Consider the following 56490-nt stretch of genomic DNA (forward strand, 5'->3'; position numbering starts at 1 on the left):
CCCGAGCTTCACGTTCAGGCGCGTCGCCAGCCCCTCTTCCATCGACACCTCCCCCGCTTTTGGCGGCCAGGTGCCGGCGGTTATCGGGTTATGGTCAGGGCGTTTCTCCTGCCAGGTCAGGTTCAGCTCGCGGTTCAGCGACTCGTCCTTGTTCCCCTCCGTTGGCTGACCGTTGATCTGCGTCAGACGCGCGCGAACGATGGGATAGAACGACTCAGGGATAATGTGATGTTCCGACAGGAAGCCTTTCAGCGGCGCGACCTGCTCAGGTGCGATATTGATCAGGAAATAGTTCGGGCTTTCCGGGGGAAGCTGCTGCTGCCAGCGATCGAGCAGATCGCCGCGCAGCACCAGCAGCAGCGCCAGCAGCATAAACGACAGCGAAAAGGCCGACAGCTGGCTGAGCGTTGACCAGGGCTGATGCAGCAGGCGGTTGACCGCCAGGCGCACGGGCAGGGATTTTACCGTCAGCCTCTTCAGGACGTTGAGCAGTATCCAGCCCAGCACGCCGCAGAGCAACGCCAGCACAATCGCCCCGGCCAGTACCGCCCACAGCAGCGTGCTGCCCCCCATCAGCCACGCCAGAAGTCCCACCGCCACTGCAATAATCACCGGAAGATAGAACTTCAGCGGCCAGACGTTCGCCACCACATCGTTGCGGAGCACGCGCAGCGGCTGCGTCGCGAGCAGCAGGCGGTACGGACGTAGCCCCACCAGCAGTGAAATCACCGTCATCGCGCCAATCGCCCACAGCCACGGCCAGAGGCTGGCTGGCGGCAATGCGGCCGGGAGCACCGGTTTCAGCATCACCATCAGCAGTTTTTCAAACAGCAGCCCCATTATTCCGCCGGTCAGCGCGGACAGAACCAGCAGCATCAGCCACTGACCGACAATCAGCTTGCGCAGTTGCGCCCTGCCCGCCCCCAGGGTTTTGAGGATCGCCACCAGGTCGTAACGGCTGCGGCAGTAGTGCCCCATCGCCACGGCAACCGCCGCCACCGCCAGCAGCAGGGTCAACAATGCCGAAAGCAGCAGGAACTGCTGAGAACGCTCAAGAGATTTACCGAGTGCCCCTTCGTCCTGCTCCAGCCCGTACCAGCGGTGTTCCGGTTTTAACTGCGGCAAAAGCCATTTTTCATACGCGTCAAGCTGGGCAGGCGTGCCGCCAAACTTATAGCGCCAGGTGACGCGGCTGCCCGGCTGTACCGCATGGGTTGCCGCGACATCCGCGGTGTTCATCAGCAGGCGCGGCGCAAGCTGGAACGGGTTAAAGCCGCCGTCAGGCTCCTGCACCACTTCCCCGGCAATTTTGAGGGTGGCGTCGCCAACGTCGATGCTGTCGCCGGGTTTCAGGTTCAGAAGCGCCATCAAACGTGATGCCAGCAGCACCGTACCAGGCGTCGGCTTTAATCCCGGCGGGCTGGTTTGTAAGTCACCGTACATCGGGTAGATATCATCCACGGCCTTCACGCTGGCAAGCTGCGGCGTGTCGCCCGCAAAGGTCATGGTCTGGAAGCTTACCTGCTCTCCCACCTTCAACCCTTCTTTGCGCGCTTTTTCAATCCAGCCCGACGGCACCGGGCGGGAGCTTTGCAGCGCCCGGTCCCCCGCCATGAACTCCCGGCTCTGCTGGCTGAGCCCTTTTTCCATGCGGTCGCTGACGCTGCCGAGCGCCAGCACGCAGGCCACCGCCAGGCTTAGCGCCAGCCAGACTATCAGCAGCGAGGGGGAACGCCACTCGCGCCAGAACCAGCGGGTAATCATGCCTCCTCCTGAAGAATACCGTTGACCAGCCGCAGGCGACGGTCGCAGCGGGCGGCGAGCTGCGGATCGTGGGTCACGAGGAGCAGCGTGGTGCCGTGCTCACGGTTGAGCGAAAACAGCAGGTCGGCAATCCGGTCTCCGGTTTTACGGTCAAGGTTACCGGTGGGCTCATCGGCAAACAGGACTTCAGGACGGCCGTTAAACGCCCGCGCCAGCGCCACGCGCTGCTGCTCACCGCCGGAAAGCTGCGCGGGAAGATGGTCGAGACGTTTCCCCAGACCGAGCTGTTCCAGCAGCGCCTTTGCATGCGTGCGGCTTTCACGGCTGTTTTCACCGCGCAACAGCGCCGGAAGTTCGACGTTTTCCAGCGCGTTCAGGGTCGGGATCAGCATAAAGGACTGAAAGACAAAACCAACGTGACGCGCACGTAGCGCGGCCCGCGCCTCTTCATCAAGCTGATGCAGCGGTTGTCCGACAAGGTGGACCTCACCGCTGCTGCCGTCGTCCAGACCGGCTAAAATCGCCAGCAGCGTGGACTTACCGGAACCGGATTCGCCAATCAGCGCGATGGTTTCAGCGCGTTTGACAACGAGTTCAACTCCAGTAAGGATGGAAAGCTCGTGTTCCCCCTGACCGACGGACTTCTTAAGATGATGAACTTCAACACTGTTTTCCGCTGGCATTTGCCCTTCCTGTTTTTGATTCTGATGACCTTCCGCGCGGCGGCAGCGGACACGTTACTGGTTCTCGGCGACAGCCTGAGCGCAGGCTACCGCATGGCGGCCAGCGCGGCCTGGCCCGCCCTGCTCAATGACAAATGGCAGAGCAAAACGTCTGTAATCAACGCCAGCATCAGCGGCGATACCTCGCAGCAGGGCCTGTCGCGCCTGCATGCACTGCTCAAACAGCATCAGCCGCGCTGGGTGTTGGTTGAACTTGGCGGCAATGATGGATTGCGCGGTTTCCAGCCTCAGCAAACGGAACACACGCTGCGCACCATTTTGCAGGACATCAAGGCGGCAAACGCTCAACCGCTGCTGATGCAAATTCGCCTGCCCGCCAACTACGGTCGTCGGTATAATGAGGCCTTTAGCGCGATCTACCCTAAGCTTGCCAAAGAGTTTGATATTCCGCTGCTGCCATTTTTCATGGAAGAGGTCTATCTCAAACCCCAGTGGATGCAAGACGACGGGATCCACCCCAATCGCGATGCTCAGCCGTTTATTGCCGACTGGATGGCAACGCGGCTGGCTCCTTTAGTTAAACATGACTCCTGATTAAGCGGAGATCCTGACAGGTAAAGTTATGCAAAAATCGGTCTTAATTACAGGATGTTCCAGTGGAATCGGCCTGGAAAGCGCGCTCGAATTGAAGCGCCAGGGGTTTCGGGTCCTGGCGGCCTGTCGCAAACCCGACGATGTCGAACGCATGAACGGGCTGGGCTTTACCGGCGTGCTGCTGGATATGGACTCGCCGGAGAGCGTGGAACGCGCCGCAGATGAAGTGATCGCGCTGACCGACAATCGTCTGTACGGGCTCTTTAACAATGCTGGCTACGGCGTGTATGGCCCGCTGGATACGCTCTCCCGCGAAACGCTGGAGAAACAGTTTTCGACCAATTTCTTCGGCGTGCATCAGCTCACCATGCGTCTGCTCCCCGCGATGCTGCCGCACGGTGAAGGGCGCATCGTGATGACATCGTCAGTGATGGGGCTGATCTCCACCCCGGGCCGCGGCGCCTACGCCGCCAGCAAATATGCGCTGGAGGCCTGGTCCGACGCCCTGCGCATGGAGCTACGCCACAGCGGCATTAAGGTCAGCCTGATTGAACCCGGCCCGATCCGCACCCGCTTTACCGACAACGTGAACCAGACGCAGGCGGATAAACCGGTCGAGAACCCCGGCATTGCCGCACGTTTTACCCTCGGGCCAGAAGCGGTTGCTGCCAAAGTGCGCCATGCTTTTGAGAGTGAACATCCCAAAATGCGCTATCCGGTGACGCTGGTCACCCACGCCGTAGGCTGGTTAAAACGCCTGCTGCCGGGCCGGATGATGGACAAAATTTTACACGGTTGAGTTGAAGCGACGACGCGCATCCCCATGTAAAGAACAAACCGACAAAAGAGAAAGCCGCATGTCCGTACAGAATATCGTCAATATTACCGAAGCAAACCTGCAACAGACCCTTGAGCAGTCGATGACCACACCGGTGCTGTTTTACTTCTGGTCTGAACGCAGCCAACACTGTCTGCAGCTGACGCCGGTACTGGAAAGCCTTGCCGCCCAGTACAACGGTCAGTTCATTCTCGCTAAGCTGGACTGTGACGCCGAGCCGATGGTGGCGTCTCAGTTTGGTCTGCGCGCTATCCCAACCGTCTATCTGTTCCAGAATGGTCAGCCTGTTGATGGCTTCCAGGGGCCGCAGCCGGAAGAGGCTATCCGCGCTCTGCTGGATAAAGTGCTGCCGCGCGAAGAAGAGCTGAAAGCGCAGGAAGGCATGGCGCTGATGCAGGAAGGCAAATACGACGAGGCGCTGCCGCTGCTTAAAGAGGCGTGGCAGCTGTCGAATCAGAACAGCCAGATTGGCCTGCTGCTGGCGGAAACGCAGATCGCCCTGCACCGTTCAGAAGACGCGGAAGCGGTACTCAAAACGGTTCCCCTGCAGGATCAGGACACCCGCTATCAGGGTCTGGTCGCACAAATTGAGCTGCTGAAACAGGCGGCGGACACCCCGGAAATTCAGCAACTGCAGCAGCAGGTCGCCGACAACCCGGCCGATGCCGCGCTGGCAAGCCAGCTGGCGCTGCAGCTGCACCAGGTGGGCCGTAACGAAGAGGCGCTGGAGCTGTTGTTCAGCCATCTGCAAAAAGACCTCGCCGCCGCAGACGGTCAGGCACGTAAAATGTTCCAGGAGATCCTGGCCGCGCTGGGCACCGGAGACGCGCTGGCGTCGAAGTATCGTCGTCAGCTGTATGCGTTGCTGTACTGATAAAAAAAAGCCCGGTGGCGGCTTCGCCTTACCGGGCCTACAAAAGCCGATGTTACCCCGTCTTTTTCAACTGCGTCACCACCAGCTGGTGGCGCGCGTTGTAGAACTTCCGATAGGTCAGGTAACAGGCAATGATGGTTGACAGGCTTGCCGTGGAAAGCAGCATAAACGTCACCATGATCTGATACTTAATCGCTTTTACCGGATCGATACCGGCAAAAATCAGCCCCGACATCATGCCCGGCAGACTCACCAGCCCCACCGTTTTGGCTGAATCTACAGTGGGGATCAGCGATGAACGAATGCTCTCACGAATCAGCCGCGCCGAGGCTACTTTAGGCGTCGCCCCCAGGCTTAATTTCTCCTGTAGCTGCTGCTGTTCACTGCTAAAACGCTGGCCGAGATTGTTATAACACAGCCCAACGGCCACCATGGCGTTCCCCGCAATCATCCCGGAGATAGGGATAACCTGCATCGGCGTAAACGCAATCGAGCCGGAGAGCACCAGCACCGCCAGGGTGAGCGCCGTCCCGGTGGTAATCGCGATAAACGACGAGATAAACGCCTTATCAATGTATTTACTGCGCTTTTTCGCATTCCACGCCGCGTTGAAACAGATAAACAGCACCATCAGCAGCGTCAGCACCGCGTGGTTAACGTTGAATATATACTTCAGCACATAGCCGACAATGATGAGCTGAATCACCGCGCGGCAGATACTCCACACAATATCTTTTTCCAGCCCCAGCTTTTCCCGGTAGCTGACCACAATCGCAATCAATACCAGCACCATCGAAAATGCCAGGGATTCATTGGTAATGTTATGCTCACCCACGGTTGGCCTCCTGCATTTTCCCGCCGTGCGGCTGGAGCGTAATCACGTCATCCGCATGGGTAATTTCGTTAGCGTCGTGCGTCACCCACAGCACGGCAATATTCTGCTCCCGAGCATAGCGATGAATGATCTCGTTGACGTTGCGCTTGTTGACGTCATCGAGCGCGCTGGTAATTTCGTCCAGCAACAACACCTTCGGTAAAAACTGCAGATTACGGATCAGCGAGACGCGCTGCTTTTCTCCGCCCGACAGCGCAGTAATGGATTTGGTTAACGTCTCCTGCGCCAGGCCAAAGCGGGCCAGATCGCTGATAAATTTTTCCGGCTCCGGCGTTTTATTGCGGATTTGCCACGGGAAAATCAGGTTGTCATAGACCGTATCGCCAAAAAGCGTGGGGGTTTGCACGCAATAGGAGACCTGCTGGCGATAGCTTTCCGGGGACAGTGTCGCGATATCCTGTCCTTCAAAAAGAATGGTTCCCTCCGTCGGGCTGAGGAGTGAGGCTACAATCTTCAGCAGCGTGCTTTTACCGCAGCCTGAAGGGCCCGTGATTAATTTAAACTCGCCCGGCGACAGGCTAAACCCGACGTGCTGAAGAATAATGTTTTCCCCGACACGAAATCCGACATCCCTGAGATGTAATACGTTTTTTTTATCGTTCATTGCGCTTCCGTTAACCGCTTATTGTAAGAAACGTCTGTAGCATAATCCTTTCCCCTGCACAGAGCGAATAGCCTCACGCTTAAGCAAGTGTTAAACTTTTTGTTTGTTATTTGTCACCACCATCACTACAGGAAGTATGCGACATGGCACATATCTTTTATGAGTTTCCTTCCCTGAAGCCTGGTGTTCCTGATGTCGAAACATTAATGGAAGTCATCAAATCGTCGGAACTCACGCGTTTTGTCATTGGTGCAGAGGTGGTGGATTTTGTTAAGAAGGCGCTCATCGTAAACACCACGATCGGCAGTTTCAAAAATTGCTATTTCGCCTTCGACAACGGGACACACTTCCTGGAATTTGACGGGAAGGGAAAATCAAAACGTTTCAATGAGGTACCCGACTGGTTCGTCTCTCCGGCTGAATTTTCTCGCACCCAGTGGCTTATCAACCACGATCTTGCGGATGTGAAAGCCACCCGGTTCATTGACGTGCTGATGTCCTACCCGCTGAAAGAGCGCCGTGCGCACTGTAATTTGTTATTCGGGCTGGAGCTGGAAAAGGTGAATGCGGTTCCGGCCGCAGCGTCAGCCGCAGGGAAAATCGGCAATAAAAACGGTAAAACCACCAAACCGCGCGTGACCGACCTGGGATCGTTTGAATTGTTCAGCCAGTTCTTTGCTCGCATGAAAACCGCCGTGCTGGCCGATGAGTTCCCCACTCTGCAGGTCCTGACGGGCATGGATAACCTGACAAAAGCGCCGCATAATTTAAAGCAAGGTATCAGAACGTGGTTCAAAGCCATTGCGGGCGACCTTCCCCCCAATAACAAGCGCGTAGAAGCGGGGAATGCTGTTCTGTTCTGCGCCCCTATCCGCGAACAGATCCAGCGTATCGAAGCGCTGGGGCTGGAGAATTACTACCAGGGATTGTCCAAAGCCATCGCGAAGGCGGGTGATGGATTCATCTCTGACTTTACCTATACTTACGAGCAATAAACACACACATCTCTCGTCACAGCATGCAAAACAGGAGGTTTTTATGCTTATCGTTGTTCCTGTCCTTATTTTCGTTGCGCTGGTTATTGTGGGCGCAGGCGTCAAAATTGTCCCTCAGGGTTATCAGTGGACCGTCGAGCGTTTCGGTCGATACACCAACACGCTCCAGCCAGGCTTAAGCCTGATTGTTCCGTTCATGGACAGAATTGGTCGCAAGATCAACATGATGGAACAGGTGCTGGACATTCCTTCCCAGGAGATAATCTCTAAAGATAACGCCAACGTCACCATCGATGCAGTCTGCTTTATTCAGGTGATTGATGCGCCGAAAGCGGCTTATGAAGTGAGCAACCTGGAACTGGCGATCGTCAACCTGACGATGACCAACATCCGTACCGTGCTCGGCTCGATGGAGCTGGACGAGATGCTCTCCCAGCGCGACAGCATCAATACCCGCCTGCTGCACATTGTCGATGAGGCAACGAACCCGTGGGGGATCAAAGTCACCCGTATCGAGATCCGCGACGTGCGCCCACCGGCTGAGCTGATCGCCTCCATGAACGCCCAGATGAAGGCCGAGCGAACCAAGCGCGCCTATATTCTGGAAGCCGAAGGGGTGCGTCAGGCTGAGATCCTCAAAGCGGAAGGTGAAAAACAGTCGCAGATCCTGAAAGCGGAAGGCGAGCGTCAATCTGCATTCTTACAGGCTGAAGCGCGTGAACGTTCGGCCGAAGCGGAAGCCCGCGCCACCCAGATGGTGTCTGAGGCAATTGCGGCCGGTGATATCCAGGCCGTGAACTACTTTGTCGCGCAAAAATATACCGACGCGCTAAAAGAGATTGGCTCCGCGAACAACAGCAAGGTGGTGATGATGCCGCTGGATGCCAGCAGCCTGATGGGCTCTATCGCCGGTATTGCCGAACTGATTAAAGACAGCGGAAACGAGCGTAAAAAATGATTGAGCTCATCGTCGCACATCCTCATGCCTTCTGGCTAAGCCTCGGTGGCTTATTGCTGGCCGCTGAGATGCTGGGCGGCAACGGCTACCTGCTCTGGAGCGGTGTTGCCGCTGTCATTACCGGGCTGGTCGTGTGGCTTCTGCCGCTTGACTGGACGTGGCAGGGGGCGTTGTTTGCCGTGCTGACGCTGGTCGCCGCGTGGCTGTGGTGGCGCTGGCTTAACCGACAGGTAAAAGAGCAGAAACCGGTGGACGCACACCTCAACCAGCGCGGACAGCAGATTGTCGGCCAGCGTTTCACGCTCGACACCGCGCTGGTGAACGGGCGAGGGCACATGCGGGTGGGCGACAGCTCATGGCCTGTCGTGGCTGACGATGACCTCAGCGCCGGCACGCGGGTTGAGGTCATTGCGGTGGAAGGTATTACCCTGCGGGTGAAAGCCTGTTAGGCAGAGGCCTTACGATGACAGCAGCCGGCAAGATTGTCGATAATCGGGCAGTCGGCGCTGTCATCCCCCGGACAGGATTCCGCGAGCTGTAGCAGCTGTTCGCGCATCGCCTGCAGCTCAATGATATGGCGTTCAATCTCGGCCACTTTTTCCAGCGTGCGTTTTTTCACATCAGCGCTGTGGCGCTTCGGATCGTTGAACAGGTTAACCAGCTCGCCGCACTCTTCCAGATTAAAACCCACCTGTCTTGCCTGGCGCAGTAGCGTCAGTTCATCAAGATGCAGCTGCGTATAGCTGCGGTAGCCGTTTTCGCTACGCAGCGGTGGCGTCACCAGCCCTTTCTCTTCGTAAAAGCGAATCGCTTTGCTGGTCAATCCGGTTTTTTTCGCAACATCACTGATATTCACATTTCCCCCTTGACCTTCCCCTTGATGGAAGGTTTAACCTTCATAACAGTTAGCGAAAAGCGTTACTCCGGTCAACAACTGACCAACATATTATACGGGAGTTTTGTTATGTCTCACACTATCGACCTGACGCTGGACGGCCTCTCCTGCGGCCACTGCGTCAAACGCGTTAAAGAAAGCCTGGAACAGCGCCCTGATGTTGAAAGCGCTGACGTGACTATCGATCATGCCGCCGTGACCGGCAGCGCCAGCGCGGATGCGCTGATCGATACCATCAAGCAGGCCGGTTACGGGGCGGAGTTAAGCCACCCAAAGGCTAAACCGCTGGCAGAGTCATCATCCCCGTCGGAAGCACTGACAGCGGCCACTCCTGAGCTTCCGGCAGCTGATGATATTGATGACAGCCAACAGCTGCTGATCAACGGCATGAGCTGCGCCAGCTGTGTTTCCCGGGTACAAAACGCCTTGCAGGCCGTACCGGGCGTCGCGCAGGCACGGGTCAATCTTGCGGAGCGTACTGCGCTGGTGATGGGCAGTGCCTCCGCCGCAGATTTAGTGCAGGCCGTTGAGAAAGCGGGCTATGGCGCGGAGGCCATCGAAGATGATGCCGAGCGCCGCGAGCGCCAGCAGGAAACGGCTATTGCCACCATGAAGCGCTTCCGCTGGCAGGCGATTGTCGCCCTGCTGGTCGGGGTGCCGGTCATGGTGTGGGGGATGATCGGCGACAACATGATGGTCACCGCTGACAACCGCACGCAGTGGCTGGTGATTGGTCTGATTACCCTTGCGGTGATGGTGTTTGCAGGGGGGCATTTCTATACCAGCGCCTGGAAGAGCCTGAAAAACCGCACCGCAACGATGGATACGCTGGTGGCGCTCGGTACCGGCGCGGCGTGGCTTTATTCGATGAGCGTGAACGTCTGGCCCCAGTGGTTCCCGATGGAGGCGCGACATCTCTATTATGAAGCCAGCGCGATGATTATCGGCCTGATTAACTTAGGCCACATGCTGGAAGCCCGCGCCCGTCAGCGCTCCTCGAAAGCGCTGGAAAGATTGCTTGATTTAACCCCGCCGACGGCCCGCGTGGTCACGGACGAGGGGGAAAAAAGCGTCCCGCTGGCGGAAGTTCAGCCCGGCATGACGCTGCGTCTGACCACGGGCGATCGCGTTCCCGTTGACGGTAAGATAACCCAGGGCGAAGCCTGGCTGGATGAAGCGATGCTGACCGGCGAGCCTATCCCCCAGCAGAAATCAGACGGCGACGCCGTTCATGCCGGCACGGTGGTGCAGGACGGCAGCGTGCTGTTCACCGCCAGCGCCGTCGGCAGCCACACGACGCTGTCGCGTATTATCCGCATGGTGCGCCAGGCGCAGAGCAGCAAGCCGGAAATTGGCCAGCTCGCAGACAGAATCTCGGCCATTTTTGTGCCGGTGGTGGTCGGCATTGCCCTGCTGAGCGCAGCTATCTGGTATTTCTTCGGCCCCGCACCGCAGATTGTTTACACCCTGGTGATCGCCACCACGGTGCTGATCATCGCCTGTCCTTGCGCCCTTGGCCTGGCGACCCCGATGTCGATTATCTCCGGCGTAGGCCGCGCGGCTGAATTTGGCGTACTGGTGCGGGATGCAGACGCGCTGCAGCGGGCCAGCACCCTCGACACGCTGGTGTTTGATAAAACCGGCACGCTGACCGAAGGCAAACCGCAGGTGGTGGCCGTCACTACCGCAGGCATTGCGCAAGAGGACGCGCTGCGCCTCGCCGCCGCGCTGGAGCAAGGTTCCAGCCATCCGCTGGCGCGCGCCATTCTCGATAAAGCGAATGCTTCTGCCCTGCCGCAGGTCAGCAATTTCCGCACCCTGCGCGGGCTCGGCGTCAGCGGTGAAGCAGAAGGCCACGCGCTGCTGCTGGGCAACGAGGCATTGCTCAATGAAAACGGCATTGATACCGCCGCGCTGGAAAACGAGCTGAAAGCGCAGGCGTCTCAGGGCGCCACGCCGGTTCTGCTGGCGGTGGATGGCAAAGCCGCCGCGCTGCTGGCCGTGCGCGATCCGCTTCGTCAGGACAGCGTGGACGCCCTGCAGCGCCTGCACCGTGCGGGCTACCGTCTGGTGATGCTGACCGGGGATAACCCGACCACCGCCAACGCCATTGCGGAAGAAGCCGGAATTGATGAGGTCATTGCAGGTGTACTGCCTGACGGTAAAGCGGACGCCATCAAGAAACTGCAAAGTCAGGGTCGTCAGGTGGCGATGGTCGGCGACGGCATCAACGATGCCCCGGCGCTGGCCCAGGCGGACGTGGGGATTGCCATGGGTGGCGGGAGCGATGTCGCCATTGAAACCGCTGCCATTACGCTGATGCGCCATAGCCTGATGGGGGTTGCCGACGCGCTGGCCATTTCAAAAGCCACGCTGCGCAACATGAAGCAGAACCTGCTGGGAGCGTTCGTCTATAACACCCTCGGTATCCCAATCGCAGCCGGTATTTTGTGGCCGCTGACCGGCACGCTGCTTAACCCGGTGGTCGCGGGTGCGGCGATGGCGCTCTCCTCCATTACCGTGGTGAGCAACGCCAACCGCCTGCTGCGCTTTAAACCGAAGGATTGAACCTTGTACCCGTACGCGCTAGCATGAACCTTTCCGTTCATGGAGCGCGTATGAGTCTGTTTAATCGTATAAAAGCATCGTTTCGCGCCCTCTTTCCTCGCCGTTATGCCTGGCCCGGTCTGGATATTTCTCTCCCCGGCGGACAACACCTGCACCTGGTCGGCAGCATCCATATGGGTACGCAGGATATGTCTCCCCTGCCACCCGACCTGATTAAACTGCTGAAACACGCCGATGCGCTGGTCGTTGAGGCGGACATTTCGGGTCAGGAGTCACCGTTTGCCGGGCTCGAGAGCGATCTCCCCCTGGCGGAACGTCTGGATGATGCCCAGCTTGCGGAACTGACGCGCGTCGCCGATGAAACCGGCGTGTCGCTCTCCATGATTGACCCCCTGCCGCTCTGGCAAATTGCGATGGTGCTGCAGGCTACGCAGGCCCAGCGTCTGGGACTGCGCGGTGACTACGGCATTGATTACCAGTTGCTGAACGCGGCAAGAGCGCGCAGCCTGCCCATCATCGAGCTGGAAGGGACGGATAGCCAGATTGCGCTTCTGCGACAACTTCCTGACGACGGTCTGATGCTGCTGGATGATACGTTGACCCACTGGCACACTAACGCACGCCTGCTGCAGACCATGATTGGCTGGTGGCTGGATGCGCCGCCTGAGGACGGTAAGCTGGCGTTACCGTCGACGTTCAGCGAATCGCTGTATGATGTGCTGATGAGTGCGCGCAACAAAGCCTGGCGGCAGACGCTGCATGCTTTACCTGCGGGGCATTACGTGGTGGCGGTTGGGGCGTTACATTTGTACGGAGAAGGGAATTTGCCGTCGTTGCTAAAATAAAAAAATGGCCAATATTTCTATTGGCCCGTCAAAGAGGAATTTCATCGTTTTTATTATGCCGAAGGAGACCTTCGGTTGAGCCGATTGTCGCTCAAAGTGACCATCACTGCCAATACTATTGCGCAAGATGGTGCTATTTTTTAGACAAACGTCAGGCGTATGCTGTAGGCATGATTTGTCTGTCGTAAGAAGGATAGCTATGACTCCCGCCGTTAAATTACTCGAAAAAAACAAAATTTCTTTCCGGATCCACACTTACGATCACGATCCGAATGAAACCAACTTTGGTGATGAAGTGGTGCGCAAGCTGGACCTGAACGCGGACCAGGTTTATAAAACGCTGCTGGTGGCGGTGAACGGTGACATGAAACACCTCGCCGTCGCGGTTACCCCAGTGGCGGGACAGCTGGATCTGAAGAAAGTCGCCAAAGCGCTGGGGGCGAAGAAGGTGGATATGGCGGATCCGATGGTGGCGCAACGCACCACGGGTTATCTGGTGGGCGGGATCAGTCCGCTCGGGCAGAAAAAACGCCTGCCGACGCTGATCGATGCGCCTTCCCAGGAGTTTGACACCATCTTTATATCCGGCGGCAAACGCGGGCTGGATATTGAGCTGGCGGCGGGCGATCTGGCGAAAATGCTGGACGCGAAGTTTGCGGATATTGCGCGCCGGGAGTAAAAAAAGCCGGGTGGCGGCTACGCCTTACCCGGCCTACATTTTGCACCCGTAGGCCCGGTAAGCGCAGCGCCACCGGGCAATACCGCCACACTACTGCCAGCTCACCTCACCCTTCGGCTCATACGCATTCACGTCAATCGGCGAATTCTGCTCGATGAACTGCTTCAGCACTTCCGCATCGATAAAGCCGGTATTCACGTATCCCGGTTTGTTATCAATATGCGGATAGCCGTCGCCGCCGGTGGCGTTAAAGCTTAACGTCGCCAGACGGTACGTTTTAGCCGGGTCAACCGGTTCGCCTTTGATCTTCAGGTCGTTTAGCTTGCCGTCTTTCGCTACGAAGCTGACGTTGGCAAACTGCGGATAGGCCCCGGAATCCGGCTTCATCTGCGCCACGGCGGTCAGGTAGTCAATCACCTCTTTCCCGCTCATATCGGCATAGACCACCAGATTGCCGAACGGCTGCACCTTCAGGACGTCTTTATAGGTAATGTTGCCACCTTCGATGGAATCACGAATGCCACCGCCGCTCATCACGCCAAAATCAGCGCCGGTACGCGCCATTTGCGCCGCCAGCACCAGGTGGCCCATGTTGGTCTGCACGAAGCGAACTTTACTGCGGTCCCCCTCCAGGCGACCGTTCAGCGTGCCGATCTTCACGTCCAGCTGTGCCTTGCCTTTGTTCTGGAACGGCGTCAGCAGGGAGAGCATCTGCTGGTTTTCTGCGATCTCTGGCGTGTAAAGTACGCGCTCACTTTTCCCGTCAGGGTAGGTGACTTTCTTCTTCAGGTTGACCGGGATGAGCTGGTAATGGACCAGTTTCATCTCGCCGTTACGGAACTCGAAATCCGCCCGGCCCACGTATTTACCCCACTCGTGCGCCTGAACAATCCAGATACCGTTCTGACGGTCCGGCGCGCACGGCGTGCCCGGCACGTAATCCACCTGCTTTTTGTTCTCCGAGGCCATACACACCGGATCTTGTGAGTGACCACCCACAATCATCGCCAGCGAGCCCGCAGGCAGGCTGCGCGCCATCTCTACGTCGCCGGGGGCATTGGAGCCGTGCTCACCGTTGTCGTAGTGCCCCATGTGCGTGGTGGCGATAATCACGTCCGGCTTTTCGTTTTGCTGCAGCTCCTGAATCACCAGCTTCGCTTCGTCTGCCGGTTTGCGGAATTCGATATCGGTAAAGAACTCGGGGTTACCAATTTTCGCCGTATCGTCGGTGGTTAAGCCGATGACCGCGATCTTCAGATCCTGACGCTTAAACAGCGCCCAGGGCTTAAACAGGCGTTCGCCGGTGCTTTTCTGGTAAATATTGGCGGAGAGGAAGGGGAATTTGGCCCATTTTTCCTGCTGACGCAGCACGGTCAGCGGGTTATCAAACTCATGGTTACCCACGGCCATCGCGTCGTAGCCAATCAGGTTCATGCCGCGAAAATCAGGTTCGGCGTCCTGTAAATCGGATTCCGGCACGCCGGTATTGATATCGCCACCCGACAACAGCAGCACGCTGCCGCCCTGGGCAGCCACCTCTTTGCGAATGCCGTCCACCAGTGTTTTTTGTGCCGACAGACCATATTCGCCGTATTCACTGCGCCAGAAATGACCGTGGTGATCGTTAGTATGCAGAATGGTGATTTTATAGGTTTTGTCTTTTTCATACGCCTGCGCGGGCAGGCTTGCCAGGCCCCATGCGGCGATGAGCGCCAGCGCGACGCCCCGCTTCATTAACTTCATCTTCTCTCTCCCTGACCAATAGACAAAGGCAAAAATTACAGTGACTAACAAGAATAGACAAATAAGTTTTCAGAATTGCGACTTTCTTCAAATGTCCCGGGCGGGTATGTTAGTCGGATAATAATTACACCCTGCATCTCTAATAACTAAAGACGTGGTACTTCTCTCTATGGCAATCAGTGAATCAACCCAGCCCGTTCCGGGCGCACCGGCGTCGCGCACCTCCTTTAAAGTCTTAGGCGCAATCAGTCTCTCGCACCTGCTCAACGACATGATCCAGTCGTTGATTCTGGCCATTTATCCGCTGCTGCAGTCCGAGTTTTCGTTAACTTTCGTGCAGATAGGGATGATCACCCTGACCTTCCAGCTGGCTTCCTCACTGCTGCAGCCGGTGGTGGGCTACTGGACGGATAAATACCCGATGCCGTGGTCGCTGCCGATTGGCATGTGCTTTACCTTAAGCGGGCTGGTGCTGCTGGCCATGGCGGGGAGTTTTGAAGCGGTGTTGGTTGCCGCCGCGCTGGTAGGCACCGGATCGTCCGTCTTCCATCCGGAGTCCTCGCGCGTGGCGCGTATGGCTTCAGGGGGGCGTCACGGTCTGGCGCAGTCACTCTTCCAGGTAGGCGGTAACTTTGGTAGCTCCCTGGGTCCGCTGCTGGCCGCGGTGATTATTGCCCCTTATGGTAAAGGCAACGTGGCATGGTTTGTGCTGGCCGCACTGCTGGCCATTATCGTGCTGGCGCAGATCAGCCGCTGGTATGCCGCTCAACATCGCGTGAATAAAGGGAAACCTAAAGCCAGGGTTATCAATCCCCTGCCGCGCAATAAGGTTATCCAGGCCGTCTCTGTGCTGCTGGTACTGATTTTCTCGAAATACTTCTATATGGCGAGCATCAGCAGCTATTACACCTTTTATCTGATGCAAAAATTCGGATTATCGGTACAGAACGCGCAGATCCACCTGTTTGCCTTCCTGTTCGCCGTTGCGGCCGGTACGGTCATTGGCGGGCCTGTGGGCGATAAGATTGGGCGTAAATATGTCATTTGGGGCTCTATCCTCGGCGTAGCGCCGTTTACCCTTATTTTGCCGTACGCGAGCCTCGAATGGACGGGGATTTTAACCGTGATTATTGGTTTTATCCTCGCCTCCGCATTTTCCGCCATTCTGGTCTATGCTCAGGAGCTGCTGCCTGGCCGTATCGGTATGGTTTCCGGACTCTTTTTCGGTTTCGCCTTCGGCATGGGCGGGCTTGGTGCAGCAGTGCTGGGGATGGTTGCGGATCACACCAGCATCTTCCTGGTTTATAAAATCTGCGCTTTCCTGCCGCTTCTTGGGATGTTAACCATATTCCTGCCTGATAACCGTCATAAAGCATAAATTACAGGTAGCCAAAGTTTTACTTTAGCTACCTGACACCCTGATGCCATAAGGGTTTCTTCTCCATCCCCTCCCTGAATTTATCAATATGCGCTTTTTTATGCGCATATTGCTGTTTTATTCAAACTTCAACAATTATTCATAAACATAAGGGTAAAAATTGTCATAAACTATTACTCGGTTTTTTTGGTTTACACCAAAAAGGAACACCCACAACGAAAGGAGACGGAATGCACCACGCCACACCGCTTATCACCACCATTGTTGGTGGACTTGTGCTCGCTTTTATCCTCGGCATGATTGCCAATAAACTGCGTATTTCTCCTCTTGTCGGCTATCTGTTAGCGGGTGTACTGGCGGGACCGTTTACGCCAGGCTTCGTGGCGGATACCAAACTGGCCCCTGAGCTGGCGGAATTGGGCGTGATTCTGCTGATGTTTGGCGTCGGCCTGCACTTCTCCCTGAAGGATTTGATGGCGGTAAAGTCGATTGCCATACCGGGAGCGATCGCCCAGATAGGGGTGGCGACGCTGCTGGGGATGGCGCTTTCGGCCGTGCTGGGCTGGTCGTTAATGACCGGTATCGTTTTTGGGCTGTGTCTCTCAACCGCCAGTACCGTGGTGCTGCTGCGCGCGCTTGAAGAGAGACAGCTGATAGACAGCCAGCGCGGGCAAATCGCGATAGGCTGGCTGATTGTTGAAGACCTGGTCATGGTGCTGACGCTGGTACTGCTGCCTGCCGTCGCCGGGATGATGGAAAAAGACAACGTCGGCTTTGCCTCGCTGGCGCTGGATATGGGCATCACCATCGGTAAGGTTGTGGCGTTTATCGCCATCATGATGCTGGTGGGCCGCCGCCTGGTACCGTGGATCATGTCCCGCAGCGCGGCAACCGGCTCACGCGAGCTGTTTACCCTCTCCGTGCTGGCGCTGGCGCTGGGTATCGCTTTTGGTGCCGTTGAGCTGTTTGATGTCTCCTTTGCCCTGGGCGCGTTCTTCGCCGGGATGGTGCTGAACGAGTCCGAACTGAGCCACCGCGCGGCACACGATACTCTGCCGCTGCGTGATGCCTTCGCCGTGCTGTTCTTCGTCTCCGTCGGGATGCTGTTTGACCCGATGGTTCTGATTCATCAACCGCTGGCCGTGCTGGGCACGCTGGCGATCATCATCTTTGGTAAGTCGCTCGCCGCCTTCTTCCTGGTGCGGATGTTCGGCCACTCTCCGCGGACGGCACTGACCATCGCCGCCAGTCTGGCACAAATTGGTGAGTTCGCCTTTATTCTGGCCGGTCTGGGTATGGCCCTGAACCTGCTGCCGCAGGCGGGGCAAAACCTGGTGCTGGCGGGCGCGATCCTGTCGATTATGCTAAACCCGGTGCTGTTTGCCCTGCTGGAAAAATACCTCGATAAAACCGAAACGCTGGAAGAACAGACGCTCGAAGAGGTCATCGAAGAAGAGAAGCAGATCCCGGTGGATATTTGCAATCACGCCCTGCTGGTCGGTTTTGGCCGCGTGGGCAGCCTGCTCGGTGAGAAACTGATGGCGCAAGGGATCCCGCTGGTGGTGATTGAAACCTCACGCACCCGCGTCGACGAGTTGCGCGAGCGCGGTATTCGTGCAGTGCTGGGCAATGCGGCAAACGAAGAGATTATGAATCTGGCGCATCTGGACTGCGCGCGCTGGCTGCTGCTGACCATACCTAACGGCTATGAAGCGGGTGAGATTGTTGCCTCCGCGCGCGAAAAGTGCCCAACGATTGAGATTATCGCCCGGGCGCATTATGACGACGAGGTGGAGTACATTACCGAGCGCGGCGCGAATAAGGTGGTGATGGGCGAGCGCGAGATTGCAAATACGATGCTGACGCTGCTGGAGAAACCGCCGGTTGAAGAGGCGGTGACGGGTTAGCTTGTGCGGCCATGTCCCCTCACCCCAGCCCTCTCCCCACAGGGGCGAGGGTGTTCACGTTCCCTCTCCCCTGTGGGGAGAGGGTTAGGGTGAGGGGTTTTATTTTACCTGTCCCAGTACGCCTCTTCGAGGCTGTCTTCCCGTTCCGGCAGGCCACGCGTTAAGCGCGGAGAGTGCTGATTCAGTACCTGATAGCTCACGCGGTTAGCGTACTTACACACCTGCGCCAACGACGAATAGGTCAGCCAGCTGAACTTATGCTTGCTGGAGTTCGGCACGTTGGTTTTGTGATAGGCGTTAGCGGTGATGTCGTGCAGCAGCGCGGCCAGCGCGCCGTCGCCCGCACCGTTGGTGTTCATGATCTTCTCCGGCCCGCCCATATAAGGCGCGATATGCGAGTAGATACGCAGCGGATTCACGCAATCTTTGTAACGCATACCACGGCTGAACTCGTACTGATTGAACTCGGCAATCGCGCCAGGCAGCAGCGGATGCTGGGTTTTGCGTTTGCTCTCTTCTTCCGTGAAGCCAGCCATATACAGCCCTACCGGGCCGGCGGTGCAGAGCACCAAATCCACCCAGTCCAGCGCTTTGTCAGACGCCAGCAGCGGATCGCTTTCGCCGGTCAACGCTTCGGCCTCTTCTTCGTTCATCGCCAGAATCGAGACGTGCTCTTTCAGGAAGGCCTGCCACCACTCCGGGTTATCGGCGATAACGAATTTCGTGCCCAGCGTCAGAACGACCGGCACATTGTATTTCTTCGCGTACTCAATCGCTTTCATGGTCGCTTCCGGCATGGGCTCGCCCGGCTTACAGCGCACCAGGTAGGAGGTCAGCACCAGCGCCGAGGCGCCCGCAATCACCTCTTCAGGAATGCTCTCGGCACGCAGCTTGTTCATATGGCCCGGGCTGATGGCAAAGGTACGCTCGCCGGAATCGCTAATCAGCGTAAAGCAGCGACCAATGGGCCCGTCGACGCCCTGGAGGTAGTTCAGATCGGTACGGCTGGAGGTGTTGCACAAATAGCGGTAGGCATAGCCGCCGATTTCGATATTGCTGCACATCACGCCGAGCAGAACCGAGCGGTCGTCTGCCAGTACGGAGTAGTTGTGCATGGTATTGCCGATGGTGCCACCGGCGAACTGATGGGTAATCAGGTTTTCGCGAACCAGCTCCTGGTACAGCGCTTCGGCGACATCGTCCTCAATCACCAGCGAGTGACCGGCGCTCAAACCGTAACGGGCGACAAACGCATCATCCACTTTCGCTTCAATGTCCACCAGCGTCTGATCGATACCGACGACCCATGCCGCGCTGGTTTCATTTTCTGGCTGGATTTGCTGCAGGAGCGGATCGCGGGCATTGACGGGGAAGTAGTGTTTGGATTTGCGTTTACCGGGAAATTTCATGGTCTGAACTGTACGAAGAATATGGGCCGGGAATGGTAGCACAAACCCGGCCCGGAGTGCGATCAGCGGCTGTTCGTTACCAGCGAGACCATCATGTCGATATGCTCAGGCGAGTCGTTAAGCGCCGGAATGTATTCGTACTTTTCGCCACCAGCCTCAAGGAAAAACTCCCGGTTTTGCACCGCGATCTCCTCCAGCGTTTCCAGACAGTCTGCCGAGAAGCCCGGCGACATCACCTGAATATGCTTCACTCCCTTCTCACCGAGCATTTTGAGGGTTTCATCGGTGTACGGCGTCAGCCACGGCTCGCGACCGAAGCGCGACTGGAAGGTCATCATCACCTTCTCCGGCGGCAGGCCAAGGGCAGAAACCAGTTCGCGCGTGGTATCACGGCAGCGCTGTGGATAATCATCCCCTTCATTGGCGAAACGCTGTGGGATCCCGTGATAGGAAAGCAACAGCAGATCCGGCTCGCCGTGCTTTTCAAACGATACGCGCGCGCTGTTGGCAAGCGCCTTGATGTAGAGATCGTTATCCGCGTAATCGCGAATAAAGGTCACGCCCGGAATGCGGCGACGGGTCGCCAGAATGCGGGCCAGCTCGTCCCAGACGGCGGCCACCGTCGAGCAAGAGTATTGCGGGTAGAGCGCCAGCACGACGATATGGTCCACGCCCTGCGCCAGCAGTGATTCCACCGCGCTTTCCAGGGACGGTTTTCCGTAGCTCATGCCAAGCGCGACGGGCATATCCGGCAGGCGGGCGGCCAGCGCTTTTTCCTGACGACGGCTGTAAACCATCAGCGGCGAGCCCTCTTCCATCCAGACGGACTGATAGAGTTTGGCGACGCGCGGAGAACGAATCGGCAGAATGACGCCACGCAGCAACGGCCACCACAGCAGTCTCGGAAAATCCACGACGCGCGAGTCGCTTAAAAATTGTCGCAGGTAGCGTTTTACCGCGTCTGATGTAGGTGCTTCTGGAGTGCCCAGATTGGCAAGCAGGATGCCGGTTTTCGCCTGACTCATTCACGCCTCTTAACCATTTGATAGGTTGTCAATTGTAGCGGAAATGCGTTTAAACGAAACCCATTGCTGTAATAGGTAAGATGAGAATATTTCTCACCCGGGAGCCCGGGTGAGAGGCGCGCGATTAGCCGAGGATTTTTTCCAGCTCTGCACGTACGTCAGCCACGGCTTTGGTGCCGTCAACTTTGGCGTATTTGGTGTTACCCGCCTGCGCTTCTTTGGTGTAGTAGCCGATCAGCGGTGCCGTCATCTGATGGTATTCCACCAGGCGTTTACGCACGGTCTCTTCCTGATCGTCTTTACGGGTGGTCAGCTCTTCGCCGGTCACGTCGTCTTTGCCTTCAACCTTAGGTGGGTTGAATTTGATGTGGTAAACGCGGCCAGAAGCAGCGTGTACGCGACGGCCAACGATACGGTCAACGATCAGCTCGTCCGGTACGTCGAACTCCAGAACGTAGTCCACGTTGATGCCCGCTTCTTTCATGGCGTCAGCCTGAGGAATGGTGCGTGGGAAGCCGTCCAGCAGGAAACCGTTACGGCAGTCTTCCTGAGCAATGCGCTCTTTGACCAGAGCAATAACCAGCTCGTCGGTCACCAGCTTGCCTGCGTCCATGATATCTTTCGCTTGTTTACCCAGCTCGGAGCCAGATTTAACAGCGGCGCGCAGCATGTCACCGGTGGAGATTTGCGGAATACCGTATTTCTCCATGATGAACTGAGCCTGAGTTCCTTTACCCGCGCCCGGAGCGCCAAGCAGAATAATACGCATTGCGAAAATCCCCTCAAAAGTCGTTTCAATTTTTCAAAAGCGCTAAACAATACCACCAGAACGGGCATCGCTCAAGGAAGGCAGGAAGGCTGAAACGGTTAACGGGGGGAGATTATTTGGGTTAGTGCGGTTGATTCCCCCTCACCCTAACCCTCTCCCCAAAGGGGAGAGGGAATTTGAACACCCTCTCCCCTTTGGGGAGAGGGCAGGGTGAGGGGCAGGTGTTTAGTTACGCCAGCAGCAGCGCATTCACACGTTTAATGAACAGGTTAGGATCTTCCAGCGTGCCGCGCTCGGCCAGCAGGGACTGATCCAGCAGCAGTTCGACCCACTCGGCAAAACGGGCGTCGTCCTGGGTATCCGCCGCGCGTTTCACCAGCGGATGATCCGGATTAAGCTCAAAGATATATTTCACTTCCGGCATTGCCTGGCCCGCCGCTGCGAACAGTTTCGCCATCTGGGTGCCCATTTCGTCAGCATCGGTGGTGACAATGGCCGGGGTGTCGGTCAGACGGTGCGTGAAGCGCACCTCTTTGACGCGCTCGCCCAGCAGGGTTTTCACGCGCTCAACGAACGGCTCCAGCGCCTTCTCGGCTTCTTTCGCGCTTTCATCCACTTCATCCGCCAGCTTGTCGATGGACTCGTCAGCTTTGGCAACGGACTGGAAGGATTTACCGTCGAACTCGGTCAGGTAGTTCATCATCCACTCGTCGATGCGGTCAGAAAGCAGCAGCACTTCGATGCCTTTCTTGCGCAACAGCTCCAGGTGCGGGCTGCTCTTCGCCGCCGCGTAGCTGTCGGCGGTGATGTAGTAGATCTTCTCCTGCCCTTCTTTCATGCGCGAGACGTACTCTTCCAGCGACACGGTCTGCGCGGAGGAGTCGGTATGCGTAGAAGCGAAGCGCAGCAGTTTGGCGATCGCTTCAACGTTCGCGGTGTCTTCTGCCGGGCCTTCTTTCAGCACCAGGCCGAACTGTTTCCAGAAGGTCTGATATTTTTCCGCATCGTCTTTCGCCAGTTTTTCCAGCATCTGCAGCGCACGTTTAGTCAGGGCGTTGCGCAAGTTACGGGTGACGGTGCTGTCCTGCAGAATTTCACGCGAGACGTTGAGCGGCAGATCGTTAGAATCTATCAGACCGCGCACAAAGCGCAGGTAGTTCGGCATGAACTGCTCGGCGTCGTCCATGATGAACACGCGCTGCACGTACAGCTTCAGGCCGTGCTTGTGATCGCGGTTCCACATGTCCCACGGTGCCTGTGCCGGAATGTACAGCAGGCTGGTGTACTCCTGCTTACCTTCCACACGGTTATGGCTCCAGGTCAGCGGGTCGGTAAAGTCGTGGGCGATGTGCTTGTAGAACTCGTTGTATTCGTCGTCTTTAATTTCAGACTTGTTGCGCGTCCACAGCGCCTGCGCCTTGTTGATTTTCTCCCAGGAGACCACGGTTTCGCCGTCTTTCTCTTCCTGTTTTTCAATCTCTACCGGCAGGGCGATGTGGTCGGAATATTTGCTGATGATGGAGCGCACGCGCCAGTCGTTCAGGAAATCGTCTTCCCCTTCACGCAGGTGCAGGGTGATTTCGGTGCCGCGATCCGCTTTGGTGATGTCACCAACGGTGTATTCGCCTTCACCTTTAGATTCCCACAGCACGCCGTTCTCGGCGCTGTCGCCCGCGGCGCGGGTGCGCACAGTAACTTTATCCGCCACGATGAACGCCGAGTAGAAACCGACGCCGAACTGACCGATCAGCTGGCTGTCTTTCGCCTGGTCAGAGCCCATGGACTCAAGGAACGCTTTGGTGCCAGATTTGGCGATGGTCCCAAGGTGGTCGATCACCTCGTCGCGGTTCATCCCGATGCCGTTATCGGCAATGGTCAGGGTGCGGTTCTCTTTATTGAACGAGACGCGCACGCGCAGCTCTCCGTCGCCTTCATACAGATCCGGATTAGACAGCGCGCGGAAGCGCAGCTTGTCCGCCGCGTCCGAGGCGTTGGAAATCAGCTCACGCAGGAAAATTTCTTTGTTGGAATACAGGGAATGGATCATCAGGTGCAGAAGCTGTTTTACTTCTGACTGGAAACCACGGGTTTCTTGTCCTTTCATCTAAGTCGACCTCAACAATGCCATTTAATGGGGTTGTAAAACGTTGAGTGAGAGATGGGGATAAGGGGGGGGATTTTCAAGCGGAGGCCGCGCGCGCAGCCTCCGTTTGGTCAGAAAATAATCTTGTGACGCCCGGCCAGAGAGTGCGACAGCGTGGTGCCGTCCACCATTTCCAGCTCGCCGCCCACCGGCACGCCGTGGGCGATGCGGCTGGCGTCAACGCCGTACTGCGAGCACAGTTCGGCGATGTAGTTGGCGGTTGCCTCCCCTTCCACCGTCGGGTTGGTGGCGAGGATCACCTCTTTGATGGTTTCGGACTCAAGACGCTGTTCAAGGCGGTCAAGACCGATATCATCCGGGCCAATACCGTCCAGCGGGGAGAGATGCCCCATCAGCACGAAGTAGCGGCCGGAAAACTGCCCGGTTTGTTCGATGGCGTAGATGTCCGCCGGACTCTCCACCACGCAAATCTGACCGTTTTCCTGACGACGCGGGTTCGTACAGATGTTACACACGTCCTGCTCGGTAAAGGTACGGCAATCCGCACAGTGACCAATTTCTGACATGGCGCGGGTTAAAGCCTGCGCCAGGCGCATCCCGCCGCTGCGGTCGCGCTGCAATAGCGTAAACGCCATGCGCTGCGCCGACTTCGGGCCAACGCCCGGCAGGCAGCGCAGTGCTTCCATTAACTGCGTGAGCAGCGGACTGGTTTGCATCAGAATGGCATCTTGAAGCCAGGCGGCAGCTGCATACCGCTGGAAACAGAGGCCATTTTCTCTTTCTGGGTTTCGTCGATACGGCGCGCAGCATCGTTAAACGCGGCGGCAACCAGATCTTCCAGCATCTCTTTGTCGTCTTCGAGCAGGCTCGGGTCGATTTCCACGCGACGGCAGTTGTGCGCACCGTTGATGGTCACTTTGACCAGACCGGCACCGGACTCACCCGTGACTTCCATCTGAGCGATCTCTTCCTGCATCTTCTGCATTTTTTCCTGCATCTGCTGAGCCTGCTTCATCAGGCCACCCAGACCGCCTTTTCCACCAAACATAGGCTTCTCTCTTCTTTCACGTTTAAGGATTACAACCGTAAGTCAGACTCACGATCAAATGGGGCGAATACTCTCTTCATCCAGATCGGCGTCGAAGAACCGGCGCAGGGTCTGAATGTTGTTATCCGCAATAATCGCCTCGCGCGCCTGCGCGAGCTTTTCTTCATAAATGGCCTGGCGCCACTCGAGCGGCGTTTTCACTGCCGGATTATCATCTTCAATGATAGTCAATTCAACCGGCGCACCCTGTAATGTGGCGAGCGCCTCGGCCAGCGCCTTTTGCGCACCAGGAGAATTCAGGTGCCGTTGACCCGGACGCAGGTGTAAACGCACCTGATTGCCGTCCTGCTCTTTCCAGGCATTCAGCGCGACCTGCTCGACCAGCTTAGGCAGCTGGAGTTTGCTGACCTCGGCGGCCCAGGCGTCGCGTGCAATGGACTCTTCGGCAAGCTTCGCGGAAAGCTCCGGCGTTTTCTCATGCTCCAGCGCCTTTTTCAGCGCTTTCGGCGTGGCGACCTCTTCCTTCACCTCTTCGATGATGGTGGTTGCCTTCCAGCGGTAAGCCTCTTCTTTCACCGGGGCTTTCTGCTCGAGCGCGGACGGTGCAGGACGCGACTGCACGCGCTCCGTTACCGAGGCCAGTCGTTCAAGCGCGGCGTTGTTCACCGGCCGCGCTCTTCCTGGCGCTGCCGGTTCACTCTTTTTTGGTTTGGTTGCTCCCTGGGCACGCTGCAGCTGGCTTCGTGCGGCAAGCACCGAACTGGTGGCCTCCGACAGCGGCACGTTTTGCTGTGGCGGCGGTGTCGGCTGCGGCGGCACCTGCTGCGGTGACATCACCGCCGTAGGGGCGACCGGCGCGAAAGACTGCCGAGGCACTTCCGGCTCCGGCAATGGCATGCGCGGGTGGAACGCCAGCGCGCGCAGCAGCGTCATTTCAACGCCCATCCTGGGGTCCGGCGCGAACGGTAACTCTTTGCGGCCAATCAGCAGCGTCTGGTAATAAAGCTGTACGTCGGCAGGCGGCACGGTGCGGGCAAGTTCACGCATCCGCTGTTCAATGGCGGCCATATCCGCACCGATGGCGGACGGAGAAAGCTGCAGCATCGCCACGCGGTGCAGCAGGCTGAGCATCTCAACCAGCAGCCCTTCCCATTCTATACCCCTGGCAGCGGCCGCATTCACCTGCGACATCACGCGTTCGCCGTTGGCGGCAATCATCGCTTCGATAAGCGACAGCGCCTGATCGTCATCCAGCGTGCCGAGCATAGTGCTGACCGCCTCGGTGGAGAGTTTGCCGTCACCGCTGGCAATCGCCTGGTCGGTCAGGCTTAGCGCATCACGCAGGCTACCGTCCGCCGCGCGGGCCAGTAGCTGCAGGGCACGCGGTTCGTGGACAATTTTCTCTTCATCAAGAATGTGCTCAAGCTGAGCGCGGATCTGCTCAACGTCCAGCGCCTTCAGATGGAACTGCAGGCAGCGCGACAGGATCGTGACCGGCAGCTTTTGCGGATCGGTGGTCGCCAGCAGGAACTTCACGTGTGCAGGCGGCTCTTCCAGCGTTTTCAGCAGGGCGTTAAAGCTGTGGCGCGACAGCATGTGCACTTCATCGATCAGGTAGACCTTGAAGCGGCCGCGCGCCGGGGCGTACTGCACGTTATCGAGCAGATCGCGGGTATCTTCCACTTTGGTGCGCGAGGCGGCGTCGATCTCGATCAGATCGACAAAACGCCCCTGCTCGATCTCCCGGCAGTTATCACACACGCCGCACGGCGTGGCGGTGATCCCGGTTTCGCAGTTGAGACCTTTTGCCAGCAAACGGGCAATAGAGGTCTTACCGACGCCGCGGGTGCCGGAGAAAAGATAGGCGTGATGGATGCGACCTAGCGACAAGCCGTTCGCCAGGGCCGTCAGCACATGTTCCTGACCGACAACGTCAGCAAAGGTTTGTGGTCGCCATTTACGGGCTAACACCTGATAACTCATGGGCAGGCTCTGCAACGCTGGAAGGTGAATTTATGGAGGGGAATGCTATCACAACCTCACCCATTGAGCGAGGTTGTGAGGAACGGGATTAATGACCCGGGAAAGGCACCAGGCTGTAGCTGGTAATACCCTGTTTTTCCAGGCGCTGTTCACCACCGAGATCGAACAGGTTGATGATGAATGCCGCGTCGGTCACTTCACCACCCAGACGACGGATCAGCTTTACGGTCGCTTCAATAGTACCGCCGGTTGCCAGCAGATCGTCAACCACCAGCACTTTGTCGCCAGGCTTGATCGCATCAACGTGGATCTCCAGCTGATCGGTGCCGTATTCCAGTTCATAGTTCTCAGCAATGGTTTCACGCGGCAGTTTGCGCGGCTTACGCACCGGCACAAAACCCACGCCCATTGCCAGCGCAACCGGTGCGCCAAACAGGAAGCCACGGGCTTCGGTACCTACTACTTTGGTGATCCCGGCGTTTTTATAACGCTCGACCAGCAGTTCAATGCTGAGCGCGTACGCTTTCGGGTCTTCCAGCAAGCTGGTGACATCACGGAAAAGAATGCCAGGCTTTGGATAGTCCTGGATGCTTTTGATGCTGTTTTTCAGATATTCAAGCTGCTGTGCAGTTGCGGTCATCGGTTTGTGCCTAAATGAAACAGTGTTACTCACAGCGCGCAACGAGTCGGCCAAGGCAACAATTGTTTAACCTTTGACCAGGCGCACCTGTGCTCGAAAACGGTCGAATTTACTGGCTGCGCGTGATAATTGCAACAGCCATGATGAGGCTTCAGTGCTTTTGTTGCTTTTCATCAACCACCGGGATCCGCCACATAAAGAAAAGCAGACAGGTCAGGATCGCCAGCAGCAGAATGCGTACCCACATCATTTTCACCAGCCATAATGAAATAGCGAAGGTGATGAGGATCACCGCGATCGCGCGCGGCTTCGCGCCGGGCGGCATGGCCCGGTGTTTTTGCCAGTGCCGCAGATAGCCGCCAAACCATGAGCGATACAGCAGCCAGTGGTGAAAACGCGGTGACGAGCGGGCGAAGCACCAGGCCGCCAGCAGGATAAACGGCGTGGTCGGCAGTAAGGGTAAAAACACACCCAGCGTGCCAAGCACTACCGCGAGCCAGCCAATGATGATTAAAATAGTACGCTGCATAATGCGAATCGTTATCAAACTGAACGGCTACTTTACCACTGGAGAGCGTTTTGAAAACAGCCTTGCTTCTTGAGACGCTACAAAATCAGCTGACATTGCTGCGGACGCAGGCTACGCCGCTGATGGGACACGCCACGCTGAAGCCACGCTTTGACCGGCAGCTTTTCCGTACCCGCAGCACGCGACTTCAGGATTACCTGGCTGAGGCACAGACAAATCTCGACGAGCTTCGCCACGCGGTAGAGAGTGAACATAAAGAGCAGGTCGTCTGGCTTGCGGAGCATCTCACTGAGCAGATCACCGCCCTGCATCGCGAAATCGCCGCCTGGCCGCTGCGCGCCTGGGACAGTGCGTCGCCGGGTCTGGGTAAATGGCAGCGCAAGCGGCTGGAGAATCAGGAATTCGAGCGCCGTCTGTTTGAGATGAAGCGCGAGCGCGAAGTGCGGCTGAACAGCAGCGAAACGCTGGAAGAGCAGCAGCTATTGATGCGCGAGGTTAGCGCGCTGGAAGGCCGCATTGTCCGTTGCCGCCAGGCGCTGGATGAAATTGACCGCGTCATTGAACGTTTGACCCGTTAACAGGAGCCACACCCATGTCACTGGATAATGCACCCGATGAGGTCAAACTGGCCGTCGATTTGATTATGCTGCTGGAGAATCATGAGATCCCCGCCGAGACGGTGCTTAAGGCACTGGAGATTGTGCGGCGTGATTTTGAGGCAAAGGTGAAGGCCTGTTGCCCTCACCCTAACCCTCTCCCACAGGGAGAGGGAAAATAATAGATTAAGCCGGAGTCGGATCGTCACCCTTAATGTCGCGCTTCACTTCCGTATGCTCATCACCTTTCTCGTTACGCAGGTGAACCTCAAGCTGGTTGAAGGCGATATTAATATCGTTTTCACGACACAGACGATCGATAGAACGGTTAAGTTCATCCACCGTGTAGCTGCGGTCACGCAGTTCGCGCACGTATAAACGCAGCTCGTGATCCAGCGTACTCGGCCCAAAGGTGGTGAAGAAGACCGCCGGCGCCGGATCGTGCATCACTTTCGGATGTTCTGACGCCGCCTTCAGCAGCACCTCTTTCACCTTCTCCAGATCCGATCCATAGGCGACGCCCAGGCGGATCACCACGCGCGTCACCGTATCCGAAAGCGACCAGTTGATCAGACGCTCGGTCACGAACGCTTTGTTCGGGATGATCACCTCTTTGCGATCGAAGTCGGTGATGGTGGTGGCACGAATACGGATCTTGCTGACCGTACCGGAGAAGGTGCCGATGGTAACGGTATCGCCGATTCGTACCGGACGTTCGAACAGGATAATCAGGCCGGACACAAAGTTACCGAAGATCTCCTGCAGGCCAAAACCAAGACCGACCGAGAGGGCGGCCGCCAGCCACTGCAGTTTATCCCACGAGACGCCAAGCGAGCCAAAGACCGTCATCGCCCCGACAATAATGATCACGTAGTTGAGGATCGTGGTAATGGCGTAGGACGCCCCCTGGCGAAGATTCAGACGTGACAGGAGCAGCACTTCGAGCAGGCCTGGCAGGTTGCGAATCAACGCCCAGGCCACCACCGACGACACCAGCGCAAACAGCAGGCTGCCCATGGTCACGCTTTTCATGACCGCAGCGCCCGCTTCGGTACCGTTATATTGCCAGAGGGTAATACTGTCGAGATAGGCGAAAACGGTGATGAGATCGGACCAGATGGCCCAGAACATCACGGCAAACAGGGCAATCATCACCAGCATGGTGATACGCAGCGTCTGCTGGTTAACCTGCTCCAGCGCGATGGTCGGCTCTTCCTGTGGCTCCGCGCCTTCGGCCCCCTCTTTCACCTGATGCTGACGACGCGCAATGGCACGGCGATAGGCAATGCGGCGGGCCGCCACGCTCAGGCCGCGCAGCACGGTCTGATAGAGCAGGTTCCAGACGATCACCAGATAGACCGTTTCAATCCAGCGCCCGGACAGGCGCAGTGTGGTATAGAAATAGCCCGTTGCCGTCAGCACCATCAGCGCCAGCGGAATGATCGCCAGCACCGTCACGGTGGCCAGACGAATATTGTGGGACTCTTTATCACGCCAGCTGTCGCGGCACATCGGCCACATCAGGATCGCAATCAGCAGCAGGTTCAGCAGGATAACCAGCTGGCCCAGCACATCATCCATCAGATGCAGCGGGGAAAGCTCAGAGACAACCGACCAGAAATGCAGCGGCAGGAGCGCCAGGCTGATGCGCACAATCTGACGACGCCAGTGGCTGGTCAGCTGTGCAGGCATGTTGAAATGACGCACCGCCACACCGTCTTTTTCCAGCACCTTCCAGCACACGCCAAACACCAGCCAGAACAGCGCCAGTTTTTTACTGAATGCCCACAGCAGATCGCTGACGTTGAGCTGCATGGTGAGCAGAATCAGGCCCACAGCCAGAATAATCAGGCACACCGGCAGGGCGCGAATGAGATCGATCAGAATCGCTTTTGGCGTATGGAGCTGACTATCGTTGCGCAGTTGCCCCACTTCAGAGGCCAGCTTCGCCTGATATCTCTTGAGCCAGCCCAGGCGCCAGCGGATCAGGCCGGCAATCAGCAGCAGCGGTAATCCCGCCAGCAAGGCAATCGTCACCGCAGGCCAGGCTTTCTCCCAGTTTACGGTGATCTTCATGCTCTTAATCTGCGTTTTCAGCGTCTCAGGGAAGGATTTAATCCAGTCCCAGTCCATCGGCTTGTTGCTGTTCACCCAGAAAATCTGCTGGGTCAGGATCTCCTGCAGACTTTTCGAGACGCTCACCAGCTGCTGCTGGTTGATTTGCAGATTAATGGCCATCATCAGCTGGTTACCCAGCTGTTTGTTGAGTTGGTCCAGCAGCTCACGACGCATATCGACGACCTGGAGCAGCGCGTCGTGCACTTCCGGGTTCACGTCGCTGGAATGCCCCTCTTCAACTTTGGCGACAAAGGTATCGCTCTGGAAAAGGGCATCGCGCTGCTGGTTGACGTCAAACTGTTCCAGACGTAAATCCGCGATGCGGTTGGTCATGTCCTCCAGCTCATCGGCGGACGGGAGCGTCTGCTGCTGCTGGTAGAGAATACGCGACAGCAGGAGGCTGCCCTTCAGGACGGCGATCTGCTCTTTGATGTTGCGTTCCGCCTGCAGCGCGCGATCCAGCCAGTTCTTCACTTTGATATTTTGCTGAACCAGCGAATTACCGTTTTCCGTCGCCTGAATCAGGCGCTGGCTGAGCTGATGGTTCGCCTCAAGCTCCTGCTTCACCAGCGGATTCGCCTGAATGCGGGCGGTTTCGTCCGGCGATACGGCCTCCTGAGCGGTTTTTTCCGTCAGGGTCAGGCGCTTGCTGTTTACCGCCTCCTGCAACAGCTGAAGCTGGTGTTCCAGGCGATTAATATTCGCGGTGACGTAATCACGCTGTTTCTGAAGCGTGTCCTGCAGCACCGTATTCCCTTCCAGGCTTTTACGCTGCTGTTCAATCTGCGCATTGAGTAAGGTCTGCTGAACCAGCAGCAGGGTTTGCTGCGTCGGGCGCAGCGTACCTTCCCCTACCGTCGTGCCGTTCAGGCGGTTGCGGATCTGCTGCAACTGCTGAGACGCGGCGTACATCGCGTTTTGCACGCGCTCGGGCTGGGTCTGCAGGGAGACAAGCTGGCTGTTATAGGTCGCGAGGTCGGACTGCGCGGTTTGCAGGTCGTCGAGCAGTTGCGCGACGCGCGACTCCAGCTGGCGTAAAGAGAGCGTCGCGAGCGTCTTGCGCGTTTCGGTATCGTTATCGACGTCGCTCAGGGCATTCAGCAATTCCGTCGCTTTGCGCATGTTTTCAGGGGCCTGCGCCACCTTCTGACGAAGCTGGACGGTTTCTGCTTTGACGCGTTCAATTTTATCCAGCGTTTCCAGCGTTTCCGTCAGATCCTGCTGGATGAGTTTATCCTGAGGAGAGAGCTCTTTTTGTTTGTTCAGCGTGTCGAGCTGCGACTGAACATCGCCGCGCGAGGGAATATCATTGCTGTTATCGGCGCGGGCCCAGGTCAGCGGCGCCGTGGCGAAGAAAAATAGCATCGCAAAGAGCAATGCAAAAACAGGATGTTGCGAGCGATTGATGGGCAGCATAGTTGTGAATGATGTCAGAAGATGACCGAAAATAGTCCGGCGTGAAGAATATCACGCTCGCCGGAAGCAGAATAGCGCGAACGTTATCCTCTGAGATAAATCCTGGAAAGGGATCAGGCCGTTAGCGAGAGCGCGTCGCTGCGCAGCGTGGGGCAGAGCTGTAGCATTTCCAGTAAAATCGCCACGTAGCTGCGGGCTTCCTCTTTGAGGTCAAAGGATTGTGGCGCAAAAAGCCAGTTTTCCATCAGACCTGAAATGTAGCCGCGCATCAGGATAGCCGCCCGGCGGGTCAGGAGAGTGGCCGGTAACAGCTTTGCCTGCATACACAGGTTCAGGTTCTGTTCAATACGGTCATAGCTCTCCAGGCTGAGGCTGCGTTGCGCCTGCTGCACCACCGCCATTTCGCCCACGAACTCGCATTTATGATAAATTATTTCCATCATTAATCTGCGACGTTCTTCAACTACCGTCGCTTCAAGGATATATACTAATATTTCTCTCAATACTGAGAGTGGATCGTCAGGGAATTTTGCCCGATACTCACTCTCGAGATCGCTAATGCTGGACTCTGAAAGCTCCCAGATTTCACCAAACAGATCTGACTTGTCTTTAAAATGCCAGTAAATCGCTCCTCGCGTCACACCGGCAGCCTGAGCAATTTGTGCCAGCGAGGTGGATGAAACACCCTGCTGAGAGAACAAACGTATTGCCACATCCAGTATGTGTTGTCGGGTTTCCAGCGCTTGTTGTTTAGTTTTTCGTGCCATAGGTGGGTGAATTTACAGGAGTCAGATTTACATACATTTATGAATGTATGTACCATAGCATGACGATAATATAAACGCAGCAATGGGTTTTAGACTCAGGACCCTTGATCAATTTGAAATCGGACACTCGAGGTTTACATATGAACAAAAACAGAGGGTTAACGCCTCTGGCGGTCGTTCTGATGCTCTCAGGCAGCTTAGCGCTTACAGGATGTGACGACAAACCAGCTCAACAAGGAGCTCAGCAGGCGCCAGAAGTAGGCGTCGTGACGCTCAAATCTGAACCTCTACAAATCACCACCGAATTACCAGGCCGTACAAATGCTTACCGCATTGCGGAAGTGCGTCCTCAGGTTAGCGGCATTATCCTGAAACGTAACTTCACCGAAGGTGGTGATGTGAAAGCCGGTGAGTCTCTGTATCAGATTGATCCAGCAACCTATCAGGCCTCTTATGAAAGCGCGAAAGGCGACCTGGCGAAAGCACAAGCCGCAGCCAAAATCGCCCAGTTGACGGTGAACCGTTACCAAAAACTGCTCGGCACTAAGTACATCAGCCAACAGGATTACGATACCGCCCTGGCAGATGCACAGCAGGCTAACGCGGCCGTGGTGGCAGCCAAAGCGGCTGTCGAAACCGCGCGCATTAACCTGGCCTATACCAAAGTGACCTCCCCTATCAGCGGTCGTATTGGTAAGTCTTCCGTCACGGAAGGGGCACTGGTGCAGAACGGTCAAACCACTGCGCTGGCGACCGTGCAGCAGCTCGATCCGATCTACGTTGACGTGACGCAGTCCAGCAACGATTTCCTGCGCCTGAAACAGGAGCTGGCTAACGGCACCCTGAAACAGGAAAACGGCAAAGCCAAAGTGGAGCTGATTACCAACGACGGTATCAAGTTCCCGCAGGAAGGTACGCTGGAATTCTCTGACGTGACGGTCGACCAGACTACCGGTTCCATCACCTTACGTGCGATTTTCCCGAACCCTGACAAGAATCTGCTGCCAGGTATGTTCGTTCGCGCGCGTCTGGAAGAAGGAACGAATCCAACCGCACTTCTGGTTCCACAGCAGGGTGTGACCCGTACGCCACGCGGCGATGCGAGTGCACTGGTTGTTGGGGCTGATGACAAAGTCGAAACGCGCAATATCACCGCCACCCAGGCGATTGGCGATAAATGGCTGGTGACGGAAGGTCTGAAAGATGGCGATCGCGTGATTGTTACTGGTTTGCAAAAAGTTCGTCCTGGCGCGCAGGTTAAAGCACAGGAAGTGAAATCTGACGATAAACAACAAGCTTCGGCCGCTGGCCAGTCAGAACAAACCAAGTCTTAACTTAAACAGGAGCCGTTAAGACATGCCTAATTTCTTTATCGATCGCCCCATATTTGCGTGGGTGATCGCCATTATCATCATGCTGGCCGGGGGACTTGCGATCCTGAAGCTGCCTGTTGCGCAATATCCAACGATTGCGCCACCGGCGGTGACAATTTCCGCAACCTACCCGGGGGCTGATGCGAAAACGGTGCAGGACACCGTCACCCAGGTTATCGAACAGAACATGAACGGTATCGATAACCTGATGTACATGTCCTCAAACAGTGACTCCACCGGTACAGTTCAGATCACCCTGACCTTCCAGTCAGGTACGGATGCTGACATTGCGCAGGTTCAGGTGCAGAACAAACTGCAGCTGGCGATGCCACTGCTGCCGCAGGAAGTACAACAGCAGGGTGTGAGCGTCGAGAAATCGTCCAGTAGCTTCCTGATGGTTGTCGGCGTTATCAACACCAACGGCACCATGACGCAGGAGGATATTTCCGACTACGTGGGCGCCAACATGAAGGACGCGATTAGTCGTACTTCCGGTGTGGGTGACGTGCAGCTGTTCGGTTCCCAGTACGCGATGCGTATCTGGATGGACCCGAACAAGCTGAACAACTTCCAGCTGACGCCGGTTGATGTGATCAGCGCGATTAAAGCGCAGAACGCCCAGGTAGCGGCCGGTCAGTTAGGCGGTACACCGCCGGTGAAAGGCCAGCAGCTTAACGCCTCGATCATCGCGCAGACCCGTCTGACCTCTGCCGATGAGTTCAGCAAAATTCTGCTGAAAGTGAATCAGGACGGTTCGCAGGTTCGCCTGCGCGACGTGGCGAAAGTTGAGCTGGGCGGTGAGAACTACGACATCATTGCGAAGTTTAACGGTAAACCGGCTTCCGGTCTGGGTATTAAACTGGCGACAGGCGCTAACGCCCTGGACACCGCCACGGCGATCCGCGCAGAGCTGAAGAAGATGGAACCGTTCTTCCCGTCAGGTCTGAAAATCGTTTACCCGTACGACACCACGCCGTTCGTAAAAATCTCGATTCACGAAGTGGTTAAGACGCTGGTTGAGGCGATCATCCTGGTCTTCCTGGTGATGTACCTGTTCCTGCAAAACTTCCGCGCGACGCTTATCCCAACGATTGCCGTGCCGGTTGTTCTGCTCGGGACCTTTGCGATCCTGTCGATATTTGGCTACTCGATAAACACCCTGACGATGTTCGGGATGGTGCTCGCCATCGGCCTGCTGGTGGATGACGCCATCGTCGTGGTCGAGAACGTCGAGCGTGTGATGGCGGAGGAAGGTCTGCCGCCGAAGGAAGCTACCCGTAAATCCATGGGCCAGATCCAGGGTGCACTGGTCGGTATCGCGATGGTGCTGTCTGCGGTATTTATCCCGATGGCCTTCTTCGGGGGCTCTACTGGTGCGATTTACCGTCAGTTCTCCATTACCATCGTTTCCGCGATGGCGTTGTCGGTACTGGTGGCGTTGATCCTGACGCCTGCCCTGTGTGCCACCATGCTGAAGCCGATTCAGAAAGGCGGTCACGGCGAGCATAAAGGGTTCTTCGGCTGGTTTAACCGCATGTTTGATAAGAGCACGCACCACTACACCGACAGCGTGGGTAACATCCTGCGCAGCACCGGTCGTTACCTGCTGCTCTATATCATCATCGTGGTGGGCATGGCTTTCCTGTTCGTTCGTCTGCCAAGCTCGTTCCTGCCAGATGAAGACCAGGGCGTGTTCCTGACGATGGCACAGCTTCCGGCGGGTGCCTCGCAAGAGCGTACCCAGAAAGTGCTGGATGAAGTGACGGACTACTATCTCACCAAAGAGAAAGACAACGTTGAGTCCGTGTTTGCGGTCAACGGCTTTGGCTTTGCGGGTCGTGGTCAGAACACCGGTATTGCCTTCGTTTCTCTGAAAGACTGGTCTGAACGTCCGGGCGAAAAGAACAAGGTTGAAGCCATCACCGGCCGTGCAATGGGCACCTTCTCGCAGATTAAAGATGCGATGGTCTTCGCCTTTAACCTGCCAGCGATTGTTGAACTGGGTACCGCGACCGGCTTCGACTTCCAGCTGATTGACCAGGGCGGTCTGGGTCACGAAAAACTGACGCAGGCGCGTAACCAGCTGTTTGGCGAAGTGGCTAAGCACCCTGACCTGCTGGTCGGCGTGCGTCCAAACGGCCTGGAAGATACGCCGCAGTACAAAATCGATATCGATCAGGAGAAAGCCCAGGCGCTGGGCGTATCCATCAGTGACATCAACACCACGCTGGGCGCAGCCTGGGGCGGTAGCTACGTTAACGACTTCATCGACCGCGGTCGTGTGAAGAAAGTGTACGTGATGTCAGAGGCGCAGTACCGTATGTTGCCAAACGATATCAACAGCTGGTTCGTGCGCGGCAGCAATGGTCAGATGGTACCGTTCTCGGCGTTCTCAACGTCACGCTGGGAATACGGTTCACCGCGTCTGGAACGCTATAACGGTCTGCCATCAATGGAGATCCTGGGTCAGGCCGCTCCGGGCCGAAGCACCGGTGAAGCCATGAACCTGATGGAAGAGCTGGCAAGCAAACTGCCTGCGGGTATCGGCTATGACTGGACCGGTATGTCCTATCAGGAACGTCTGTCCGGTAACCAGGCCCCTGCTCTGTACGCCATTTCACTGATTGTGGTGTTCCTGTGTCTGGCGGCACTGTACGAGAGCTGGTCGATTCCGTTCTCCGTTATGCTGGTGGTGCCACTCGGGGTTATCGGTGCGCTGCTTGCGGCAACGTTCCGTGGACTGACCAACGACGTTTACTTCCAGGTAGGCCTGCTGACAACCATTGGCTTGTCGGCGAAGAACGCGATACTTATCGTTGAATTCGCCAAAGATCTGATGGAGAAAGAAGGCAAAGGTCTTATTGAGGCGACGCTTGAGGCGGTTCGTATGCGTCTGCGCCCAATACTGATGACGTCACTGGCGTTTATCCTCGGCGTACTGCCGCTGGTTATCAGCTCCGGTGCGGGCTCCGGCGCGCAGAACGCAGTAGGTACAGGTGTGATGGGCGGTATGGTTACCGCGACCGTACTGGCTATCTTCTTCGTACCGGTGTTCTTCGTGGTGGTTCGCCGCCGCTTTAGCCGAAAGAACGAAGATGTTGAACACAGTCATTCGGTAGAACCTCACTGATACCGGTTTCACATGATAAAAAGGCCGCATTAGCGGCCTTTTTCATTTTCAGAAAAAATCATAAATTACGCTTATTGTGGTTCTATTTATTTTCTGCCATCTTAATTAGACATATCATAATTAACTGATAACTTAATCGGTGAATTCAGGATTTTTTTAATTTCATTTCCCCGCTTAAGTTATTAGGAGTATTCCTAATAAGAAGTTCTTACAAAGAGAAGTCTGAATCTGAACTTTTCTCATCATTTTTGCTAAGCCAATGAAACGTAAGGAAGCGATAAAACACCGCCGTTAATTTGGATAAAAAAGTTGAATCCAGGATGACCATTTGCGTACATGCTCGCATGTCTGCGGTTTTATTTGTAATTTTTCGTAATAGCGCGGTGAAATCCAGGAAGGAGTGGCTTATAGTTAGGTTATCAGGAACACAGCACTCATGTAGCTAAGTCAGTTGTATCCATCCCGACAATGATGTTCGGTGAGTAAGAAATCACTCAGAAGGGGATGCGCTATGGACGAGTACTCGCCAAAAAGGCATGATATCGCGCAGTTGAAATTTCTCTGCGAATCCTTGTACCATGACTGCCTTGCCAATCTTGATGAAAGCAACCATGGCTGGGTAAACGACCCAACGTCTGCCATCAATTTACAGTTGAATGAGCTGATAGAGCATATCGCAACCTTCGCACTTAATTATAAAATTAAGTACAATGAAGATAATAAGCTCATTGAGCAAATTGATGAATACCTGGACGACACCTTTATGTTGTTCAGCAGTTACGGCATTAACGCCCAGGATTTGCAAAAATGGCGTAAATCGGGAAACCGGCTATTCCGTTGTTTCGTCAACGTGAGCAGAGCTAACCCGGTTAGTCTTTCCTGTTAAAATTATTACAATTACTAAGGTGAATTTATGTCTGATAAACCACTCACAAAGTTCGATTATTTGATGCGCTTACGACGTTGTCAGTCAATTGACACGCTTGAGCGCGTCATTGAAAAGAATAAATACGAGCTTTCTGATAATGAACTGGCGGTATTTTATTCAGCTGCTGACCATCGTCTTGCTGAGCTGACAATGAATAAACTGTATGACAAAATCCCTACTTCTGTGTGGAAATTTGTCCGTTAATTTTTGAAGGGTGTCTGTAGAGTTCTACGCCACGTTCTCGGTTTTTACCTATCCCGTTATGCTCCCTGCGCCCAGGCCAGGTCTCCGTGTAAAACGTGTTCATCAGCAGCAATGTTGTGACGCCAGTCACACCGGCTTTTCGGGAACGTTCCCCTCCTGGCCTGTTCCGATTACCCTGCGGTAATAACATCCAGCGAGGTTTCCAATGAGCTTAGAAAAACAGAAAATGATTGCCGGTGAACATTACCGCCCCGGCGATGAGACGTTACGGGCCGACCGACTACGGGCCCGCCATCTGGTATATCGCTATAACCATACCGCGCCTGATGATAAAACAGAACGCCAGAAAATTCTGGCGGAACTTCTGGGGAAAAGCGAAGGGGCTTATATAGAGCCGAGCTTCCGCTGCGACTATGGATATAACATTTATCTGGGCAAAAACTTTTACGCTAACTTCGACTGCGTGATGCTGGATGTCTGCCCTGTTTATATTGGCGATAACTGTATGCTCGCGCCGGGTGTCCATATTTATACGGCAACTCACCCACTGGACGCAGAGGAACGGAATAGCGGCGTGGAGTTTGGAAAACCCGTCAGCATTGGAAATAATGTCTGGATTGGTGGCCGGGCGGTCATTAACCCTGGCGTTACCATTGGTGATAATGTGGTGGTGGCCTCCGGTACCGTCGTGACGAAAGACGTCCCGGCTAACGTCGTCGTTGGCGGCAACCCGGCAAAAATCATCAAAACGCTGTGAGGTTCCGGGGGAGTCAACTGTTATGGTCTTTTAGCGCCAGACTGTTACTTTTTTCAGCCTGATGGCTCCCCTAAAATTGGCAGACACCCTGTATTGTCAACTCTCATGAAGGCAAATAATGACCGAGATACAGCGCCTGCTTACCGCCACCATCGACGATCTTAACCTCCGCGAAAAGCGCGACAATCGCCCGCGCTTTAGCATTAGCTTTATTCGCAAACATCCTGGACTGTTTGTCGCCATGTATGCCGCCTGGCTGGCGACGCTTATTGTGATGCTGAAATCCGAAACGCTGGTGGACTCCGTCTGGCTGCTGGTTGTACTGTTTGTCGTCTTCAACGCCTTTTTCTTTTTCGACGTGAATCCGCGCTACCGTTACGAAGATATCGACGTACTCGATTTCCGGGTCTGCTACAACGGCGAATGGTACAACACGCGTTACGTACCAGGGGAGCTGATCGACAGCATCATGCACTCTCCGGCAGTTGAAGCCGGGCAAAAAGAGAAGCTGCAGAAAATGGTCTCCACCAAAGGTCAGCTCTCTTTCTATGATGTCTTTACCCTTTCCCGCCCTGCTGCCGCGTAATTAACGCCTGCAGGCGTCGGATCCCCGGCGCAAACTGAGAAGCAGAGGTATTGCCGTAACCTAAAACCAGACCGGTTTGCCCCTGCTTCGCCTCCAGGTAGTACCCGCTGAGTGCAGCGGGTGCCAGCTGAAACGCTCTCGCCTGCTCCACCAGCCTCTGGTCGTCAATATCGTCTATCGCCAGCGTCAGATGCATCCCGCCTTCGCCAGCCAGAATGCGATGCGGAGAATGAAGCTCTGCGCCCAGCACCTCCCGCAGCTGGCGGTAACGTTTACGGTAGAGCCGACGCATGGCGGCAAGATGGCGGGCGTAATGACCTTCCTCAATGAACAGCGCCAGGGTGCGCTGTTCCGCACGGTGCCCACCGCGCAACAGCGAGCCGATGGCTGGACGAGCCGCTTTCGCCAGCGCTGGCGGCAGCACCATGAACCCCATTCGGAGCGACGGAAAAAGCGTTTTACTGAACGTCCCCAGATAGACAACGGGTGCGTTAGCGACCATTCCCAGCATGGCCGGCACCGGCTCACCGGTATAGCGGAACTCGCTGTCGTAGTCGTCCTCAATAATCCAGGCGTTATTCTGTCTGGCCAGCTCCAGCAACGCCAGCCGTCGCCGCGCGCTGAGCACGCTCCCGTAAGGATACTGATGCGAAGGAGAGGTAAAAATCAGCGAGGGAGAAGGCGCATCTAACCCTTCCCAGCACATACCCTCGTCATCAACCGGTATCCCCGTCATTGCCAGGCCGGTTTTAACAAACGCGCTCTTTGCCCCGCTATAGCCAGGGTTTTCCACCCAGGCGACATCGCCTGGCTCACTCAACAGCATCGTGCTCAGGTTAACGCCCTCAAGCGCCCCTTCCGTTATCACTATCTGGCTGGCGTCGCAGACAATACCGCGGGACAGGGCGAGATGCCGGGCAATCGCGGCCCTCAGCGACGGCTCCCCGGCCGGGTCGCCATACCCTAACAGAGCATTTCCTTCCTCCCGCATCACGCGGTCGTACAATCGCCGCCACAGCGGCAGAGGAAAATAGTTGATGGCCGGCGTGCCTGGGGTAAACGCCAGAACCGGCGTGTCCCGAATCACCTGCGCAGGCAGCATGCCGACCCGTTTTGCAAGCGTGATGGCAGGGTCCGGCAATGTCCGGGTGACAGAACGGTGAGCTAACTGAGCCACCCGCGTTCCCTGGCGATTACGCTGCAAATACCCTTCGAGGGTGAGCTGGTCCAGCGCCGCATTGACGGTATTCCGGGAAAGGGAGAGCTGCCGGGCAAGCGTTCGCGAACCGGAAAGCTGGCTGCCGGATCGTAGCCTTCCGCACAGTATGGCTTCCCGCAAAGCAAGGTAGAGCGCGCGCTGGAGCGTCTCTTCCCCGCGAGTTTTCAGGGCTGCATTGAGCAAGGTATAAAATTCATCACCCGGTATATTCATCTCGCCTCCTCGTGGCACCATCAAAACATAGCGCAGTGGTTCTTTTTAAGGAACCAGCAATTCACTAGTCTGAAGCTCTTTTCAACGTCACGGAAATTAAGATGAAGACATTCAATCAGTTCGGACAGCCGGTGGGCGAAGCGCTTACCGACTGGCAACCCCGTCAGCACCCGTCCCGGGTGGTCCTTCAGGGTCACTATTGTCGGCTTGAGCCGCTGCGCGTGGAGCATGCCCACGCGCTGTTCTCTGCGTATTCCCTGGCCGAAGATACCCGCAGCTGGACGTGGCTACTGCGTGAACCCGATGCCACCGCAGAGGAATTTGCCGAATGGGTGGCGAGCGTAAGTGAATTATCCGATCCCATCCACTTTACCGTTATGGATAACCAGACCCAGTCTCCTGTCGGGACGCTGTCCCTGATGCGGATCGATCCTAAAAACGGGGTCGTGGAAGTGGGGCACGTTCACTTCTCTCCTCTTTTAAGCCGTACGCCAATGTCGACAGAAGCGCAGTATCTGCTGATGCGATACGTGTTCGATACCCTGGGGTACCGGCGTTATGAATGGAAGTGTAATAGTCTGAACGAGCCTTCCCGTAAAGCGGCACTGCGTCTGGGCTTTCAGTTTGAGGGGCGCTTTCGCCAGGCGCTGGTCATAAAAGGCCACAACCGGGATACCGACTGGTTTTCGATTCTCGATAAAGAGTGGCCGGCACTGGCAAGCGCCTTTGAAAGCTGGCTTGCCACCGACAATTTCACTGCCGATGGCAAACAGAGAAGATCCCTGGAAAGCTGGCGAGAAACGCGCGTCTAGCGTCTTTTTTTACGTCCCTGAACCGCCTTAAAGCGCGGATTGGATTTGCAAATCACGTATAAGCGTCCCTTGCGTTTGACTATCTGGCAATCCGGGTGACGCTGCTTTGCACTGCGTAATGAGTTAAGTACGTGCATGGTTAACCCCGCTTCGCATTGAGAAAACCGCCAAAACGCTTGCGGAAGCGCGCTGCACTGCCGTCCGTGGAGAATGTCTTCTGCTTACCGGTATAAAACGGATGCGATTTTGAAGAAACCTCGATGGTGATGTACGGATACGTTTCACCGTCGAGTTCAATTTCGCGGTCGGTCTTAATGGTTGAGCCAACCTTGAAGTATTCATTAGCGCTGGTGTCGTGGAATACCACAGTGCGATAGGCAGGGTGGATATTTGGTTTCATCGTAAGTCCTTTATGTTTTGTTATAACATAACAAAATAATATCCAGGCCAGGTTGAAAAAACAACCCCTCTCTTCTGACGATATTTGCTGGTTTGTCTTAGATAAAATGAAAACCACGCCACCCACGTGCTATAACTATATCATTTCGCGGTAAAATCTTTCTCTTCAGGCAGGGAACTCAGCGCCCAGGAACGGGTATACGAGGAAGGACACGACAGCATGAAAGCCCGACATCTGGTCAGTCTTGTGACTGGCGTACTTATCTTTTCTGTGCTGGTCCCCATTTGCCTGAGCATCTGGCTGGCCCATCGCCAGGCGGAAGATAAATTTGTCGATGCGCTGGAAAACTATGCCTCACGCGTGCAGGTACGAACCGACAGAGTTGTGGAGCAGGCAAAAGAAGCGCTCAATCACCTGCAGGCCTTTGAGGGGGTGCCGTGTAGCCCTCTGCAGTTAAGAGAGATGCGCCGGGTCGCTTTCTCGTGGCGATATGTCCAGGAAGTGATTTATATCGACAACCTTCAACCGCTCTGCTCCTCCCTGGAGCAAACCAGCCATGCCTCCCCTTTTCCCCCTCCGATGCGTATTACCAAAGATGGTTACAGTGCCTGGCTGACCACGCAAAATGATCTTGGGTTTCACCACTACATGGCCGTGCTGGGAAAAGGTCATTACCTTGTCATGGTCGATCCAGCCTCACTTGTAGATGTAATCCCTTTCGGTGAGATAGCGATTGATGCCGCCCTGGTAGGAAATACAACACGCCGCATATTCGCCAGCAGCAATACGCTCGACCCGCATATCCGTGACATGATTAAGGGTCAGGGTGTGACCAGCGTACAGTACAACGGTTCAATGTACGTCATGAAGCCGCTTCCTGAGCTTGGGTTTACCGTCGTCGCATGGGCGACACTCAAACCGCTGGCTGAAACCTGGCACCGGCAACTGCTTTTATGGCTTCCCTTTGGCATACTGATGAGCCTGCTTGCCGCGCTCTTTGTCCTGCGGATACTGCGCCGTATCCAGTCTCCACGTAATCGCCTGCTGGACGCCATTAACAGCCGCGATTTTGTGGTTCACTATCAACCCATCGTGGCGCTGTGTAGCGGAAAAATTGTGGGCGCAGAAGCGCTGACGCGCTGGCCCCAGCCGGACGGAAGCAGCCTCTCGCCTGATATTTTTGTCCCCCTTGCCGAGCAAACGGGGCTCATCTCGCAGCTGACACAGCTCGTCATCGAAAAGGTGTTTGAAGATATGGGCCACTGGCTGCAACACCATCCGGATCAGCATATCTCCATTAACCTCGCGCCTGCCGATTTAACCTCCGGCATCCTGCCGCCTCTGCTGAGTCAGCTCCTGAATAAGTGGCAAATCCATCCCCGACAAATCGCCCTTGAGCTCACCGAGCGCGGCTTTGCCGATCCCAAAATTAGCGCACCGGCTATCGCCGCATTCCGTCGTTCGGGTCACCCTGTCTATATTGATGATTTTGGTACCGGCTATTCCAGCCTGAGCTATCTGCAGGATCTGGACGTCGACACGCTAAAAATTGATAAGTCGTTCGTGGATGCGCTGGAATATAAAAACGTGACGCCACACATCATTGAAATAGCGAAGTCGCTGAAGCTGGCGATGGTGGCGGAGGGGGTCGAGACCGCAGGGCAGCTCGCCTGGCTGCACCGGCACGGCGTGCAGTACGGGCAGGGGTAGTACTACAGCAAGGCACTGCCAAAAACGGAATTTATTCTATGGGCAGAAAATAACCTCGGCATGCATTCTACTTAAGATAGGATTTGATCACCTGCAACACCACGCCAAGATCGGCTTCACGCTGCGCTTCTTCAGGCTCTTTCACCACATGATCGGTTAAATGCCCTTCGATCACCTGCATCATCATGCCATTGACCGCCCCGCGGATCGCCGCCAGCTGCTGTAACACCTCGGCACATTCGTGATCGCTGTTGAGCATTTTTTCCAGAGCATTACTCTGCCCCTGAATTTTCTTCAGGCGAGTCAGTAACATCTTCTTATCTCGAACGGTATGTGACATCTCTGTATCCCTCATTTTTGGCTTTCAAAGCATATCACGCTCTACTCCCCCTGAGTATTTTTCTACTGGGGGGTAGTATTAAACTACTGGGGGGGAGTAGTATCTCCGCACGCTTTCCACTCCGGAATTTCCCATGACCGATTTTGCTTCACTTCTTCAGCAGGGCAATGCCTGGCTGTTTGTTCCCAGCGCTATCCTGCTCGGTGCGCTACATGGCCTGGAACCGGGCCACTCAAAAACAATGATGGCCGCCTTTATCGTGGCCATCCGCGGCACGCTTAAACAGGCGGTATTGCTCGGCCTGGCAGCAACGCTCTCCCATACGGCGGTGGTCTGGTTCGTTGCCATGGCGGGATTATGGTTTGGTCGGGGCTGGGATGCGCATACGTCCGAGCCCTGGTTCCAGCTGATCTCCGGGGGGTTGATCGTTGCGATCGCCCTGTGGATGGCGTGGCGAACCTGGAAAGAGAGCCAGCCGCACGATCATCATCATCACGACCATGATCACCACCATGACCATCATCATGATCATCACCACCACGAACACACGCTGATTGAAGAAGAGTGGCAGGACGCCCACCAGCGCGCGCACGCGCAGGATATTAACCGGCGCTTCAGCGGTCAAAATGTCACCACCGGGCAGATCGTGATGTTTGGCCTGACCGGCGGGCTTATTCCCTGCCCGGCGTCAATTACCGTTCTGCTGATCTGCCTGCAGCTGAAGCATTTCGCCCTCGGCGCGACGCTGGTATTCAGCTTCAGTATTGGTCTGGCGTTAACGCTGGTCGCTTCCGGCGCGATTGCCGCCTTAAGCCTCAAGCATGCGACAAAACGCTGGCCCGGATTTAGCGAATTCTCCCGCAAAGCACCGTGGATCTCCGCTGCGTTGATTACCGTGGTAGGGATTTACATGAGCCTGCATGGCCTGAACGGCATTCTGGCGTAAGCCTGCGGCCACGCCCGGTGGCCGCATCTCCTGGGCAGTTAAGGCTTCTGCTGCCAGCTGAAGGTATAGCGAAGCTGGCGTTTCTGCAGGATGAATTCCGGCGAGACGCTGGGGCTCCAGGAATCGTCGCCGCCGACGCCCATATGGAACGCATCGAGATTGAGCCAGCATCCCGGCTCTTCCCGCAGCAGATGATGATGGGTTGTCTCTCGCAGCTGCTGCTGGCTATAGCGGCTCACCGAGAAATGGAATCGGCCGTTCAGCTGATGCATTCCCAGCACCAGCTTGCGGGTATCGCAGCGCAAACCATTTTCCGTCGGGAAGATATACGGCGTGTGCATGGCCCCGAGAGGTAATGTCCAGCGCCCCTGCTGCGCCGCCAGCTTTCTGTCCGGGTAGTTTTCATGTGGCCCCAGCCCCAGCCAGTGAACGTTTTCCGGCGTTTCGGCGAGATGAACGCTTAGGCCAACGCGCGCAGGTTCAGGGATATTAGACGCAACATCAATCTGAATATCGCCATGCAGAACGCCCCGATCGTCCACCCGCCAGACTTTACGGCTCATGAACAGGGCTTTGCCGCGATACTCAAGCGCGTGCTGGGTTGTGACCACCACGTCGCCTGCGTGCTGCTGTGCCTCACAATGCAGAACGCGCGAGGTGAGATCGTACATGCCCGCCGCTTTCCAGCGTTCAACCCAGGCATTCGGATCGATCTGCGTCGCTTCACTCACGCCAATGTCGTTATCCAGCGGCGCGCGGCTGACGTTATCCGTCAGAGGTGAAAGGAGCGTTTCAACACCATTTCGCCACCATTGGGTCAGGTGTCCGGATGCGCGATCGAACTGCCAGCGCTGTTGACGATGGGTGATCTCCAGGATGCGATCGCTTTGCGTTAACACCGGAGGCTCACCCGCCGGGACAGGCGGAGCAATAAAGAGTGGAGCCGGAAGCGGCCACTGCTCCCACGCGCAGCGATGGTCTGCCGGTGACCACGGCGTTGCCCGCGGCTGGCGTACTTCAACGTTCAGCCAGACCTCACCCGGTTCGGCCTCTAACTCCGGCAGGGCGATCTCCAGACGCTGAGTACCTTCAGGCGCCATCGCCAGCGTCACCTCGCCCGCAGCGAGCACGTCCCCGTCACGGGCAACCGTCCAGTTCAGCACTTCGTTATCGGTATGGCGGAACAGGTAACCGCTTTGTATCTCAATCACCAACGGAGAGGTACTGACCCGCGTAAAGGTAAAGAACTGCTGGGCGCGCTGCGCCTCGTACAGCGCGGGATGTGGCGTGCGATCGGGGAATACCAGCCCGTTAAGACAGAACTGCCGGTCGTTCGGTTTATCACCAAAGTCTCCGCCGTACGCCCAGAACGTATTGCCATCTTCGTCCTGTTTCGTCAGGGCCTGATCGACCCAGTCCCAGACAAACCCACCCTGCAGGCGAGGATGATTGCGAAACGCCTGCCAGTATTTCGCAAACCCACCGAAGCTATTCCCCATCGCGTGGGCGTATTCACAGAGGATCAGCGGACGCGTTTCGTCCGGCATGCCGATCCATTTTTTGATTGACCATTTAGGCACTGCCGGGAACGGCTGATCCTGATCGACCCGGGCGTACATCGGACAAACAATATCGGTCGCCGCCGTGTTCGCGCCGCCGCCTTCATACTGCACCGGGCGCGTCGGATCCGTGGACTTCAGCCAGCGATACAATGCATCGTGGTTTGCGCCGTGGCCGGACTCATTGCCCAGCGACCAGATGATAATTGAGGGGTGATTACGATCGCGCTGCACCATGCGGGTCACGCGCTCGCTCATGGCGGGCAGCCAGCGCGGATCGTCAGCAAGGCGACTCATCGGCACCATGCCGTGGGTTTCGATATTGGCTTCGTCAACGACATACAGCCCGTAGCGATCGCAAAGCTGATACCACAGCGGATGGTTCGGGTAGTGCGAGCAGCGCACGGCGTTGAAATTGTGCTGCTTCATGATTTCGATATCGCGACGCATGGTCGCTTCGTCCATCACCTGGCCGTTTTCCGGGTGATGCTCGTGCCGGTTGACCCCGCGGATCAGCAGCGGTTTACCGTTAAGCTTCAGCAGGCCATTGCTGATGTCAACGCGGCGGAAGCCCACGTCGCACGCCTCAATCTCGATAACCTCACCCTGCGGGTTATGAAGCGCCATCGTCAGGCGATACAGTTCTGGCGTTTCCGCACTCCAGAGCGCGGGGGATACGACGGGAATCGTTGCCGTTAGCCGCTCGGCCCAGCTGCCACGTTCGTCAACAATGGCAGACCCCGGTTGCCGGGATACGCTGGCGCATTTTTCCCCCTTGCGCCACAGGGTGAAAGCCACCTCGCAGTCCGCAACGTCAGCGCCTGCCAGCGTGACATCAACCTTCAGCACCGCGCGGTCCAGTTCCGCATTCAGGTCCGTCACTACGTGATAATCGGCAATCTGGGTATCGGGTTTATGCAGCAAGGACACATCGCGGAAGATACCGCTCATGCGCCACATGTCCTGATCTTCCAGATAGCTGCCGTCACACCAGCGCAATACCATGACCGCCAGGCGGTTCTGCCCGGGGCGTAATGCCGCCGAGAGGTCAAATTCGGCAGGCAACCGGCTGTCCTGGGAATAGCCCATCCACTGTCCGTTGCACCAGAGATGGAACGCCGAGTTCACGCCATCAAAGATAATGCGGGTCTGCCCGCTCAGAAGCCAGGCGTCATCCACCTCAAATGTGAGCGAGTAACAACCGGTCGGGTTTTCCTGCGGCACAAAAGGTGGGGTAACGGGGATGGGATAGGTGACATTGGTGTAGATGGGCGTGTCGAACCCCTGCATCTGCCAGTTAGACGGCACGGGCATCGCGACGGCATCCGCGCAATCTTCAGTCACCCATGTCTGAGGAACCTGCTCCGGCGCGGTAAAGTAGCTAAACCACCATACTCCGTTGAGAGAGTGTCTGCTGATGGATCCAGCGTCATCTCTGGCCGAAGGCTCATTGCGCCAGCTGTGCAACGGCGCGTGTGCGGCCAGACGGTTCCACTGGGTAACTACGGGGTTTTCCCAGTCCCGACGGGCCAGGATTGCGCTGAGGGTCAGCGGTGAAGTGGTGGACATAGTAACCTCTTTGCGAAGCGCTCACAATTTTGGTTAACATGCCCTGGCACTCTGCGACGGTAAAGCGTTCAATCGCAGGGTAGCGAGTCAGATCACAAAAGTCTTATTTGCGGGCAAGCTGCTCGGCCAGGAGTGCCAGGCTTCTGAGCTGCTGCGCCAGATCCTCGCGTTCAGCCTGCTGCGGCGCGCGGCGTGCGCTGGAATGACGGGTAACCAGCGTAACCGGCAATTGAACCTGCCAGCACGCCTCGTCCCCGGTGGGAGCCAGCAGCCACTCCACGCTGCGTTCACCCGCCTCGCGAAACGCCTGGCGAATGGTCGTCAGTGGCGGAGAAAACCAGGCGCTGTCAGCCGTATCGTCGAACCCGACCACCGATATCTGGCCCGGAATCGCAACCCCTTTTTCCGCGCAGGCGCGCATCACCCCGAGCGCCATTTGATCGTTCGCCACCAGAATCGCGTCCGGTAATGTCGCCGCAGACAATAGCAAATGTCCCTTCTCATAACCGCTGGCCGCACTCCAGTCACCGCAGGCCGCCGCAACGGCTTCAAGCCCGGCGAATGTCAGAGCGGCTTTCCATCCCGCCAGACGCGCCCGTGCAGAGACCGAGCTTTCCGGCCCGCTCAGCAGGGCAATGCGCTGATGCCCCAGCGAAAGCAGATGCTCAACGCCCAGATGCGCCCCCTGCTCTGCGTTAAACACGAGACTGTTTACCTGCGCTGAGGGCGATACATCGAGGAATAGCACCGGAACAGGCGACGCCAGCGCCCTGAGCTCTTCGGCGTACGGATCGTCAAGCGGCACATTCACCAGCAGCGCCTCCACCCGCTGTGCCAGCAGCGCCTGAAGCGCGGCCTGACACTGCCGGGGATGCTCCACCATGGAGATAAGGACGCTCGTCCCCTGTTCCGCCGCACGCGATTTTACCGCCGACACAATTTGCGAAGGCGCGTGCAGGGCCAGGTCGGTAGTGATGAGACCCAGCGTACGGGTGCGTTTACCCGCCAGCTGCTGTGCCCGAAGGTTTGGAACGTAGTGCAGCTCCGCCATCGCCTGCTGCACCTTTTCTCGCGTGCGGGCAGACACATGTTCCGCGTTGTTAATGACGCGGGAAACGGTCTGATAAGAAACCCCCGCAAGGAGGGCGACATCATAGAGAGTGATAGCTTTCATGCATTCTGGCATCGCGTTTATCGTGCCCCTATTCTGGCACAGCGACACCGTTAAAACATGTGAGCGCTTCGCAAAATTAAACAACCCGCTCCGGCTGGGGTATTTCCTCAATGCGCGGCTTCTGGCGGAACCAGGGCAGACAGAGCTGAATAAGCGGGCCAATGGTCAGGGCATACAGTACGGTCCCCACTCCAAACGTGCCGCCAAGCACGCACCCAATCAGCAGGACGGACACCTCAATTGAGGTGCGCACGCTGCGAATGGACCACCCCAGACGGGCATGAATGCCGGTCATCAGGCCGTCGCGCGGGCCAGGCCCGAAACCGGCGCCGATGTACATGCTGGTCGCAATCGCGTTCATCACGATGCCCGACACCAGGAAAGCGATTCGAACGGGTAACGAATCCAGTTCCGGAATAAGTGCCATGCTGGCGTCCGCCGCCAGACCGATACAAATCACGTTGCTGATCGTGCCAAGACCAGGCATCTGACGCAGTGGGATCCACAGCAGCAGCACTGCTGCACCGACTAAAATGATTACCGTCCCGATAGTCATCCCCAGCTGCATCCCCACCCCAAGGTGAAAAACATCCCAGGGATCGACACCCAAATCGGAACGAATAAACATCGTGGTGGAAAGGCCATACAGTCCTAAACCGACATAGAGTTGTAGCAGACGACGTACCATTTTTTATCTTCTCCAGTGAACCAGGCTTTCATCCTGACCTAAAATGGCACTATGATTAATGTCCAGTTTTCAAATAGTGGACTGCATATGTCATCTCGTCGCTTCGGAAGCCAGTCTCTGGTACGCCTTTTAGGCCACTGGCAGCAAGCCTCATCCCGCACCCCGCTCTGGCGACAGCTGGCCGACGCGCTGCGTCTGTTAATCCTTGATGGACGTCTGGCCTTGAATACGCGGCTACCGGGGGAGCGTGAGCTGGCCTCTGCGCTGGACGTGAGCCGGACCACCATCAGCAGCGCCCTCGCCCACCTGCGCGAGGAGGGTTATCTTGAAAGCCGCCACGGCAGCGGGTCACGCGTGCTCCTCCCGGATACGCGTGCCGTTCCCACCCTTTCAGCGGCAAGTGCCGCACTGGATCTCTCTACTGCCGCCCTCAATGCCGGGCCAGAGATCCATCAGGCTTATGCCCATGCGCTCACGGCCATTACGCAGCATCTCTCGCTGACGGGCTACGATCAGCTAGGGCTGCCGACGTTGCGGGAGGCCATCGCTGCACGCTATACCGCGCGGGGTCTCCCCACCCGCGCAGACGAAGTGATGGTGGTCAATGGCGCCGTTAGCGGCTTTGCGCTGGTGCTGCGGATGATGACCGGGCCGGGGGATCGCGTCGTGGTTGATCATCCCACCTATCCGCTGGCGATTGCCGCCATTCAGGGAGCGCAGTGTCGGCCCGTGGGGGTGTCGCTGCCGGAAACCGGCTGGGATACGGATGGCTTCGCGGCCACGCTTGCCCAAACGGCGCCGCGCCTGGCGTATCTAATGCCTGATTTTCATAACCCCACCGGGCGCTGTATGGATATCGCAACCCGTCGGGCGATCACGGATATTGCAGCCCAAACCCGCACGACGCTGGTGGTGGATGAAACGATGGTGGATCTCTGGTTTGATGCGCCTCCCCCGCCACCGCTGGCCGCCTTTAACCCGCAGGCCACCGTCATCACCTTAGGCTCTGCCGGAAAAAGCTTCTGGGGAGGGCTGCGTCTCGGCTGGATCCGCGCCTCCTCGCGCACTATCGCTACGCTTGCCCAGACGCGGGATACCCTGGATTTAGGCTCGCCGTTGCTGGAACAGCTGGCGATGCAGTGGCTCATTAACAACAGCGAGACGTTTCTGCCAGCACGCCGGAAGATGCTGGCGGAACGACGCGATCGATGCGGTGAGCTGTTGCGCGAACATTTCCCGGACTGGAAATTCCATGAAGCGGAAGGCGGGCTCTCTTACTGGATAGAACTCCCGGGCATGCTGGCGACACAGCTTGCCGCGCGAGCTGAGATTCTGGGGATCAATCTGGGGACCGGTACGCGATTTGGTTTATCTGGCGCGTTTGACCGCTATTTACGGATGCCCTTCTCGCTCGATTCAACAGAGCTTGAGCAGGCGTTGCTGAGGATCAAACCGTTATGGCTCGCCCTGAATAAAAACGTGCCATCGTTAAAACGCAGCGTGATCTAATAATAAAATTTTTGAAGCAGATCATAAAAAATAAAAACTGCTGACTGTCACAGATACAGTCAGCAGTTTTCACCAGTCAGGAGTTAATGCTGAGCAGGAATAGGAAAACCTTTCAGTGAAATAACGAAGTTTTCACCGTCTTTCTTTATTTTTGCGCCGGTATCACACCAGTCAGACGCAATACGAAAGAACTCATCACTTCCGACATTCCAGCCAAGACGTACATGCTTCACGTAGCCTGAACGCAACAGATCGCAGGCCTCTTTGTAGTCACTGGCAGTTGACAGTTGTTGTTTCATTTTCTCTTCTTCAGAAGTTTGCGTAGAGCTTTGATTTCTTTAGGAGTAAAAGGAGAAACACTCTCTTCTTCCGTATGCTGATTATCAATATCCTCTTCCGATACTCCCGCCTCTTCTACTGCTTCGAACGCCAGCAGCAGCAGTTTCTCTGTCGTCACGCTTAAATTCTCGTTATTGACTTCCGCATAGTGGCGAAGTCTTTCTTTTAGCGCGTCATCAATCTTAACGTTTAATACCGCTGTAGCCATGTTTGTCACTTCCCTTCGGAATAAGTACCTTATTTAATACACGAAGTTAACAATGTTATCCAGATATATATTTTTTTGAGTTATGGAAGAAAATAACCGTCCAATTCTAAAATGACAGTCTATTATTACAAGTTTATGACAATAATATTTCAGTACAATGAAATATATATTACACGATATAGGCACAGTATTATTGTGGGATAGCGATTTAAGGGGAGAGGTAAAGCTGAAGAATCTTATAAGGCCACAAATGGGTGGGGGCCCTGCCAGCTACATCCCGGCACACACGTCGTCTGCCCTGGCTGCTTCCTTCCGGACCTGACCTGGTGAACAGAGTAGCGTTGCGGGAGAACCAACAGAGCCCCCATTGAGAGCGTTGATAACCAACGCGCTGGCGCATTATCCCTGTGCTAAGGCCCAATTGCAAGCGACCAGGAACCGGATGCTGGTTTCTTGCGCAAACAGGCGCAGCAATCATGAAGATCTTCGTTTACCATAGCTTTCCAGAAACTCCCCACAGGTGAAGGTATGGACGAACACGACTCCTTTCCACAGCGCGTATGGCAAATCGTGGCCTCAATCCCGGAAGGCTATGTCACCACCTATGGTGATGTCGCACGTCTTGCCGGTTCCCCGCGCGCGGCGCGACAGGTTGGAGGCGTCCTGAAACGGCTGCCGGAAGGAAGTACATTGCCCTGGCATCGGGTGGTGAATCGTCATGGCACCATTTCGCTCACCGGGCCGGATCTCCAGCGTCAGCGTCAGGCGTTACTTTCAGAGGGGGTGCAGGTGTCAAGGTCGGGTCAGATCGATTTGCAAAAGTTTCGCTGGGTGTACTGACCCCTCTCCCGGAGGAGAGGGGAAAGGCATACGTTACATCTGAGTCGGTGGGGTTGGCAGAGACGGCTGATTGGTCTGCGGCGCGACCGGTACTTCGGTCTGCTGCACCGGGACCAGGTTCAGGTCGATTTTAGTCCCACCATTGTTAATCGCTTCCTGGACCGTATCGGTGATAAAGACCAGCTTACCGTTGATGGTTACCGCTGCGCTCAGCAGGATACGGGCATTAGGCTGCACGTCCGACGGGTTATACGGCAACACGAAGCTAAACGGCGCCTGCTTGCCTTCAGTACGGACGGCGCGCTGAGCCACGACCTTCGACGGCGCGTCGGCCAGAGAAGCATCAGACAGCGTCACCGTTAATACCGCATCCGGCGGCAACGCAACTTTCTGTTTAATCCAGATGGTACCGGAAACGTTAGGCTGCTGAATGGATTGCTGCGAAAGGGTATTAATCCCGTTCGGGTCTGCTGCTGGCACTGGCACCTGGGCGCTCTTACCGGCACAGGCGGACAACGCCACCGCAATAGCTATACCACTTAGCATGGGCACGAGTTTCATTGAAGTCTCCTTATCAATGCACCAGCGGGATCGATCCCATCCGATGTCGTTTCAATCACATATCGTATTCAAGTGTGGCACAACTCACTGATTAATGCCTGAAATCGGCCCGATATTCAGATTATTCTACCCATCGGACCACTTTCATTTCTGCGTTATACTCTGCCTATCTTTCGCTACGGCGTTTATTGAGGACAACTATGAGTCAGGCACTGAACAATCTGCTGACATTACTGAATCTGGAAAAAATTGAGGAAGGACTCTTTCGCGGACAGAGCGAAGATCTCGGCTTACGCCAGGTCTTCGGGGGGCAAGTCGTTGGACAAGCGCTGTACGCTGCAAAGGAGACTGTCCCGGCAGACCGTCTGGTGCATTCGTTCCACAGCTACTTCTTACGCCCTGGCGATAGCGCGAAACCGATCGTGTATGACGTTGAGGTCCTGAGAGACGGCAACAGCTTCAGCGCTCGCCGCGTAGCGGCCATTCAGAACGGTAAGCCAATCTTTTACATGACCGCCTCTTTCCAGGCACCGGAACCCGGCTACGAGCATCAAAAAGTGATGCCGCCGGCACCCGCGCCTGACGATCTCAAATCTGAGACCGATATTGCCCGTGCGCTGTCGCATCTGCTTCCGCCGCAGGTCAAAGAGAAGTTTCTCTGCGATAAACCGCTGGAGATCCGCCCGGTTGAGTTCCATAACCCGATGAAAGGTCACCCCGCCGAGCCGAAGCGCCAGGTCTGGATCCGGGCTAACGGCACCGTGTCTGAGGACTTCCGCGTTCATCAGTATCTGCTGGGTTATGCGTCAGATTTCAACTTTCTGCCGGTGGCGCTGCAGCCGCACGGCGTCGGGTTCCTTGAAAAAGGGATGCAGGTCGCAACGATCGATCACTCCATGTGGTTCCACCGTCCCTTCAACATGAATGAGTGGCTGCTCTACAGCGTGGAGAGTACGTCAGCGTCGAGCGCTCGCGGGTTTGTGCGCGGGGAGTTTTATACCCAGGACGGCGTGCTGGTGGCTTCTACGGTGCAGGAAGGGGTGATGCGTAATCGCGGGTGATTGTGTGCGGCCTGATGCCCTCACCCTGGCCCTCTCCCACAGGGAGAGGGAATACACACTAAAAACGGCAACCTGAGGTTGCCGTTTTGCTGTTTATTAGGCGTTATACGCATTCTCACCGTGGCTGTTGACGTCCAGACCTTCGCGTTCCTGCTCTTCAGGGACACGCAGACCGACCGTCATGTCCGCCAGTTTGTAGCCAATGAAAGCGACAACGGCAGACCACACAACGGTGATAGCAATACTTTCCAGCTGTACCAGAAGCTGATGAACCATGGTGACGCCTTCAGCGTAGCCCACGCCACCCAGGGATTTCGCGGCAAAGATACCGGTCATGATACAGCCGACGATACCGCACACGCCGTGCACGCCAAACACATCGCATGGGTCATCAACGCGCAGCACACGTTTCAGTGCCGTCACGCCCCACAGACCTGCAAGACCTGCCACCAACCCCACCAGCAGCGCACCGCCTACGCCGACATAGCCACACGCTGGCGTGATGCCAACCAGACCGGCAATGGCACCCGAACAGGCACCCAGCAGGGAAGGTTTACCGCGTACGGCCCACTCGCCAAACACCCAGGAGAGGATCGCACCCGCCGTGGCCACAACGGTGTTCACAAAGGCCAGCGCGGCGATTTCGTTCGCTGCACTCGCTGAGCCGGCGTTGAAGCCAAACCAGCCAAAGTAGAGGATAGCCGTACCGGTAAACACCATCGGCAGGTTGTGCGGTTTAAACGCTTCTTTACCGAAGCCCACGCGTTTGCCAATCAGATAGGCGCCCACCAGGCCCGCTACCGCGGCGTTGATGTGTACAACGGTACCGCCCGCGAAGTCCAGCGCACCGTGCGCTGCCAGCAGACCGCCACCCCAGACCATGTGCGCAATCGGCACATAGGAGAGCGTCAGCCAGACCACCACGAAGATCAGGACGGCAGAGAAACGAATACGCTCGGCGAGCGCACCCACAATCAGCCCGACGGTAATACAGGCGAAGGAGCCCTGGAACGCAACGTGGATATACTGATAGAAACTGCCCATCAGCGCGGTCAGCTCAATATTTTTCAGCATCACCCAGTCGAAGTTACCAAAGAACGCGTTGCCCGTGCCGAACGCCAGCGAGTAACCGTAAACCACCCACAGCACGCAGACCAGTGCGAACGTCACGGCAACCTGCGTCAGCATGGAGAGAACGTTTTTGCCACGGATCAGGCCGCCGTAGAACAGCGCAATGCCCGGAATTGACATGAACAGCACCAGCGCGGTGCTGATCATCATAAAGGCGTTATCGGCTTTGTCGACCACCGCAGGGGTAGCAGCCAGCGCCAGGCCCGGCAGCAGCGCCAGCGAACCCAGACCCGTTTTGAGTGTTGCTATCTTCATTTTCTCGATCCCTATCACTGTGTGCCAGGCGTTATTTACAGAGCCGCTTCGTCAGATTCGCCGGTACGGATGCGAATGACGCGCTGCAGTTCGGCAACGAAAATTTTGCCGTCGCCAATTTTGCCGGTATAGGCCGCTTTGCTAATGACATCAATGACTTCATCAAGCTGATCGTCAGCAATCGCGACATCAATTTTTACTTTTGGCAGAAAGTTAACGCTGTATTCCGCCCCGCGATAAAGCTCGGCATGACCCTTCTGACGACCAAAGCCTTTCACTTCGGTGACAGTCAGTCCCTGAATACCCATTGAAGACAACGCTTCACGCACGTCTTCGAGTTTGAATGGTTTGATT

The 56490-nt window shown here is 56.4% G+C and carries 53 protein-coding genes, 1 other RNA gene, 1 pseudogene and 1 other annotated feature (2 of these 56 running past the window's edge); of the genes and pseudogenes, 25 read left to right on the plus strand and 30 right to left on the minus strand.

The window, feature by feature from the left end; translation table 11 throughout:
- Positions 1-1764, minus strand: partial view of a putative ABC transporter permease subunit YbbP gene (gene ybbP, locus FU672_RS15985; RefSeq protein WP_148243981.1) — the 5' portion only. Its footprint begins 651 nt before the window's first position; 1764 of the gene's 2415 nt are visible here — the first part of the coding sequence; its start codon is at positions 1762-1764; its stop codon lies off the left edge, out of view.
- Positions 1761-2447, minus strand: coding sequence for a putative ABC transporter ATP-binding protein YbbA (gene ybbA / locus FU672_RS15990; protein WP_148243982.1), 687 nt, complete (start codon positions 2445-2447; stop codon positions 1761-1763). Before ybbA ends, ybbP begins: the two co-directional genes overlap by 4 nt.
- Here ybbA and tesA point away from each other — a divergent pair.
- Genes tesA through FU672_RS16005 form a run of 3 tightly spaced genes read left to right on the plus strand, consistent with a single transcriptional unit; the run spans position 2418 to position 4753 of the window.
- The gene (tesA, locus tag FU672_RS15995) at positions 2418-3041 is read left to right on the plus strand and encodes a multifunctional acyl-CoA thioesterase I/protease I/lysophospholipase L1 (protein WP_187360821.1); all 624 of its coding nucleotides are present in this window, start codon (positions 2418-2420) and stop codon (positions 3039-3041) included. The two genes, ybbA and tesA, sit on opposite strands and share 30 nt — an antisense overlap.
- Positions 3042-3069: 28 nt before the next feature.
- A complete protein-coding gene (locus FU672_RS16000; RefSeq protein WP_148243986.1) occupies positions 3070-3840 on the plus strand; it encodes an SDR family oxidoreductase in 771 nt (256 codons plus the stop codon).
- Between the two features lie 58 nt (positions 3841-3898).
- Complete coding sequence (locus FU672_RS16005) at positions 3899-4753, plus strand: co-chaperone YbbN (RefSeq protein ID WP_148243988.1); 855 nt, start codon at positions 3899-3901, stop codon at positions 4751-4753.
- Between the two features lie 52 nt (positions 4754-4805).
- Here the strand turns inward: FU672_RS16005 and fetB are convergent, their stop codons facing one another.
- Both fetB and fetA read right to left on the minus strand, forming a co-directional pair.
- Complete coding sequence (gene fetB / locus FU672_RS16010) at positions 4806-5588, minus strand: iron efflux ABC transporter permease subunit FetB (protein ID WP_047650470.1); 783 nt, start codon at positions 5586-5588, stop codon at positions 4806-4808.
- A complete protein-coding gene (gene fetA / locus FU672_RS16015; protein ID WP_148243990.1) occupies positions 5581-6252 on the minus strand; it encodes an iron efflux ABC transporter ATP-binding subunit FetA in 672 nt (223 codons plus the stop codon). The genes fetB and fetA overlap by 8 nt, the downstream gene beginning before the upstream one ends.
- Before the next feature lie 143 nt (positions 6253-6395).
- On the opposite strand from fetA, the gene FU672_RS16020 reads away from it, so the two are divergent.
- The 3 genes from FU672_RS16020 to FU672_RS16030 are packed head-to-tail and all read left to right on the plus strand — an operon-like array spanning position 6396 to position 8654.
- On the plus strand, positions 6396-7247 hold the full coding sequence (locus tag FU672_RS16020) for a hypothetical protein (RefSeq protein ID WP_148243992.1): 852 nt from the start codon (positions 6396-6398) through the stop codon (positions 7245-7247).
- Between the two features lie 43 nt (positions 7248-7290).
- Positions 7291-8205, plus strand: coding sequence for an SPFH domain-containing protein (locus tag FU672_RS16025; RefSeq protein WP_148243994.1), 915 nt, complete (start codon positions 7291-7293; stop codon positions 8203-8205).
- Positions 8202-8654 (plus strand): NfeD family protein, encoded by a 453-nt coding sequence (locus FU672_RS16030; RefSeq protein WP_148243995.1) that lies wholly within the window; start codon positions 8202-8204, stop codon positions 8652-8654. Before FU672_RS16025 ends, FU672_RS16030 begins: the two co-directional genes overlap by 4 nt.
- On the opposite strand, the gene cueR is transcribed toward FU672_RS16030, so the two are convergent.
- Positions 8651-9061 carry a Cu(I)-responsive transcriptional regulator gene (gene cueR / locus FU672_RS16035; RefSeq protein ID WP_023310618.1) on the minus strand — a complete coding sequence of 137 codons (411 nt, stop codon included), beginning with the start codon at positions 9059-9061 and terminating at the stop codon, positions 8651-8653. The genes FU672_RS16030 and cueR overlap by 4 nt on opposite strands.
- Positions 9062-9169: 108 nt before the next feature.
- Between cueR and copA the strand changes: the two genes are divergently transcribed.
- The 3 genes from copA (at position 9170) to ybaK (ending at position 13192) form a co-directional block, all read left to right on the plus strand.
- Positions 9170-11668 carry a copper-exporting P-type ATPase CopA gene (gene copA / locus FU672_RS16040; RefSeq protein WP_148243997.1) on the plus strand — a complete coding sequence of 833 codons (2499 nt, stop codon included), beginning with the start codon at positions 9170-9172 and terminating at the stop codon, positions 11666-11668.
- 50 nt (positions 11669-11718) lie between these two features.
- A complete protein-coding gene (locus FU672_RS16045) occupies positions 11719-12513 on the plus strand; it encodes a TraB/GumN family protein (RefSeq protein WP_148243999.1) in 795 nt (264 codons plus the stop codon).
- 199 nt (positions 12514-12712) lie between these two features.
- Entirely contained in the window at positions 12713-13192 is a 480-nt protein-coding gene (gene ybaK / locus FU672_RS16050) for a Cys-tRNA(Pro)/Cys-tRNA(Cys) deacylase YbaK (protein WP_148244001.1), read from the plus strand.
- Positions 13193-13282: 90 nt separating this feature from the next.
- Here the strand turns inward: ybaK and ushA are convergent, their stop codons facing one another.
- On the minus strand, positions 13283-14935 hold the full coding sequence (gene ushA / locus FU672_RS16055) for a bifunctional UDP-sugar hydrolase/5'-nucleotidase UshA (RefSeq protein ID WP_148244003.1): 1653 nt from the start codon (positions 14933-14935) through the stop codon (positions 13283-13285).
- A gap of 169 nt (positions 14936-15104) precedes the next feature.
- Between ushA and FU672_RS16060 the strand changes: the two genes are divergently transcribed.
- Both FU672_RS16060 and ybaL read left to right on the plus strand, forming a co-directional pair.
- Positions 15105-16313 carry an MFS transporter gene (locus FU672_RS16060; protein ID WP_148244004.1) on the plus strand — a complete coding sequence of 403 codons (1209 nt, stop codon included), beginning with the start codon at positions 15105-15107 and terminating at the stop codon, positions 16311-16313.
- 230 nt (positions 16314-16543) lie between these two features.
- Positions 16544-18220 carry a YbaL family putative K(+) efflux transporter gene (ybaL, locus tag FU672_RS16065; RefSeq protein ID WP_023334742.1) on the plus strand — a complete coding sequence of 559 codons (1677 nt, stop codon included), beginning with the start codon at positions 16544-16546 and terminating at the stop codon, positions 18218-18220.
- 104 nt (positions 18221-18324) lie between these two features.
- Here ybaL and FU672_RS16070 read toward each other — a convergent pair whose 3' ends face one another.
- The 9 genes from FU672_RS16070 to FU672_RS16110 form a co-directional block, all read right to left on the minus strand.
- Positions 18325-19629, minus strand: a complete 1305-nt coding sequence (locus FU672_RS16070; protein ID WP_059346268.1) for an inosine/guanosine kinase — start codon at positions 19627-19629, stop codon at positions 18325-18327.
- Positions 19630-19691: 62 nt separating this feature from the next.
- Positions 19692-20654: a ferrochelatase gene (gene hemH, locus FU672_RS16075; protein WP_148244006.1), complete on the minus strand. Its 963-nt coding sequence runs from the start codon at positions 20652-20654 to the stop codon at positions 19692-19694.
- 124 nt (positions 20655-20778) lie between these two features.
- Positions 20779-21423, minus strand: a complete 645-nt coding sequence (gene adk, locus FU672_RS16080; protein ID WP_006809841.1) for an adenylate kinase — start codon at positions 21421-21423, stop codon at positions 20779-20781.
- Between the two features lie 229 nt (positions 21424-21652).
- Positions 21653-23527, minus strand: coding sequence for a molecular chaperone HtpG (gene htpG / locus FU672_RS16085; protein WP_148244008.1), 1875 nt, complete (start codon positions 23525-23527; stop codon positions 21653-21655).
- Between the two features lie 110 nt (positions 23528-23637).
- Positions 23638-24243, minus strand: a complete 606-nt coding sequence (gene recR / locus FU672_RS16090) for a recombination mediator RecR (RefSeq protein ID WP_008499298.1) — start codon at positions 24241-24243, stop codon at positions 23638-23640.
- Positions 24243-24575: a YbaB/EbfC family nucleoid-associated protein gene (locus FU672_RS16095; RefSeq protein ID WP_014882811.1), complete on the minus strand. Its 333-nt coding sequence runs from the start codon at positions 24573-24575 to the stop codon at positions 24243-24245. The genes recR and FU672_RS16095 overlap by 1 nt, the downstream gene beginning before the upstream one ends.
- A 54-nt stretch (positions 24576-24629) precedes the next feature.
- Positions 24630-26558 carry a DNA polymerase III subunit gamma/tau gene (gene dnaX, locus FU672_RS16100; protein WP_148244010.1) on the minus strand — a complete coding sequence of 643 codons (1929 nt, stop codon included), beginning with the start codon at positions 26556-26558 and terminating at the stop codon, positions 24630-24632.
- Positions 25236-25300, minus strand: a sequence feature (DnaX frameshifting element). It overlaps the preceding gene by 65 nt.
- A gap of 88 nt (positions 26559-26646) precedes the next feature.
- Complete coding sequence (gene apt / locus FU672_RS16105; RefSeq protein WP_039263965.1) at positions 26647-27198, minus strand: adenine phosphoribosyltransferase; 552 nt, start codon at positions 27196-27198, stop codon at positions 26647-26649.
- Between the two features lie 151 nt (positions 27199-27349).
- The gene (locus FU672_RS16110; protein ID WP_148244011.1) at positions 27350-27727 is read right to left on the minus strand and encodes a DUF454 family protein; all 378 of its coding nucleotides are present in this window, start codon (positions 27725-27727) and stop codon (positions 27350-27352) included.
- Between the two features lie 50 nt (positions 27728-27777).
- Here FU672_RS16110 and priC point away from each other — a divergent pair, with 50 nt between their 5' ends.
- Positions 27778-28305 carry a primosomal replication protein N'' gene (gene priC, locus FU672_RS16115; RefSeq protein WP_148244013.1) on the plus strand — a complete coding sequence of 176 codons (528 nt, stop codon included), beginning with the start codon at positions 27778-27780 and terminating at the stop codon, positions 28303-28305.
- Positions 28306-28319: 14 nt separating this feature from the next.
- Positions 28320-28505, plus strand: coding sequence for a pleiotropic regulatory protein RsmS (gene rsmS / locus FU672_RS16120; RefSeq protein ID WP_148244015.1), 186 nt, complete (start codon positions 28320-28322; stop codon positions 28503-28505).
- Positions 28506-28509: 4 nt separating this feature from the next.
- On the opposite strand, the gene mscK is transcribed toward rsmS, so the two are convergent.
- Together mscK and acrR are read right to left on the minus strand one after the other, a co-directional pair.
- The gene (gene mscK, locus FU672_RS16125; RefSeq protein ID WP_148244017.1) at positions 28510-31857 is read right to left on the minus strand and encodes a mechanosensitive channel MscK; all 3348 of its coding nucleotides are present in this window, start codon (positions 31855-31857) and stop codon (positions 28510-28512) included.
- A gap of 113 nt (positions 31858-31970) precedes the next feature.
- Positions 31971-32624 carry a multidrug efflux transporter transcriptional repressor AcrR gene (gene acrR / locus FU672_RS16130; RefSeq protein WP_148244019.1) on the minus strand — a complete coding sequence of 218 codons (654 nt, stop codon included), beginning with the start codon at positions 32622-32624 and terminating at the stop codon, positions 31971-31973.
- A gap of 140 nt (positions 32625-32764) precedes the next feature.
- Between acrR and acrA the strand changes: the two genes are divergently transcribed.
- The 6 genes from acrA (at position 32765) to FU672_RS16160 (ending at position 39602) form a co-directional block, all read left to right on the plus strand.
- Positions 32765-33958 carry a multidrug efflux RND transporter periplasmic adaptor subunit AcrA gene (acrA, locus tag FU672_RS16135; RefSeq protein ID WP_148244021.1) on the plus strand — a complete coding sequence of 398 codons (1194 nt, stop codon included), beginning with the start codon at positions 32765-32767 and terminating at the stop codon, positions 33956-33958.
- 22 nt (positions 33959-33980) lie between these two features.
- On the plus strand, positions 33981-37127 hold the full coding sequence (acrB, locus tag FU672_RS16140) for a multidrug efflux RND transporter permease subunit AcrB (RefSeq protein ID WP_029741964.1): 3147 nt from the start codon (positions 33981-33983) through the stop codon (positions 37125-37127).
- A 511-nt stretch (positions 37128-37638) separates the two neighbouring features.
- The gene (tomB, locus tag FU672_RS16145; protein WP_008499288.1) at positions 37639-38013 is read left to right on the plus strand and encodes an Hha toxicity modulator TomB; all 375 of its coding nucleotides are present in this window, start codon (positions 37639-37641) and stop codon (positions 38011-38013) included.
- 27 nt (positions 38014-38040) lie between these two features.
- Complete coding sequence (gene hha / locus FU672_RS16150; protein ID WP_148244022.1) at positions 38041-38259, plus strand: hemolysin expression-modulating protein Hha; 219 nt, start codon at positions 38041-38043, stop codon at positions 38257-38259.
- 205 nt (positions 38260-38464) lie between these two features.
- Positions 38465-39016 (plus strand): maltose O-acetyltransferase, encoded by a 552-nt coding sequence (gene maa / locus FU672_RS16155; protein WP_148244024.1) that lies wholly within the window; start codon positions 38465-38467, stop codon positions 39014-39016.
- Between the two features lie 118 nt (positions 39017-39134).
- The gene (locus tag FU672_RS16160; RefSeq protein ID WP_148244026.1) at positions 39135-39602 is read left to right on the plus strand and encodes a YlaC family protein; all 468 of its coding nucleotides are present in this window, start codon (positions 39135-39137) and stop codon (positions 39600-39602) included.
- On the opposite strand, the gene pdxR is transcribed toward FU672_RS16160, so the two are convergent.
- A complete protein-coding gene (gene pdxR / locus FU672_RS16165) occupies positions 39574-41034 on the minus strand; it encodes a MocR-like pyridoxine biosynthesis transcription factor PdxR (RefSeq protein ID WP_148244027.1) in 1461 nt (486 codons plus the stop codon). The genes FU672_RS16160 and pdxR overlap by 29 nt on opposite strands.
- Positions 41035-41135: 101 nt before the next feature.
- Between pdxR and FU672_RS16170 the strand changes: the two genes are divergently transcribed.
- Positions 41136-41846 carry a GNAT family N-acetyltransferase gene (locus FU672_RS16170; RefSeq protein WP_148244029.1) on the plus strand — a complete coding sequence of 237 codons (711 nt, stop codon included), beginning with the start codon at positions 41136-41138 and terminating at the stop codon, positions 41844-41846.
- On the opposite strand, the gene ykgO is transcribed toward FU672_RS16170, so the two are convergent.
- On the minus strand, positions 41843-41983 hold the full coding sequence (gene ykgO / locus FU672_RS16175) for a type B 50S ribosomal protein L36 (RefSeq protein WP_148244030.1): 141 nt from the start codon (positions 41981-41983) through the stop codon (positions 41843-41845). The genes FU672_RS16170 and ykgO overlap by 4 nt on opposite strands.
- 2 nt (positions 41984-41985) lie before the next feature.
- Positions 41986-42246: a type B 50S ribosomal protein L31 gene (locus FU672_RS16180; protein ID WP_006176933.1), complete on the minus strand. Its 261-nt coding sequence runs from the start codon at positions 42244-42246 to the stop codon at positions 41986-41988.
- A gap of 219 nt (positions 42247-42465) precedes the next feature.
- On the opposite strand from FU672_RS16180, the pseudogene pdeB reads away from it, so the two are divergent.
- Positions 42466-44031 (plus strand): annotated as a pseudogene (gene pdeB, locus FU672_RS16185) (cyclic di-3',5'-guanosine monophosphate phosphodiesterase PdeB).
- On the opposite strand, the gene FU672_RS16190 reads toward pdeB, so the two are convergent.
- Complete coding sequence (locus tag FU672_RS16190) at positions 44024-44296, minus strand: metal/formaldehyde-sensitive transcriptional repressor (protein WP_024906840.1); 273 nt, start codon at positions 44294-44296, stop codon at positions 44024-44026. The pseudogene pdeB and the gene FU672_RS16190 overlap by 8 nt on opposite strands.
- A 133-nt stretch (positions 44297-44429) precedes the next feature.
- Here FU672_RS16190 and FU672_RS16195 point away from each other — a divergent pair, with 133 nt between their 5' ends.
- A complete protein-coding gene (locus FU672_RS16195) occupies positions 44430-45242 on the plus strand; it encodes a nickel/cobalt efflux protein RcnA (RefSeq protein ID WP_148244034.1) in 813 nt (270 codons plus the stop codon).
- 38 nt (positions 45243-45280) lie between these two features.
- Here the strand turns inward: FU672_RS16195 and FU672_RS16200 are convergent, their stop codons facing one another.
- The 3 genes from FU672_RS16200 to yczE form a co-directional block, all read right to left on the minus strand.
- Positions 45281-48370, minus strand: coding sequence for a beta-galactosidase (locus FU672_RS16200; RefSeq protein WP_148244035.1), 3090 nt, complete (start codon positions 48368-48370; stop codon positions 45281-45283).
- A gap of 103 nt (positions 48371-48473) precedes the next feature.
- Positions 48474-49544, minus strand: a complete 1071-nt coding sequence (locus FU672_RS16205) for a LacI family DNA-binding transcriptional regulator (protein WP_148244037.1) — start codon at positions 49542-49544, stop codon at positions 48474-48476.
- A 76-nt stretch (positions 49545-49620) separates the two neighbouring features.
- A complete protein-coding gene (gene yczE, locus FU672_RS16210) occupies positions 49621-50232 on the minus strand; it encodes a membrane protein YczE (protein ID WP_148244038.1) in 612 nt (203 codons plus the stop codon).
- Between the two features lie 87 nt (positions 50233-50319).
- On the opposite strand from yczE, the gene yczR reads away from it, so the two are divergent.
- Entirely contained in the window at positions 50320-51741 is a 1422-nt protein-coding gene (gene yczR, locus FU672_RS16215) for a MocR-like transcription factor YczR (protein WP_148244040.1), read from the plus strand.
- 83 nt (positions 51742-51824) lie between these two features.
- Here the strand turns inward: yczR and FU672_RS16220 are convergent, their stop codons facing one another.
- From FU672_RS16220 to ffs, 3 genes are all read right to left on the minus strand, one after another.
- Complete coding sequence (locus FU672_RS16220; RefSeq protein ID WP_008503298.1) at positions 51825-52040, minus strand: hypothetical protein; 216 nt, start codon at positions 52038-52040, stop codon at positions 51825-51827.
- On the minus strand, positions 52037-52288 hold the full coding sequence (locus FU672_RS16225; protein WP_023310587.1) for a hypothetical protein: 252 nt from the start codon (positions 52286-52288) through the stop codon (positions 52037-52039). Before FU672_RS16225 ends, FU672_RS16220 begins: the two co-directional genes overlap by 4 nt.
- Before the next feature lie 261 nt (positions 52289-52549).
- Positions 52550-52646: signal recognition particle sRNA small type (ffs, locus tag FU672_RS16230), an RNA gene on the minus strand.
- Between the two features lie 170 nt (positions 52647-52816).
- Between ffs and FU672_RS16235 the strand changes: the two genes are divergently transcribed.
- Positions 52817-53128, plus strand: a complete 312-nt coding sequence (locus tag FU672_RS16235; RefSeq protein ID WP_148244041.1) for an MGMT family protein — start codon at positions 52817-52819, stop codon at positions 53126-53128.
- Between the two features lie 33 nt (positions 53129-53161).
- On the opposite strand, the gene FU672_RS16240 is transcribed toward FU672_RS16235, so the two are convergent.
- A complete protein-coding gene (locus FU672_RS16240) occupies positions 53162-53689 on the minus strand; it encodes a YbaY family lipoprotein (protein WP_148244042.1) in 528 nt (175 codons plus the stop codon).
- A gap of 200 nt (positions 53690-53889) precedes the next feature.
- On the opposite strand from FU672_RS16240, the gene tesB reads away from it, so the two are divergent.
- Entirely contained in the window at positions 53890-54750 is an 861-nt protein-coding gene (gene tesB / locus FU672_RS16245; protein ID WP_148244043.1) for an acyl-CoA thioesterase II, read from the plus strand.
- A 96-nt stretch (positions 54751-54846) separates the two neighbouring features.
- Here the strand turns inward: tesB and amtB are convergent, their stop codons facing one another.
- Entirely contained in the window at positions 54847-56136 is a 1290-nt protein-coding gene (gene amtB, locus FU672_RS16250; protein WP_148244044.1) for an ammonium transporter AmtB, read from the minus strand.
- Positions 56137-56171: 35 nt separating this feature from the next.
- Positions 56172-56490: the 3' portion of a P-II family nitrogen regulator gene (gene glnK / locus FU672_RS16255; RefSeq protein WP_008503304.1), read on the minus strand. The gene runs 20 nt beyond the window's last position; the window shows 319 of its 339 coding nt (coding positions 21-339); its start codon lies off the right edge, out of view — the gene reads right to left on this strand; it ends in the stop codon at positions 56172-56174.

The organism is Enterobacter asburiae (genome assembly GCF_008080435.1).
Classification (GTDB): domain Bacteria; phylum Pseudomonadota; class Gammaproteobacteria; order Enterobacterales; family Enterobacteriaceae; genus Enterobacter; species Enterobacter asburiae_C.

Bases quoted from the DNA above. Each gene is read 5' to 3' on its own strand.
- ykgO (WP_148244030.1), bottom strand. From the start codon at position 41,983: ATGCACGTACTTAACTCATTACGCAGTGCAAAGCAGCGTCACCCGGAT.
- FU672_RS16070 (WP_059346268.1), bottom strand. From the start codon at position 19,629: ATGAAATTTCCCGGTAAACGCAAATCCAAACACTACTTCCCCGTCAAT.
- recR (WP_008499298.1), bottom strand. From the start codon at position 24,243: ATGCAAACCAGTCCGCTGCTCACGCAGTTAATGGAAGCACTGCGCTGC.
- rsmS (WP_148244015.1), top strand. From the start codon at position 28,320: ATGTCACTGGATAATGCACCCGATGAGGTCAAACTGGCCGTCGATTTG.
- FU672_RS16045 (WP_148243999.1), top strand. From the start codon at position 11,719: ATGAGTCTGTTTAATCGTATAAAAGCATCGTTTCGCGCCCTCTTTCCT.
- acrB (WP_029741964.1), top strand. From the start codon at position 33,981: ATGCCTAATTTCTTTATCGATCGCCCCATATTTGCGTGGGTGATCGCC.
- maa (WP_148244024.1), top strand. From the start codon at position 38,465: ATGAGCTTAGAAAAACAGAAAATGATTGCCGGTGAACATTACCGCCCC.
- FU672_RS16110 (WP_148244011.1), bottom strand. From the start codon at position 27,727: ATGCAGCGTACTATTTTAATCATCATTGGCTGGCTCGCGGTAGTGCTT.
- FU672_RS16180 (WP_006176933.1), bottom strand. From the start codon at position 42,246: ATGAAACCAAATATCCACCCTGCCTATCGCACTGTGGTATTCCACGAC.
- FU672_RS16190 (WP_024906840.1), bottom strand. From the start codon at position 44,296: ATGTCACATACCGTTCGAGATAAGAAGATGTTACTGACTCGCCTGAAG.
- pdxR (WP_148244027.1), bottom strand. From the start codon at position 41,034: ATGAATATACCGGGTGATGAATTTTATACCTTGCTCAATGCAGCCCTG.
- tesB (WP_148244043.1), top strand. From the start codon at position 53,890: ATGAGTCAGGCACTGAACAATCTGCTGACATTACTGAATCTGGAAAAA.
- FU672_RS16235 (WP_148244041.1), top strand. From the start codon at position 52,817: ATGGACGAACACGACTCCTTTCCACAGCGCGTATGGCAAATCGTGGCC.
- FU672_RS16095 (WP_014882811.1), bottom strand. From the start codon at position 24,575: ATGTTTGGTGGAAAAGGCGGTCTGGGTGGCCTGATGAAGCAGGCTCAG.
- FU672_RS16240 (WP_148244042.1), bottom strand. From the start codon at position 53,689: ATGAAACTCGTGCCCATGCTAAGTGGTATAGCTATTGCGGTGGCGTTG.
- FU672_RS16200 (WP_148244035.1), bottom strand. From the start codon at position 48,370: ATGTCCACCACTTCACCGCTGACCCTCAGCGCAATCCTGGCCCGTCGG.
- apt (WP_039263965.1), bottom strand. From the start codon at position 27,198: ATGACCGCAACTGCACAGCAGCTTGAATATCTGAAAAACAGCATCAAA.
- FU672_RS16205 (WP_148244037.1), bottom strand. From the start codon at position 49,544: ATGAAAGCTATCACTCTCTATGATGTCGCCCTCCTTGCGGGGGTTTCT.
- acrA (WP_148244021.1), top strand. From the start codon at position 32,765: ATGAACAAAAACAGAGGGTTAACGCCTCTGGCGGTCGTTCTGATGCTC.
- ybbA (WP_148243982.1), bottom strand. From the start codon at position 2,447: ATGCCAGCGGAAAACAGTGTTGAAGTTCATCATCTTAAGAAGTCCGTC.
- dnaX (WP_148244010.1), bottom strand. From the start codon at position 26,558: ATGAGTTATCAGGTGTTAGCCCGTAAATGGCGACCACAAACCTTTGCT.
- htpG (WP_148244008.1), bottom strand. From the start codon at position 23,527: ATGAAAGGACAAGAAACCCGTGGTTTCCAGTCAGAAGTAAAACAGCTT.
- FU672_RS16030 (WP_148243995.1), top strand. From the start codon at position 8,202: ATGATTGAGCTCATCGTCGCACATCCTCATGCCTTCTGGCTAAGCCTC.
- yczE (WP_148244038.1), bottom strand. From the start codon at position 50,232: ATGGTACGTCGTCTGCTACAACTCTATGTCGGTTTAGGACTGTATGGC.
- FU672_RS16170 (WP_148244029.1), top strand. From the start codon at position 41,136: ATGAAGACATTCAATCAGTTCGGACAGCCGGTGGGCGAAGCGCTTACC.
- ybaL (WP_023334742.1), top strand. From the start codon at position 16,544: ATGCACCACGCCACACCGCTTATCACCACCATTGTTGGTGGACTTGTG.
- FU672_RS16195 (WP_148244034.1), top strand. From the start codon at position 44,430: ATGACCGATTTTGCTTCACTTCTTCAGCAGGGCAATGCCTGGCTGTTT.
- FU672_RS16005 (WP_148243988.1), top strand. From the start codon at position 3,899: ATGTCCGTACAGAATATCGTCAATATTACCGAAGCAAACCTGCAACAG.
- ushA (WP_148244003.1), bottom strand. From the start codon at position 14,935: ATGAAGTTAATGAAGCGGGGCGTCGCGCTGGCGCTCATCGCCGCATGG.
- FU672_RS16000 (WP_148243986.1), top strand. From the start codon at position 3,070: ATGCAAAAATCGGTCTTAATTACAGGATGTTCCAGTGGAATCGGCCTG.
- tesA (WP_187360821.1), top strand. From the start codon at position 2,418: ATGAACTTCAACACTGTTTTCCGCTGGCATTTGCCCTTCCTGTTTTTG.
- FU672_RS16060 (WP_148244004.1), top strand. From the start codon at position 15,105: ATGGCAATCAGTGAATCAACCCAGCCCGTTCCGGGCGCACCGGCGTCG.
- FU672_RS16160 (WP_148244026.1), top strand. From the start codon at position 39,135: ATGACCGAGATACAGCGCCTGCTTACCGCCACCATCGACGATCTTAAC.
- copA (WP_148243997.1), top strand. From the start codon at position 9,170: ATGTCTCACACTATCGACCTGACGCTGGACGGCCTCTCCTGCGGCCAC.
- FU672_RS16220 (WP_008503298.1), bottom strand. From the start codon at position 52,040: ATGAAACAACAACTGTCAACTGCCAGTGACTACAAAGAGGCCTGCGAT.
- acrR (WP_148244019.1), bottom strand. From the start codon at position 32,624: ATGGCACGAAAAACTAAACAACAAGCGCTGGAAACCCGACAACACATA.
- hha (WP_148244022.1), top strand. From the start codon at position 38,041: ATGTCTGATAAACCACTCACAAAGTTCGATTATTTGATGCGCTTACGA.
- FU672_RS16020 (WP_148243992.1), top strand. From the start codon at position 6,396: ATGGCACATATCTTTTATGAGTTTCCTTCCCTGAAGCCTGGTGTTCCT.
- ybaK (WP_148244001.1), top strand. From the start codon at position 12,713: ATGACTCCCGCCGTTAAATTACTCGAAAAAAACAAAATTTCTTTCCGG.
- adk (WP_006809841.1), bottom strand. From the start codon at position 21,423: ATGCGTATTATTCTGCTTGGCGCTCCGGGCGCGGGTAAAGGAACTCAG.
- hemH (WP_148244006.1), bottom strand. From the start codon at position 20,654: ATGAGTCAGGCGAAAACCGGCATCCTGCTTGCCAATCTGGGCACTCCA.
- fetA (WP_148243990.1), bottom strand. From the start codon at position 6,252: ATGAACGATAAAAAAAACGTATTACATCTCAGGGATGTCGGATTTCGT.
- mscK (WP_148244017.1), bottom strand. From the start codon at position 31,857: ATGCTGCCCATCAATCGCTCGCAACATCCTGTTTTTGCATTGCTCTTT.
- tomB (WP_008499288.1), top strand. From the start codon at position 37,639: ATGGACGAGTACTCGCCAAAAAGGCATGATATCGCGCAGTTGAAATTT.
- yczR (WP_148244040.1), top strand. From the start codon at position 50,320: ATGTCATCTCGTCGCTTCGGAAGCCAGTCTCTGGTACGCCTTTTAGGC.
- FU672_RS16025 (WP_148243994.1), top strand. From the start codon at position 7,291: ATGCTTATCGTTGTTCCTGTCCTTATTTTCGTTGCGCTGGTTATTGTG.
- FU672_RS16225 (WP_023310587.1), bottom strand. From the start codon at position 52,288: ATGGCTACAGCGGTATTAAACGTTAAGATTGATGACGCGCTAAAAGAA.
- amtB (WP_148244044.1), bottom strand. From the start codon at position 56,136: ATGAAGATAGCAACACTCAAAACGGGTCTGGGTTCGCTGGCGCTGCTG.